At 68.4% G+C, this 54,828-nt stretch carries 58 protein-coding genes, 1 tRNA gene and 2 pseudogenes (1 of these 61 cut by a window edge); 28 read left to right on the forward strand and 33 right to left on the reverse strand.

The window, feature by feature from the left end; genetic code table 11:
* The 3 genes in view from ACQEUU_RS06755 to ACQEUU_RS06765 are tightly spaced (at most 49 nt apart) and all read left to right on the forward strand, a layout consistent with a single transcriptional unit that may run on beyond the window.
* Positions 1-2,853, forward strand: partial view of an ATP-binding protein gene (locus ACQEUU_RS06755; protein ID WP_433061768.1) — the 3' portion only. 108 nt of this gene lie to the left of the window's left edge; 2,853 of the gene's 2,961 nt are visible here — the last part of the coding sequence; its start codon lies off the left edge, out of view; it ends in the stop codon at positions 2,851-2,853.
* Between the two features lie 49 nt (positions 2,854-2,902).
* Positions 2,903-4,132, forward strand: coding sequence for a MurT ligase domain-containing protein (locus ACQEUU_RS06760; protein ID WP_433061771.1), 1,230 nt, complete (start codon positions 2,903-2,905; stop codon positions 4,130-4,132).
* On the forward strand, positions 4,122-4,835 hold the full coding sequence (locus ACQEUU_RS06765; RefSeq protein WP_433061774.1) for a type 1 glutamine amidotransferase: 714 nt from the start codon (positions 4,122-4,124) through the stop codon (positions 4,833-4,835). The genes ACQEUU_RS06760 and ACQEUU_RS06765 overlap by 11 nt, the downstream gene beginning before the upstream one ends.
* A gap of 41 nt (positions 4,836-4,876) precedes the next feature.
* Here ACQEUU_RS06765 and ACQEUU_RS06770 read toward each other — a convergent pair whose 3' ends face one another.
* Positions 4,877-5,239 carry a DsrE family protein gene (locus ACQEUU_RS06770; protein ID WP_270154863.1) on the reverse strand — a complete coding sequence of 121 codons (363 nt, stop codon included), beginning with the start codon at positions 5,237-5,239 and terminating at the stop codon, positions 4,877-4,879.
* Positions 5,240-5,292: 53 nt separating this feature from the next.
* On the opposite strand from ACQEUU_RS06770, the gene ACQEUU_RS06775 reads away from it, so the two are divergent.
* The 3 genes from ACQEUU_RS06775 (at position 5,293) to ACQEUU_RS06785 (ending at position 7,427) form a co-directional block, all read left to right on the forward strand.
* Positions 5,293-5,781: an FABP family protein gene (locus ACQEUU_RS06775; protein WP_433061777.1), complete on the forward strand. Its 489-nt coding sequence runs from the start codon at positions 5,293-5,295 to the stop codon at positions 5,779-5,781.
* A gap of 283 nt (positions 5,782-6,064) precedes the next feature.
* Positions 6,065-6,478 carry a Fur family transcriptional regulator gene (locus tag ACQEUU_RS06780; protein ID WP_433061780.1) on the forward strand — a complete coding sequence of 138 codons (414 nt, stop codon included), beginning with the start codon at positions 6,065-6,067 and terminating at the stop codon, positions 6,476-6,478.
* Positions 6,479-6,488: 10 nt separating this feature from the next.
* On the forward strand, positions 6,489-7,427 hold the full coding sequence (locus ACQEUU_RS06785) for a YgfZ/GcvT domain-containing protein (RefSeq protein WP_433061783.1): 939 nt from the start codon (positions 6,489-6,491) through the stop codon (positions 7,425-7,427).
* 68 nt (positions 7,428-7,495) lie between these two features.
* On the opposite strand, the gene dtd is transcribed toward ACQEUU_RS06785, so the two are convergent.
* Positions 7,496-7,921 carry a D-aminoacyl-tRNA deacylase gene (gene dtd / locus ACQEUU_RS06790; RefSeq protein WP_433061786.1) on the reverse strand — a complete coding sequence of 142 codons (426 nt, stop codon included), beginning with the start codon at positions 7,919-7,921 and terminating at the stop codon, positions 7,496-7,498.
* A gap of 60 nt (positions 7,922-7,981) precedes the next feature.
* On the opposite strand from dtd, the gene ACQEUU_RS06795 reads away from it, so the two are divergent.
* Positions 7,982-8,902: an asparaginase gene (locus ACQEUU_RS06795; protein WP_433061789.1), complete on the forward strand. Its 921-nt coding sequence runs from the start codon at positions 7,982-7,984 to the stop codon at positions 8,900-8,902.
* Between the two features lie 6 nt (positions 8,903-8,908).
* Here the strand turns inward: ACQEUU_RS06795 and ACQEUU_RS06800 are convergent, their stop codons facing one another.
* The gene (locus tag ACQEUU_RS06800; protein WP_433061792.1) at positions 8,909-10,519 is read right to left on the reverse strand and encodes a DUF2207 domain-containing protein; all 1,611 of its coding nucleotides are present in this window, start codon (positions 10,517-10,519) and stop codon (positions 8,909-8,911) included.
* Positions 10,520-10,989: 470 nt separating this feature from the next.
* Here ACQEUU_RS06800 and ACQEUU_RS06805 point away from each other — a divergent pair, with 470 nt between their 5' ends.
* Entirely contained in the window at positions 10,990-11,712 is a 723-nt protein-coding gene (locus tag ACQEUU_RS06805) for a hypothetical protein (protein ID WP_433061794.1), read from the forward strand.
* On the opposite strand, the gene ACQEUU_RS06810 is transcribed toward ACQEUU_RS06805, so the two are convergent.
* The 3 genes from ACQEUU_RS06810 to ACQEUU_RS06820 form a co-directional block, all read right to left on the reverse strand.
* Positions 11,684-12,166, reverse strand: coding sequence for a hypothetical protein (locus ACQEUU_RS06810; protein WP_433061796.1), 483 nt, complete (start codon positions 12,164-12,166; stop codon positions 11,684-11,686). The two genes, ACQEUU_RS06805 and ACQEUU_RS06810, sit on opposite strands and share 29 nt — an antisense overlap.
* The gene (locus ACQEUU_RS06815; RefSeq protein WP_433061798.1) at positions 12,163-12,726 is read right to left on the reverse strand and encodes a hypothetical protein; all 564 of its coding nucleotides are present in this window, start codon (positions 12,724-12,726) and stop codon (positions 12,163-12,165) included. The genes ACQEUU_RS06810 and ACQEUU_RS06815 overlap by 4 nt, the downstream gene beginning before the upstream one ends.
* A gap of 253 nt (positions 12,727-12,979) precedes the next feature.
* Positions 12,980-13,684 carry a hypothetical protein gene (locus ACQEUU_RS06820; protein ID WP_433061799.1) on the reverse strand — a complete coding sequence of 235 codons (705 nt, stop codon included), beginning with the start codon at positions 13,682-13,684 and terminating at the stop codon, positions 12,980-12,982.
* Between the two features lie 812 nt (positions 13,685-14,496).
* Between ACQEUU_RS06820 and ACQEUU_RS06825 the strand changes: the two genes are divergently transcribed.
* Positions 14,497-14,856 carry an endonuclease domain-containing protein gene (locus tag ACQEUU_RS06825; RefSeq protein ID WP_433071756.1) on the forward strand — a complete coding sequence of 120 codons (360 nt, stop codon included), beginning with the start codon at positions 14,497-14,499 and terminating at the stop codon, positions 14,854-14,856.
* Between the two features lie 3 nt (positions 14,857-14,859).
* On the opposite strand, the gene ACQEUU_RS06830 is transcribed toward ACQEUU_RS06825, so the two are convergent.
* The 7 genes from ACQEUU_RS06830 to ACQEUU_RS06860 all read right to left on the reverse strand — a co-directional run bounded on the left by ACQEUU_RS06830 (position 14,860) and on the right by ACQEUU_RS06860 (position 18,976).
* Entirely contained in the window at positions 14,860-15,300 is a 441-nt protein-coding gene (locus ACQEUU_RS06830; RefSeq protein WP_433061801.1) for a hypothetical protein, read from the reverse strand.
* Between the two features lie 69 nt (positions 15,301-15,369).
* Entirely contained in the window at positions 15,370-16,131 is a 762-nt protein-coding gene (locus ACQEUU_RS06835; RefSeq protein ID WP_433061804.1) for an alanyl-tRNA editing protein, read from the reverse strand.
* A 27-nt stretch (positions 16,132-16,158) separates the two neighbouring features.
* Positions 16,159-16,518, reverse strand: a complete 360-nt coding sequence (locus ACQEUU_RS06840) for a DUF2516 family protein (protein WP_433061806.1) — start codon at positions 16,516-16,518, stop codon at positions 16,159-16,161.
* Between the two features lie 149 nt (positions 16,519-16,667).
* Positions 16,668-17,156, reverse strand: coding sequence for a hypothetical protein (locus ACQEUU_RS06845; RefSeq protein WP_433061809.1), 489 nt, complete (start codon positions 17,154-17,156; stop codon positions 16,668-16,670).
* 6 nt (positions 17,157-17,162) lie between these two features.
* Positions 17,163-17,657 carry a helix-turn-helix domain-containing protein gene (locus ACQEUU_RS06850; protein WP_433061812.1) on the reverse strand — a complete coding sequence of 165 codons (495 nt, stop codon included), beginning with the start codon at positions 17,655-17,657 and terminating at the stop codon, positions 17,163-17,165.
* A gap of 60 nt (positions 17,658-17,717) precedes the next feature.
* Positions 17,718-18,623 carry a M56 family metallopeptidase gene (locus ACQEUU_RS06855; protein ID WP_433061815.1) on the reverse strand — a complete coding sequence of 302 codons (906 nt, stop codon included), beginning with the start codon at positions 18,621-18,623 and terminating at the stop codon, positions 17,718-17,720.
* A complete protein-coding gene (locus ACQEUU_RS06860; RefSeq protein ID WP_433061817.1) occupies positions 18,623-18,976 on the reverse strand; it encodes a BlaI/MecI/CopY family transcriptional regulator in 354 nt (117 codons plus the stop codon). The genes ACQEUU_RS06855 and ACQEUU_RS06860 overlap by 1 nt, the downstream gene beginning before the upstream one ends.
* 54 nt (positions 18,977-19,030) lie before the next feature.
* Between ACQEUU_RS06860 and ACQEUU_RS06865 the strand changes: the two genes are divergently transcribed.
* Positions 19,031-19,546 (forward strand): O-acetyl-ADP-ribose deacetylase, encoded by a 516-nt coding sequence (locus ACQEUU_RS06865; protein ID WP_433061820.1) that lies wholly within the window; start codon positions 19,031-19,033, stop codon positions 19,544-19,546.
* Between the two features lie 6 nt (positions 19,547-19,552).
* On the opposite strand, the gene ACQEUU_RS06870 is transcribed toward ACQEUU_RS06865, so the two are convergent.
* Complete coding sequence (locus ACQEUU_RS06870) at positions 19,553-20,368, reverse strand: class I SAM-dependent methyltransferase (protein WP_433061822.1); 816 nt, start codon at positions 20,366-20,368, stop codon at positions 19,553-19,555.
* The gene (locus ACQEUU_RS06875; RefSeq protein WP_433061825.1) at positions 20,361-21,104 is read right to left on the reverse strand and encodes an SDR family NAD(P)-dependent oxidoreductase; all 744 of its coding nucleotides are present in this window, start codon (positions 21,102-21,104) and stop codon (positions 20,361-20,363) included. The genes ACQEUU_RS06870 and ACQEUU_RS06875 overlap by 8 nt, the downstream gene beginning before the upstream one ends.
* Before the next feature lie 106 nt (positions 21,105-21,210).
* Here ACQEUU_RS06875 and mshA point away from each other — a divergent pair, with 106 nt between their 5' ends.
* Genes mshA through ACQEUU_RS06890 form a run of 3 tightly spaced genes read left to right on the forward strand, consistent with a single transcriptional unit; the run spans position 21,211 to position 23,784 of the window.
* The gene (gene mshA / locus ACQEUU_RS06880) at positions 21,211-22,488 is read left to right on the forward strand and encodes a D-inositol-3-phosphate glycosyltransferase (RefSeq protein ID WP_433061828.1); all 1,278 of its coding nucleotides are present in this window, start codon (positions 21,211-21,213) and stop codon (positions 22,486-22,488) included.
* A gap of 45 nt (positions 22,489-22,533) precedes the next feature.
* Positions 22,534-23,016, forward strand: a complete 483-nt coding sequence (locus ACQEUU_RS06885; RefSeq protein ID WP_433061831.1) for a YbjN domain-containing protein — start codon at positions 22,534-22,536, stop codon at positions 23,014-23,016.
* A gap of 24 nt (positions 23,017-23,040) precedes the next feature.
* Positions 23,041-23,784 carry a phosphoglyceromutase gene (locus ACQEUU_RS06890; RefSeq protein WP_433061834.1) on the forward strand — a complete coding sequence of 248 codons (744 nt, stop codon included), beginning with the start codon at positions 23,041-23,043 and terminating at the stop codon, positions 23,782-23,784.
* A gap of 189 nt (positions 23,785-23,973) precedes the next feature.
* Here ACQEUU_RS06890 and ACQEUU_RS06895 read toward each other — a convergent pair whose 3' ends face one another.
* Positions 23,974-24,141 carry a hypothetical protein gene (locus ACQEUU_RS06895; protein WP_433061836.1) on the reverse strand — a complete coding sequence of 56 codons (168 nt, stop codon included), beginning with the start codon at positions 24,139-24,141 and terminating at the stop codon, positions 23,974-23,976.
* Between the two features lie 358 nt (positions 24,142-24,499).
* Positions 24,500-25,144 carry a phosphate signaling complex protein PhoU gene (gene phoU / locus ACQEUU_RS06900; protein ID WP_433061839.1) on the reverse strand — a complete coding sequence of 215 codons (645 nt, stop codon included), beginning with the start codon at positions 25,142-25,144 and terminating at the stop codon, positions 24,500-24,502.
* Between the two features lie 132 nt (positions 25,145-25,276).
* Between phoU and ACQEUU_RS06905 the strand changes: the two genes are divergently transcribed.
* Together ACQEUU_RS06905 and ACQEUU_RS06910 are read left to right on the forward strand one after the other, a co-directional pair.
* Positions 25,277-26,446, forward strand: a complete 1,170-nt coding sequence (locus tag ACQEUU_RS06905) for a sensor histidine kinase (protein ID WP_433071758.1) — start codon at positions 25,277-25,279, stop codon at positions 26,444-26,446.
* Positions 26,443-27,135: a response regulator gene (locus ACQEUU_RS06910; RefSeq protein WP_433061841.1), complete on the forward strand. Its 693-nt coding sequence runs from the start codon at positions 26,443-26,445 to the stop codon at positions 27,133-27,135. Before ACQEUU_RS06905 ends, ACQEUU_RS06910 begins: the two co-directional genes overlap by 4 nt.
* 85 nt (positions 27,136-27,220) lie before the next feature.
* Here ACQEUU_RS06910 and ACQEUU_RS06915 read toward each other — a convergent pair whose 3' ends face one another.
* Positions 27,221-27,802, reverse strand: a complete 582-nt coding sequence (locus ACQEUU_RS06915) for a copper chaperone PCu(A)C (RefSeq protein ID WP_433061844.1) — start codon at positions 27,800-27,802, stop codon at positions 27,221-27,223.
* Between the two features lie 238 nt (positions 27,803-28,040).
* Between ACQEUU_RS06915 and ACQEUU_RS06920 the strand changes: the two genes are divergently transcribed.
* The 4 genes from ACQEUU_RS06920 to ACQEUU_RS06935 all read left to right on the forward strand — a co-directional run bounded on the left by ACQEUU_RS06920 (position 28,041) and on the right by ACQEUU_RS06935 (position 29,819).
* Entirely contained in the window at positions 28,041-28,523 is a 483-nt protein-coding gene (locus tag ACQEUU_RS06920) for a CarD family transcriptional regulator (RefSeq protein ID WP_043624891.1), read from the forward strand.
* Between the two features lie 17 nt (positions 28,524-28,540).
* Positions 28,541-29,020: a 2-C-methyl-D-erythritol 2,4-cyclodiphosphate synthase gene (ispF, locus tag ACQEUU_RS06925; RefSeq protein ID WP_433061847.1), complete on the forward strand. Its 480-nt coding sequence runs from the start codon at positions 28,541-28,543 to the stop codon at positions 29,018-29,020.
* 136 nt (positions 29,021-29,156) lie between these two features.
* A complete protein-coding gene (locus ACQEUU_RS06930) occupies positions 29,157-29,444 on the forward strand; it encodes a GlsB/YeaQ/YmgE family stress response membrane protein (protein WP_433061850.1) in 288 nt (95 codons plus the stop codon).
* Positions 29,445-29,537: 93 nt separating this feature from the next.
* Positions 29,538-29,819: a GlsB/YeaQ/YmgE family stress response membrane protein gene (locus ACQEUU_RS06935; RefSeq protein ID WP_433061853.1), complete on the forward strand. Its 282-nt coding sequence runs from the start codon at positions 29,538-29,540 to the stop codon at positions 29,817-29,819.
* 101 nt (positions 29,820-29,920) lie between these two features.
* Here the strand turns inward: ACQEUU_RS06935 and ACQEUU_RS06940 are convergent, their stop codons facing one another.
* A complete protein-coding gene (locus ACQEUU_RS06940; RefSeq protein WP_433061855.1) occupies positions 29,921-31,078 on the reverse strand; it encodes a DUF2637 domain-containing protein in 1,158 nt (385 codons plus the stop codon).
* Between the two features lie 114 nt (positions 31,079-31,192).
* Here ACQEUU_RS06940 and cysS point away from each other — a divergent pair, with 114 nt between their 5' ends.
* The 3 genes from cysS (at position 31,193) to ACQEUU_RS06955 (ending at position 33,725) form a co-directional block, all read left to right on the forward strand.
* Positions 31,193-32,584: a cysteine--tRNA ligase gene (cysS, locus tag ACQEUU_RS06945; protein ID WP_433061858.1), complete on the forward strand. Its 1,392-nt coding sequence runs from the start codon at positions 31,193-31,195 to the stop codon at positions 32,582-32,584.
* A gap of 90 nt (positions 32,585-32,674) precedes the next feature.
* A complete protein-coding gene (gene rlmB / locus ACQEUU_RS06950; protein ID WP_433061861.1) occupies positions 32,675-33,631 on the forward strand; it encodes a 23S rRNA (guanosine(2251)-2'-O)-methyltransferase RlmB in 957 nt (318 codons plus the stop codon).
* A gap of 21 nt (positions 33,632-33,652) precedes the next feature.
* A tRNA-Thr gene (locus ACQEUU_RS06955) sits at positions 33,653-33,725 on the forward strand.
* Positions 33,726-33,786: 61 nt separating this feature from the next.
* Here ACQEUU_RS06955 and ACQEUU_RS06960 read toward each other — a convergent pair.
* The 4 genes and pseudogenes from ACQEUU_RS06960 to ACQEUU_RS06975 all read right to left on the reverse strand — a co-directional run.
* Positions 33,787-34,134, reverse strand: a complete 348-nt coding sequence (locus tag ACQEUU_RS06960) for a tyrosine-type recombinase/integrase (RefSeq protein ID WP_433071760.1) — start codon at positions 34,132-34,134, stop codon at positions 33,787-33,789.
* Positions 34,135-34,207: 73 nt separating this feature from the next.
* Entirely contained in the window at positions 34,208-34,999 is a 792-nt protein-coding gene (locus tag ACQEUU_RS06965) for a tyrosine-type recombinase/integrase (protein ID WP_433061864.1), read from the reverse strand.
* On the reverse strand, positions 34,996-35,181 hold the full coding sequence (locus tag ACQEUU_RS06970) for a helix-turn-helix domain-containing protein (RefSeq protein ID WP_433061867.1): 186 nt from the start codon (positions 35,179-35,181) through the stop codon (positions 34,996-34,998). Before ACQEUU_RS06970 ends, ACQEUU_RS06965 begins: the two co-directional genes overlap by 4 nt.
* A pseudogene (locus ACQEUU_RS06975) lies at positions 35,178-36,146 on the reverse strand (replication initiator); the annotation flags it as partial. The gene ACQEUU_RS06970 and the pseudogene ACQEUU_RS06975, both read right to left, overlap by 4 nt.
* 12 nt (positions 36,147-36,158) lie before the next feature.
* Between ACQEUU_RS06975 and ACQEUU_RS06980 the strand changes: the two are divergent.
* Positions 36,159-36,611 carry a type ISP restriction/modification enzyme gene (locus ACQEUU_RS06980; protein WP_433061870.1) on the forward strand — a complete coding sequence of 151 codons (453 nt, stop codon included), beginning with the start codon at positions 36,159-36,161 and terminating at the stop codon, positions 36,609-36,611.
* A 603-nt stretch (positions 36,612-37,214) separates the two neighbouring features.
* Here ACQEUU_RS06980 and ACQEUU_RS06985 read toward each other — a convergent pair.
* The 3 genes and pseudogenes from ACQEUU_RS06985 to ACQEUU_RS06995 form a co-directional block, all read right to left on the reverse strand.
* Positions 37,215-38,282 (reverse strand): hypothetical protein, encoded by a 1,068-nt coding sequence (locus ACQEUU_RS06985; protein ID WP_433061873.1) that lies wholly within the window; start codon positions 38,280-38,282, stop codon positions 37,215-37,217.
* Entirely contained in the window at positions 38,279-39,238 is a 960-nt protein-coding gene (locus ACQEUU_RS06990; protein WP_433061875.1) for a hypothetical protein, read from the reverse strand. The genes ACQEUU_RS06985 and ACQEUU_RS06990 overlap by 4 nt, the downstream gene beginning before the upstream one ends.
* 383 nt (positions 39,239-39,621) lie before the next feature.
* Positions 39,622-40,988, reverse strand: a pseudogene (locus ACQEUU_RS06995) (IS256 family transposase).
* 263 nt (positions 40,989-41,251) lie between these two features.
* Here ACQEUU_RS06995 and ACQEUU_RS07000 point away from each other — a divergent pair.
* The 3 genes from ACQEUU_RS07000 (at position 41,252) to ACQEUU_RS07010 (ending at position 43,580) form a co-directional block, all read left to right on the forward strand.
* A complete protein-coding gene (locus ACQEUU_RS07000; RefSeq protein WP_433061878.1) occupies positions 41,252-42,076 on the forward strand; it encodes an IS5 family transposase in 825 nt (274 codons plus the stop codon).
* Between the two features lie 245 nt (positions 42,077-42,321).
* On the forward strand, positions 42,322-43,158 hold the full coding sequence (locus ACQEUU_RS07005; protein ID WP_433061880.1) for an IS5 family transposase: 837 nt from the start codon (positions 42,322-42,324) through the stop codon (positions 43,156-43,158).
* Positions 43,155-43,580, forward strand: coding sequence for a hypothetical protein (locus tag ACQEUU_RS07010; protein WP_148031685.1), 426 nt, complete (start codon positions 43,155-43,157; stop codon positions 43,578-43,580). The genes ACQEUU_RS07005 and ACQEUU_RS07010 overlap by 4 nt, the downstream gene beginning before the upstream one ends.
* A gap of 302 nt (positions 43,581-43,882) precedes the next feature.
* Here the strand turns inward: ACQEUU_RS07010 and ACQEUU_RS07015 are convergent, their stop codons facing one another.
* From ACQEUU_RS07015 to ACQEUU_RS07040, 6 genes are all read right to left on the reverse strand, one after another.
* Positions 43,883-44,743, reverse strand: coding sequence for a hypothetical protein (locus ACQEUU_RS07015; protein ID WP_433061883.1), 861 nt, complete (start codon positions 44,741-44,743; stop codon positions 43,883-43,885).
* Positions 44,743-48,795: an AAA domain-containing protein gene (locus ACQEUU_RS07020; protein ID WP_433061886.1), complete on the reverse strand. Its 4,053-nt coding sequence runs from the start codon at positions 48,793-48,795 to the stop codon at positions 44,743-44,745. The genes ACQEUU_RS07015 and ACQEUU_RS07020 overlap by 1 nt, the downstream gene beginning before the upstream one ends.
* 590 nt (positions 48,796-49,385) lie before the next feature.
* Positions 49,386-49,841, reverse strand: coding sequence for a hypothetical protein (locus tag ACQEUU_RS07025; RefSeq protein ID WP_433061888.1), 456 nt, complete (start codon positions 49,839-49,841; stop codon positions 49,386-49,388).
* On the reverse strand, positions 49,838-50,059 hold the full coding sequence (locus ACQEUU_RS07030; protein WP_433061891.1) for a hypothetical protein: 222 nt from the start codon (positions 50,057-50,059) through the stop codon (positions 49,838-49,840). The genes ACQEUU_RS07025 and ACQEUU_RS07030 overlap by 4 nt, the downstream gene beginning before the upstream one ends.
* Entirely contained in the window at positions 50,040-50,669 is a 630-nt protein-coding gene (locus ACQEUU_RS07035) for an IS5 family transposase (RefSeq protein WP_433061893.1), read from the reverse strand. Before ACQEUU_RS07035 ends, ACQEUU_RS07030 begins: the two co-directional genes overlap by 20 nt.
* A 542-nt stretch (positions 50,670-51,211) precedes the next feature.
* A complete protein-coding gene (locus tag ACQEUU_RS07040) occupies positions 51,212-51,982 on the reverse strand; it encodes an SMP-30/gluconolactonase/LRE family protein (protein WP_433061896.1) in 771 nt (256 codons plus the stop codon).
* Positions 51,983-52,002: 20 nt separating this feature from the next.
* On the opposite strand from ACQEUU_RS07040, the gene ACQEUU_RS07045 reads away from it, so the two are divergent.
* The gene (locus tag ACQEUU_RS07045; protein WP_433061898.1) at positions 52,003-52,329 is read left to right on the forward strand and encodes an Lrp/AsnC family transcriptional regulator; all 327 of its coding nucleotides are present in this window, start codon (positions 52,003-52,005) and stop codon (positions 52,327-52,329) included.
* Positions 52,330-52,786: 457 nt separating this feature from the next.
* Positions 52,787-54,424, forward strand: coding sequence for a YncE family protein (locus ACQEUU_RS07050; protein WP_433061901.1), 1,638 nt, complete (start codon positions 52,787-52,789; stop codon positions 54,422-54,424).
* A gap of 91 nt (positions 54,425-54,515) precedes the next feature.
* Here the strand turns inward: ACQEUU_RS07050 and ACQEUU_RS07055 are convergent, their stop codons facing one another.
* On the reverse strand, positions 54,516-54,698 hold the full coding sequence (locus tag ACQEUU_RS07055; RefSeq protein ID WP_433061903.1) for a hypothetical protein: 183 nt from the start codon (positions 54,696-54,698) through the stop codon (positions 54,516-54,518).
* Positions 54,699-54,828 lie beyond the last annotated feature (130 nt).

Genomic DNA, 54,828 nt, shown 5'->3' on the forward strand with positions numbered 1-54,828 from the left:
GCGCTGTCGGCGGCGGCGCGCGGCAGGCCGTTCGTCATCGGCTGGCTCTCGCGCGGCTCCGGCGCGCCGCTGGAGCTCATCACGAACGCGGGGCCGCTCTCCCCGCCCCGGCAGCCGCGCCGCGCGCCCGAGACGCCCGACCGGCCCGCCGGGCCGCAGCCGCTGCTCTTCCCCGGCGGCGCGCGCGGTGTCGAGCTCGACGACGGCTACCTGGCCGACCTGGCGGACCTCGTCTGGACGCCGTGCCCCGGCCGCCAGGCGCCCCCGCTCGGCGGGCGCAGGGAGCCGGACGCCGACGAGCTGAAGCGGCCGACGCTGTTCGAGGCGACGCTCGTCACGCTCATGTCGCGGCCGTTCGCGTGGCTGGTCGTGGCCGAGCCGACCGACCTGCTCGACGCCGAGGTGGCGCACCTGCGCACCCAGCTCAACGTGCTGCGGCAGTACGGCGACGCGTCCGAGCGGTCCAGGTTCGACGCCGAGCGGGCCGAACGGCGCATGCAGGAGCTCGACGCCTTCCGCGAGGCCGGGCTCTGGAACGTGCGCGTGCTGGCCGGCGCCGCCAACCCCGACGAGCTGCGGCAGATCGCGCCCGTCCTGGTCGGGTCGGTGGAGATGAGCCATCACCCGTACCGGCTGCGCAGCGCGCACGGCGTGGTGCACCCGCTGCCGGAGGCGCTGGAGCTGACCATGCAGGACCCGGGCGACGGCGCGGCGGCCCCGTTCGCGGCCACGGCCGGCACGCTGGCGGCGCTGGCCGGCCTGCCCAGGCGCGAGGTGCCGGGCGTGCGGGTGCTCGACGCCGGGTTCTTCGACGTGACGTCCGAGGCCGGCGAGGGCGAGCTGGAGCTGGGCGAGATCCTCGACGGCCAGGACCGGCCGGTCGGCTCGTTCCGGGTGCCGCTGGCCACGCTCAACCGGCACGCGTTCGTCACCGGCGCCACCGGCTCCGGCAAGTCGCAGACCGTCAGGCACCTGCTGGAGCAGCTCAGCCAGGCCGGCATCCCGTGGCTGGCGATCGAGGCGGCCAAGTCCGAGTACGCCGCCATGGCGGGACGGGTCGAGCCGGAGCAGGTCACGGTGATCAACCCGTCCGCGCCGGAGGGCGTGCCGTTCAGCGTCAACCCGCTGGAGCCCGAGCCCGGCTACCCGGTGCAGGCGCACATCGACATGATCAGGGCGCTGTTCATGGCGGCGTTCGACGCCGAGGAGCCGTTCCCGCAGATCATGTCGCTGGCGTTGCAGCGCGTGTACGAGGCCACCGGCTGGGACGTGGTCACCGGAGGCGCGGTGCCCGGGTCGAAGGTGCCGCCCAGCGTGCCGACCCTGGAGCAGCTCCAGCGGCACGCGATGGACGTGATCCAGGAGATCGGCTACGGCCGTGAGGTGCAGGCCGACGTGGAGGGGTTCATCTCGCTGCGGCTGCGCTCGCTGCGGGTCGGCTCGGCGGGCCGGTTCTTCGAGGGCGGGCACCCGGCCGACATCGGCGGGCTGCTGCGCCGCAACGTGGTGCTGGCGATCGAGGACGTGGCCAACGACGAGGACAAGGCGTTCCTCATGGGCACCCTGATCATCCGGATCGTGGAGCACCTGCGGATGCGCGCCCGCCAGGAGAAGAGCGCCGGCCTGCGGCACGTCATCGTCATCGAGGAGGCGCACCGGCTGCTGCGCGACCGCGGCACCGGCCGTGCCGCCACGCACGCGGTGGAGCTGCTGGCCGGCATGCTCGCCGAGATCAGGGCGTACGGCGAGGGCATCGTGGTGGCCGAGCAGATCCCCACCAAGCTCGTCGCCGACGTGGTCAAGAACACCGCGCTCAAGGTCGTGCACCGGCTGCCCGCCGAGGACGACCGGCAACTCGTCGGCGCGGCCATGAACCTCAGCGAGGAGCAGTCCCGCCAGGTCGTCTCGCTGCCGCCCGGCGACGCGGCCGTGTTCGCCGACGGGATGGACCGGCCGCTGCGGGTGCGCGTGCCGCTCGGAGAGTCGCGCGAGAAGGCGCTGGCCGGCCCGCCGCCGCCGATCAGGGGCCGCCGCTCCGCCGCCTGCGGCGCGCCGTGCCGCACCGGCCAGGCGTGCACGCTGGTGGAGCTGCGCGAGGCCGACGTGCTCGCCGACGCGCCCGACTGGGCGTGGCTGCGCATCTGGTGCGACACGGTCGTGCTCGCCTTCGTGACCGGCCGGTCGCTGCCCGGCGTGCCGCGCGCCCTGGCCGCCGCCTGGGGCGAGCTGCCGGCCCGGCGCGCCGAGTGCCTGCTCGCCACCTTGGTCGAGCGTTCGGTGCGGCGGCGCGCCTGGGCGCTGCGCAGCTGGTTCGACCCGGCGCTGCTCACCGAGAAGGCCGCCGCGGCCGCCACCCGCCTGCTGGGCGGCCAGGGCGGCGGCGAGCGCCCCGACGCGTCGTGGGTGCTCCCGCAGGTGCGCTGGCTGCACGAGGTCGACAGGCTTTTCCCGTACGGGCGGCCCGCGCCGGACCTGCGCACCCCCGCCCCGCCGCTGGAGTACGCGATCTTCCAGCAGAACGGCGACCACCCGGGGCCGCAGGGCGAGCTGCTCGGCCATCGGGCCAAGGCGCTGCGCCGCCACCCGCTGTCGATGGAGATGGACCACAACAGGGAGCTGGCCTGGCGGGTCATCCTCGGTGACGACGAGCTCGAGAGCGTCCGCCGCGACGTCGACGCGGTGGCACTCGGCGTCGAGCCGCAGGCCAGGCTCCGGCACGTCGGCCAGACCATGGGCGCCGGCTGGCTGGAGGGGGTGCTGGCGTGGCCGCACCGGTTCGTGCTGCCGTTCGGCCACGACGGCGCGCCGGCGATCTCGTTCGCCGAGCCTCACCTGGCCGAACAGGCGCGGTGATCTCCGGTAAGCGGTGTGGCACGGCCGATCACGACTAGGATTTGTCAGCATGACCCAGCTTCCACTGCGGGCTCAGCTCGCGAGCGCCCTGGGCCGCAGTGCCGCCACGCTGTCCAGGATGACCGGGCGCGGCGACGGCTCGGTGATCGGCGGGCGGGTCGGCCTGATGCTCGAGCCCGACCTGCTCCGCCAGCTTGCCCGTGACCGCAAGCTGGCCCTGGTCAGCGCGACCAACGGCAAGACCACCACCACGCGGCTGATCACCTCCGCCCTGCTGGACTTGGGGGAGGTGGCCACCAACGCGTTCGGCGCCAACATGCCCGCCGGCCACGTCTCCGCCCTCTCCGAGCACAAGCACGCCCCCTACGGGGTGCTGGAGGTCGACGAGAAGTACCTGCCCGAGGTGCTCGACACCACCGGCGCCGGCGTCGTGTGCCTGATGAACCTCAGCCGCGACCAGATGGACCGCGCCGCCGAGATCTGGCTGCTGGCGCAGAAGTGGCGCAAGGCGCTGTCCGGCAAGCCCACCCACGTCATCGCCAACTGCGACGACCCGCTGGTCACCTGGGGCGCCTCCACGGCCGCCAAGGTCACCTGGGTCGCCGGCGGGCAGCGCTGGAAGGAGGACTCCTGGAGCTGCCCCGAGTGCGGCGGGCCGCTGGAGCGCAAGGGCGTCCACTGGGCGTGCCGCGAGTGCACCTTCCACCGGCCCGAGCCGCAGTGGGTGCTCGACGACGACGCGGTGATCGACCCGCGCGGCCAGCGCTGGCTGATCGACATCCAGCTCCCGGGCCTGGCCAACCGGTCCAACGCGGCGATGGCGCTGGCCGTCGCCGACGCGTTCGGGCTGCCGGTGGAGCGGGCGCTGCCCCGGCTGCGCGAGGTGACGTCGGTCGCCGGCCGCTACACGACGGTCGAGCGTGACGGCCGCCACGCGCGGCTGCTGCTGGCCAAGAACCCCGCGGGCTGGCTGGAGGCGTTCGACGTCTCCGACCCCCACCTGCCGATCATCCTGTCGGTCAACGCGCAGGGTCCCGACGGCCGCGACACCTCCTGGCTGTGGGACGTCGACTACCGCATCCTGCGCGGCCGGCCCGTCTTCGTGACCGGCGAGCGCCGCCTCGACCTGGCGCTCCGGCTGGAGGTGGCCGACGTGCCGTTCGCGCTCTGCGCGTCGTTCTCGGAGGCGCTGGCCATGCAGCCGCCCGGCCGGGTCGACGTGATCGCCAACTACACCGCCTTCCAGCAGATCCGATCGGAGTTCGGCCGTGCCGTCTGACAGCGCCCTGAGCATCGTCTGGATCTACCCCGACCTGCTGAGCACCTACGGCGACCAGGGCAACGCGCTCGTCCTGGAGCACCGGGCCCAGCGTCGCGGCATCCGGACGGAGACCGTCCACGTCCGCTCCTCCGATCCGGTGCCGGAGAACGGCGACGTCTACCTCATCGGCGGCGGCGAGGACCGGCCGCAGATCCTCGCGGCCGAGCGGCTGCGCCGCGACGGCGGCCTGCAGCGGGCCGTCGCCCGGGGCGCCTCGTTGCTCGCCGTATGCGCCGGCTACCAGATCATGGGCAGCACGTTCGGCGGCGAGGAGGGCCAGCCGGTCGACGGCATCGGCCTGCTCGACCTGTCCAGCGCCCGGGGCCCCGCGCGGGCCGTGGGCGAGCTGGTGGCCGAGGTGGACGCCGCGCTGGGCCTGCCGACGCTGACCGGGTTCGAGAACCACATGGGCGTCACCCGCCTCGGCCCCGGCGTCAAGCCGCTGTCGAAGGTCGTCAAGGGCGTCGGCAACGGCGACGGCTTCGAGGGCTGCTACGCCGGTCACGTCGTCGGCACCTACCTGCACGGCCCCGCGCTGGCCCGCAACCCGGCGCTGGCCGACCTGCTGCTGTCGTGGCGGGTGGGCGAGCTGGGCCCGCTCGACGACACCCGCTACGAGCAGCTCCGGCAGGAGCGGTTCAGCGCCGTGATGGCTCAGTAGCCGTGATGGCTCAGTAGCCGTGATGGCTCAGTAGCCGTGACTCAGTAGACGAGCGCCTGCGCGCCCTCGGCCGTCACCTCCTCGACGAACGTGGGCGCCCCGGCGATGCGCACGCCCTCTATCACGTCGTCGACCGTGATCTCACGCCGCGCCGCGCACTGCGTGCAGAGCGTCAGCCGGCCGCCGGCCAGCACCGCTTCGAGCAGGTCCGCGAGCGGCACCGCGTGCGGCAGCGCGAAGTCCTTGGCCCGCCCGGGGAGCGCGAACCACGAGGACTCCCCGGTCAGCCAGAGCGAGACCGGCACCCCGCTCGCGAGCGCCGCGGCCGCGACCGTGAACGCCTGGTTGCACCGTTCGGGGTCGTCGGCCCCCGCCGTCACCTTGATCACCAGTGATCGTGCCATGCCCGCCACCCTAGAACGTCACCGGCCCGTCCCGCGCCACTAGGGTGGCGCCTATGGAGGAACCACAGGTGCATCCCGACCTGGAGCCGATCGCCTTCCTGCTCGGACGGTGGGAGGGCGCGGGCGTCGGCGGCTATCCGACGATCGAGAGCTTCAACTTCGGTCAGGAGATCGAGTTCGGCCACAACGGCAAGCCCTTCCTGACGTACGTGAGCCGCACGTGGCTGCTCGACCAGGACGGCAACCCGGTCAGGCCGCTGGCCACCGAATCGGGCTACTGGCGGGCGCTGCCCGAGCGGCAGCTGGAGGTGGTGCTGGCGCATCCGACCGGCATCGTGGAGATCTACGTGGGCGAGGTCGTCTTCCACAAGATCGACCTGCGGACCGACGTGGTGGCGCGCACGGTCTCCGCCAAGGAGTACACCGCGGGCCGCCGGCTCTACGGGCTGGTCAACGGCAACCTGATGTGGGCCTACGACATGGCCGCGGTCGGGCAGCCGCTCACGTCGCACATGTCGGCGGAGCTCAAGAAGGTCGGCTGAACATGAGAAAGGGCCCCGGGCGACGCTCCGCTCGCCAGGAGCGGGCCGGATGGACCAAAGGCGACGACCTGTGGTCGCGCCCTCCGGCTGCCAGGGGCCCCGGTGGTTGCCTCGTATTCGCGTACGACTGCGAGACAACAGCCCGCGTCTCAGCGGACAACCACCTCGCTGGTCCGACTATGACTACCCATTGTGTGGACCACCTCCTTTCCGCGTACTCATGAAGCTATGCGCTCGGCAGCGAACAGGGCAAGCGATTAAAGCGGGCCTTAGACTCGTTGACATGACGGAGACGCAGTGGCATGAGGAGCTTCGCGCCAAGGGTTACCGGGTCACTCCGCAGCGCCAGCTCGTCCTGGAGGCGGTCAAGGAGCTGGAGCACGCCACGCCCGAGGAGATCTGCGGCAAGGTCCGTGAGACGGCCCGCGGGGTCAACATCTCCACCGTCTACCGGACGCTCGAACTCCTCGAAGAGCTCGGCATGGTGACCCACACCCACCTGGGTCACGGCGCGCCGACCTACCACCTGGCGGCCGAGGCCGACCACGTCCACCTGGTGTGCCGGGGCTGCGGCCAGGTCATCGAGGTCCGGCCCGAGCTGGCTGACGGGCTGGTGCGGGGGCTCGACGACGAGCTGGGGTTCGCCGCCGACGTCCACCACCTGACCGTCTTCGGCCGCTGCCGGGAGTGCAGATAGCCTGTGAGGCATGCGTAGCCCACTGCTGGATCTGCGGGGAGCCGTCGCCGCCGACGCTCCCGACGCCGACGTCGCGGCTCATTACGGCGACCTGTACGCCGAGCAGCGCGCGCTGGTCAAGGGTGAGGCGGTCGTCGACCGCGGCAACCGCGAGGTGGTCCGCGTCACCGGAGCCGATCGGCTGACCTGGCTCAACGACCTGACCTCGCAGAAGCTCGACACCCTCCGGCCGGGCGAGTGGACGCAGACGCTCGTCCTCGACCCGCAGGGCCGCGTGGAGCACTACCTGACGCTCGTCGACGACGGCGAGACCGTGCTGGCCCACGTCGAGCCCGGCACCGCCGACGCCCTGATCGGCTATCTCGACCGGATGCGGTTCATGCTCAGGGTCGAGGTGACGCGGGCCGACGACCTCGCGGTGCTGTCCACGGCCGACGGCGACGTGTTCGTGCCGCGCGCCGAGCTGGGCGACCATCTGGGCAGGCCGCTCGCGGGCCTGTGGGCGTACGAGGCGCTGCGCATCGCGGCGCACCGGCCCCGGCTGGGGCTCGAGACCGACCACAAGACGATCCCGCACGAAGTGGGCTGGATCGGCCCGGCCGTCCACCTCGCCAAGGGCTGCTACCGCGGGCAGGAGACGGTCGCCCGCGTCCACAACCTGGGCCACCCGCCGCGCCGGCTGGTCTTCCTGCACCTCGACGGAAGCGTCGACACGCTTCCCCCGCACGGCGCTCCGGTGATCTTCGAGAGCCAGGAGGTGGGCTTCGTCGGCTCGGCGGCCCGCCACTACGAGCTGGGGCCGATCGCGCTGGCCCTGATCAAGCGGACGGTCCCGGTCGACGCCCAGCTGCTGGCCGGCGGCGTGGCGGCCGCTCAGGAGGTCGTGGTCCCGCCCGACGCGGGGCGCAACGTCAGCATCGACCCCGCGCTGCGGCGGCGCGTCCGATAACCCCGGCGCCTGCCGCCGGCCCTCAACCCGGCCGAGCCCGGCCGGGTGCGGAGCGGCCGGGGCGTGGGCTAGACGTCCAGGATCAGCGTGATCGGGCCGTCGTTGACCAGCGACACCTTCATGTCGGCGCCGAAGCTGCCCGTCTCGACGTGCGCGCCCAGCCCGCGCAGCTCTTCGACCACCGCGTCGACGAGCGGCTCGGCGACGGGCCCCGGCGCGGCGGCCTGCCAGGTGGGGCGCCGGCCCTTGCGGGCGTCGCCGTAGAGGGTGAACTGGCTGATCACCAGGAGCGGCGCCGACACGTCGGAGCAGGACTTCTCGCCGTGCAGGACGCGCAGGCCCCACAGCTTGGCGGCCAGCTTGACCGCCTGGGACCGGGTGTCGGTGTGGGTGACGCCCACCAGGACGAGGAGGCTGGGCTCGTCGATCGCGCCGACCGTCCGGCCGTCGACGGCCACGGAGGCGGAGCTCACCCGCTGGACGACTGCTCGCATGGGATCCCATTCTGGCCCAGCCGCAGGACCTCCGTAGACTCGGGGCGAAAGGGGTGCTTGATGGCGTTGGTCGTGGAGGTCGTCCGGTCCGGGTTCGTGGAGTCCAGGCACGAGGCGCGCATGCTCGCGCTCGACGCCGTGGGCAGCCCGGTCGAGGTGCACGGCGCGGTCCACGTGCCGGCCTCGCCCCGCTCGGCGATGAAGCCGCTGCAGGTGCTGGCGATGCTCCGCAACGGTCTCGACCTGGCCGGTGAGCCGCTGGCCCTGGCCTGCGCCTCCCACGCGGGCGAGCCCTACCACGTCGAGGGGGTCAGGAAGATCCTGGCCGGGGCGGGGCTCGACGAGGCGGTGCTGCGCTGCCCCGAGGACTACCCGGAGGACCGGCAGGTGACCGAGCGCGGCCGCGTCCACATGAACTGCTCCGGCAAGCACGCCGCCATGCTCGCCACCTGCGTCGTGAACGGCTGGCCCACCGCCTCCTACCTGGAGGTGACCCACCCGTTGCAGCGGGCGGTCCGCGCCACCGTGGAGGAGCTGACCGGGGAGCGGATCGCCGCTTCCGGGGTCGACGGGTGCGGGGCGCCGCTGTTCTTCGTCTCGATGCTGGGCGTGGCCAGGGCGTTCCGGTCGCTGGCGCTGGGCGCCGGCGACAGCCGGGAGCGCGCGGTGTTCGACACCATGCGCGCCCACCCCGAGTGGACGTCCGGCACCCACCGGCACGAGGCCGCCCTCATGCGGGCGCTGCCGGGCCTGATGGTGAAGGCGGGCGCGGAGGGTTTCCAGGCGTTCGCGTTCCAGGACGGCCGGGTCGGCGTCATCAAGGTCGAGGACGGCTCCGCCCGCGCCCGCACCCCGCTCACCGTGGCGGCGCTGCGCTCGCTCGGCCTCACCTCGCCGGCGCTCGACGCGCTCGCCGTCCACCACGTGACGGGCGGCGGCGAACCTGTGGGCGAGCTGCGGGTGCGCACCGTCCAGCGCTGACGCAGGTCAGAACGTACGGAACTGCCGGGTGGCGGAGATGGCGCCCGAGGTGGTCGTGGTGAACGTGCGCATCGAGCCGGCGAACTTGGACAGATCCCACTCCGCCGGCCCGTGATACCAGTAGAGGTTGTCCGCCTGCTGGCCGTTGCCGGTCACCGAGGCGACCAGCCGCGACCAGTGCTCCACCCCGTCGAAGATCACCGCGTACGGGAGATAACGGGAGAACAGCTCGACCCGATCCTTCTCCGGCACGTTGCCCAGGTCGGCGGAGAAGAGGAACTCGCGGAAGCCCAGCGTGTGCGCCAGCGCCGCGGCCCCCTTGGCGGTCTTGGCCGGCATGTACTGGCCGCCGACGGCCAGCGCGCCACCCGCGATGATGACGGCGAGCCCGAGCAGGCCGTAGGAGGTGAACCAGGCGAGCGCGGCCGTGGCCAGCACGCCGGCGACCATGAGCACGATCCCGATCGTGGTCCACCGGGTCCGCTCGGCGTCGGGGCGGCGGGCGAACCAGCCCTGACGGACCACGTCGGCGTAGAGGGCGTCGCGGACCTCGCCCAGATGGGCGGTGAACGAGCCGGACAGCTGCGACAGCAGCACCGCGTCCCGGCCCTCGAAGATGGCGTCGTGGAGCGCCTGCTCGTACGGCAGCAGCGTGTTGGCCGGCGCGTGCGGCAGTCGTACCAGCAGCCAGTCGGGCGCGTCGTAGGTCTGCCTCGGCTGCTCGTCGATCCGCAGGTAGCCGCGCACGGCCAGGTCGATGATGGTGGCGGTCACGTCGATCACATCGGCCTGCTCGTCGACGAGCGTGCCGATCTGGCCGGGACGGACGCCGTCGGGCGGAGAGAAGTGACCGTTCTGCACGGGGTTGACCGCCCCCTGCTCGTGGCCGATGACCCGCGCGTCGCGGCCCCGCGTCCAGTAGAGCAGGCCGACGCCGCCGAGCAGCAGCACCAGCAGGGCCGCCAGCGCGCCGCCGGTCACCGGGTTCAGCGCGAACGCGTTGGCCAGCGAGAAGCGCTCGTCGAGGATCGGCCGCCCGCCGCTCGCGCGTTCGGGGAAGCCCACCACGACGGTGAGCGCCTGGCCGGGCGCCAGGCCCTGCTGCTCGAACTCGGCCCGGGTCCCGGTGTGGTCCATCGCGGCCGTGGTGCAGCCGATCGCGGAGGTGAGCTCACCGGCGAAGCACGACAGGTTCTGCACCTGGCCGGGACCGGTGACCACGACGGCGGCCCGGTCGACGGAGACGTTCCAGCCGCCCACCGCGAACCAGCGCAGCTCCTCCACCTGGCCGGTGGGGGTGACGGCGCCCTTCACGTCGTACTCGACGGTCGCGGGCGCGGTGACGGTCAGCACGCCGTCGGCGTAGGCGCCGCCCTTGACGTTCGTGATCTCGTACAGGCGGTCGTGGGTGTCGTCGTGACGGGTACGGGTCACGAACGTCCGCTTCAGCTCACCCGAGCCGCCGGTGATCTTCTCGACCACGTGGAGCGTGCCGTCCTCGCCCAGGGTCATGGTCACCTCGTCGGTGATCCCGGCGTTCGCCGCCAGGGCCGGCGCGGCGGTCAGCGCCAGGGCGGTCGTCACCAGTGCGGCGAGCACGATCCTGATACCGGTCATGGCCGGTCATCGTATCGGGTCCGTCCGACGCATCCGTAAATGTCGGGTTTGCCGGTCGAGCCGTTCCTCGCGCCCCTCAACTCCATCCCGCCCAACGTCGAGAAGGTTCCGCTGTGACCGCCGCCCCCGACCCGGACGAGATGACCCCGGACGAGTACGAGATGTGGGTCACCGACAACGCCAGCCCCGACTACCACGGATAACGCCATGGCATGGATCAAGCACACGGACCCGGCCACCACCCACCAATGCGCGCCCCCAGCACCCGGCGGCTGCATCCCCGACGCCACCGGCCAGCCCGGCGACCTATGGCGCTGCGACCACTGCCAGAAACTGGGGCGTGTCGGCCACGCCTGCGACTGGTGCGACCGGTACGGCTGCCGACTCCACCGAGGCATGCACCGGCTCGGCACCGTGTGGCGTCCGGCCAGCGCATGGCAGAGGTTCCGCCACCGGAAACGAGGACGCACATGACTCGACGCTACGCCCAACCCGCACTCTGCCAAGCCCGCCACCTCCACCGCCACGACCCTGACCGCCCCCGCCACGCCGCCGACGGCATCAACCTGTGCGGCGAGTGCCGGGCCGCCTTCGGCCGCGCCCTCGCCGCCTTGCCCGACCTGTACGCCGACGTGCTTGCCCAACTCCCCGCTACCCGCACCGCCGTTGGGCCTCCCGTGTCCGGCAGTCGCACCCAGCCGCTCCCGTACAACCCGCGCGCCGGCGACCTGCTCTCCCAGTTCCGGCACGACCTCGGCTGGCTCACCGCGTTCGTGGCAGCCGAGCGTGGGCTGCACGCGCCGGTCCCGTCCCCATCCGCGCAGTGCTTGTGGCTCGGCAGGCACGTCGACTGGCTGGCCGCCCACCCGGACGCGGGCGCGTTCAAGGACATGGTGGCGGAGTGGACGGCCCGAGCCTTCAACGTGATCGACCCGGCGCGGCTGCCGGTTGTGGTGGGCCCGTGCATCGGGGCGCTGGATGACGGGCCGTGCGACGGGATGCTGTTCGCGACGGTACGCAGGGATGGTGACCACCGCCGTCGGAGGTCTACTGCGACGTGTGCCCGCTCGTGCTGGACACGACGCAGTGGCACTGGTTCGGGAAGCGGTACCTCGGGGCTCGAGCGAAGATGGTGGGTTGACCAGGGGCGACGACAACAAGGCGTCACTCGCGTGACGGCACAGGCAGGATGACCGGATCCGGATGCCCATGCCAGGTCACCTCGATCTCGTCCGGTAAGCGATCAGCGAGGCTTCCCGCCATCATGAAGCTGACCGATGCTCCAGGACGCACAGCCGCATCCTGCGGAACCTGCGTGCCGACCTGAGCCACCCCAGGGCCCCCGACGCTGACGCCCGTGGCGATGGCTGTGCCCGTGTTGCGCAGCGTGAACCGGTCCCGGCTCCGATCCAACGTCCATTCCACCCGCCCCTCCGGGGCGGCATCCCGCGCACTGCGGCCGGCTTCCAGCGTCTGAAGCGCTGTCGCCGTCTCCGCAGCGTTCGCCGATCGGTCAGCAGCTAAGGCGGCCTTCTTCTGCCACTTCAGGCCACGCCATGCGACCACGAGCGCTCCCAGGGAAACGAGCGCGGCGCCCACGGCGACGGCGATGGCGACCCACGCAGGGTCACTCCAGTCGATTGTCATGCGGGGAACTTACGGGGTGCCGCGCTGGCGAGATGACGTTTCGATCCATTCCGCTCTCGAGATTCAGGCTGGAGCTCCTGCCGAATGCGCTGCTCGAGCGCGGCCAGCGACTCGCGTAGTTGTTTGATGGCGAGCGAACGACGCGCGACCTCGGTGGCATGAGCCTCTCCGATGGCCGTGGATGTGCGGCTTGACGCATCGAGCCAGGCCATGAAGGCGGTTGAGAAGCTGGTGTGGGCTTCAACGATTTCCGGAGAGGCGAAAGCGTGGACCTTAGCGACAAGTTGCCGAGCCTTGTCGTCCCTCATGTCACCTGTGTTGACCTCGGTGGCGGGCGTAGGGGTGAGTGGGTCCACGGCATCGCGGATTGCCCAGAGGGAGGAAAGGAGCTCCACGTAGATCTCGGCGCGCCGCTCGAACTGTCGCTTGTCAGCCTCGAGGCGCCGAGCGAACTTGAACGACCGGCAGGGCACGATGAGGGCGGCCGTGGCCGCTATGCCTGCGGTGAGGACTGATACTCCTGCTGCGATCAGGGGGATGATGGCGGGATCCAGCGTCATCCCGGAATGGTAGGGCTGGCCCTGGTTTGCGGTGATGTAGGCGCGCCGGAAGGATCATGAGCGCCATGAGCCATGCTTGATGCGTGAGCGCAATCCGCAAGCGGATTTCACGACGGACGAAGCCTCCGTCTACCGGATCCCAGCCCACACCATCCGCCGATGGCACGCCGAAGGTCGGCTCACGGCCCCGTTTCGGGAAGCGGTACCTCGGTGCGCGGGTAAGGATGGCGGGGTAAAGCCCGCCATCAGTCGATCACATTATGCCGCCAAGACGGTTGATCTTACGATCCATGTCCTTGAGGAGACCAGGCAGAATGTCGGCAGCGTGGCCGAGCGATTTGGCCGAAGAGCGAAGATCGAGATTCGAGAAGACGTCGGCGGCGAACGCGAGATCCCGGGCCGCGCGAGCGTCAGGGCCATCTGGGGAATCCTTCATGACTGAGATGATTTGTTTGAGTTCGGCAAGCGCATCCGCGTTCAGGGTGCCGGTTCGCTCAAGCTGATCAGCGATCTCCTGCAGGCGAGCCACCGGTGGGGCGAAACTCTCGGTGAGGAGCCGCTCCAGCATCTCCTCGCTGACTGGCCCGATCCTGGCCAGGTGAGGCCCGTGCTTGCCTTCGTGTTTCTTCTTCCATTCCAGAAGAAGCTTCGAAGGATAAAGCCGCTCACCGTCTGTCTTGTCGTCGATGGCAGCGTGGTGTGCCAGACACACAAGCAGCAGGTTTGTGAACGAGTCGCGCTCGACCTCTTCTTCGCGAGTGCGGCAGGGGCGATAGCGTGGGACTCCAGGCTTCACCGCGTAGATGTGCGCGATCTGGGCGTTTTTCTTGTATATGCCTGACCGAACCTCAACTACGACCGGGAAGGGGCAGCCAGGCGAGTAGCAGTGCCCGCTACTCAATGCCCAGAGGGCGGCCTGGATTGCGGGATGGATGTTCCGACGCTGCGCCTTTGTCATTCGCTTAACGTACGGCTCGCAACAGGGGGTCGACTAGGCGCTCCGCGGGAACACTGTTACCTCTCGCAAGAGGAATCGAACGAGCGCGCGAAACCGAACGCGACCTGGGAGGATAAACGCGGTCAATCCCGGCATCTGCCACAACAGGCCCGGGGACGGCTGACCCAAGGAGACGACATGGCTAAGACCAGACCCCGAGCCGAAGTTGTCGCCCGGATCCCAAACCCAGCCGCAGGACTCTCCGGCTCAGCGAAAGGCCTGCTCGCCACAGAACCAGGCGAAGCGACTACGCCCCCGATGAGGGGGATCCCACACCCAACGCCGTTATCACACCTTGCCGCTCATGCGGATGTACGCCCGACAGCCAATGCGAAGGCGGCTGTTAGCGCCGTCCCCCTAGTCCTGTTCGCTGATCTCTGCTCCGCCTGCATGACACGGGAGGACGCTCGCAGGATCTTTCGGGGAACCAAGGAGCACGCCAAACGACGCAACGACCTCACGCGCGCACAGATAGAAGACCTGGGCGGCTTCGTATGCAAGATCTGCGAACGCCCCGGCCTTCGAGGACGTCGCCCTCGAAGGCCGGGGGAAGCCAGCAGTCAGGGAGATGACCCTGTTCGACCACGCTGACGAGCGCGGGTATTTCCTCGGCATGATCTGCAGCGTCAAGCTCGTAAGTGGTGGGCGGCCCATCGGGGGATGCTCTGGGCCACTCGGTCGCGTCGCTCGGGGCGCGCGGTTCGGTTCCGCCCGGCGACTGAGGATCCTGCGTGAGTACCACGACAACCCTCTGGACTATCAGCCATTCCTCCATGTCCAGCCCCACGAAAGTGGATCATCAGCTGGCGGAAACCCTCCGAGCCGACGGAGCGCAGAGCACCGCCGCCGAAGTGTCCGCCCGAAAGGCTGCCGCCGGTTACAGGTGTCAGGTGTGCCGCAAGACGGACACCAAGCTATGGCCCGTCGATCGAGACCCGCTCGCGATCGACCACGATCACCGGACCAAACGGGTTCGCGGCGTGCTTTGCCAGGCATGCAACCTATCTATGCGGTTCTTCGACGACTGCGTCCCAGAGGATCGAGAGCGGTACTACGCGAACGCCATGACGCTGTTCACCACCGCGCGAGGGGTGAGAGGGGAGCCCTGGTATCGGGCGCGAGAGGGGAACTGACGCCTACTCCAGGTGCACCTTGCCGCCGAGCGCCTTCCACACCAAGTCGAGATGCTCCCTGTTCGTAGTGTGCACCGTCCAGTTCCGGCCGGTCACCACATCGGGCCCGCTGTCCAGCTCATCGCCAACCGCCCGATAGATCTCCACCTGCGCCTGCACATCGCCCTCCCGCTCGTAGATGCCCACCACCAGATTGCCGCCCTGGCAGCCGCCGAGCTCCTTCGCGTTGATCGGGTCGGGGACGGGCGTGTAGTCGCTGCAGGCGATCCCTGCGGCGGTGAGCTTCGCCACGATGTCGCGCGGCGAGGCGTAGCTGCCGCCGTCCGCCGGCGGCGCGGTAGTGCTCGGCGCTGCGGGGGAAAGGGAAGTACGGGCGGCCGGTTGCTGCCCGCACCCGACGAGCATTACGACGGCCGCCGCGGCGGCGAGCATGATGGTGCGCATGGCGACCCCTCGGCTTGGCGTTGCCCCGAGTACCGAGTAGGACGCGCCCCGCCGTGGGCGGGTTCACGGTCAGTCGCAGATCTCGACCCGCACGCGCCGGAAGCCGCGGCCCTTGCTCTCCACCTTCGCCACCCGGAGCTGGCCGATCTGCGCGGTGGAGGCGACGTGCGTTCCGCCGTCCGCCTGGGTGTCCAAACCTGTGATATCCACGATTCGCACATCGGTGACCGAATCGGGGATTAGGTTCGTTGCGGTTCTGATGATGTCCGGAATGGCGAACGCCTCGGAGCGGGGGAGAACCCGCACGTCAATGCGCCGGTCGGCCCGAATCTCGGCGTTGCAGGCGTCCTCAATCGACTGCTTGAAGCCGGGCGGCACCTCGGGCAGGTTGAAGTCCATCCTGGCGATTCCAACAGTCTGCTGTTCGCGAGACATGGACGGCTCCATGTTGCCGCCGGTGACCGGGCAGCGGAAGTCGCGGAACACCACCCCGCAGAGCACGTGCAGACCGGAGTGGGTGCGCATCAGCGCGGAGCGGCGCTCGTCCTCGACGGCGGCGCGCACGACCGTGCCCACCGGCGGGATCGGGTCGCCCTCGGCCGGGATCAGGTAGAGGTCGTCGCCCTTGCGCACGCCGACGACGCGGGTCTCGACGCCCTGCCAGATGAGCACGCCGTGGTCGGCGGGCTGGCCGCCGCCGCCGGGGTAGAAGGCCGACCTGTTCACCACGATGCCGTCGGGCGTCGCGTCGAGCACCACGGCCTCGAAGTCGCGCAGGCTCTGGTCGGAGAGTTCGAGGCGCTCGGTGCGCCCGTGCAGATCGGTGGTCATGACCGGGAGCCTAGATCAGGGGGCAGGTCACCAGGGGCCGTAAGGGCCGCTGTTGCCGCCCATGCCCTTCACCGCGGGCTTGACGTCCACGATGTAGATCGTGGCCGCGATCACCGCGGCGACGGAGAACAGCCCCAGGCCGATCCCCATGAACTGGGCGCCGCCGATCAGCATGAAGGTGGTCACGTAGGCCCAGGCACCCGCCGCGGAGAACAGCGTGGCCAAAATCAGGATGATCAGCCAGATGTTCTTCTGCAGCTTGCCCGCCGAGACGAACGCGGCGGCGGGCACCCGCAGCGCGTGCACCAGGGCGTATCCCGCCATGCCCAGAACGACCAGGGACAGCACCGAGAAGAGGAGGTTGAAGACCAAATTGACGAATTGCATGTTGTGGCTCCCGCCCAATGCCGCGATGAGTCGGCTTCAGCCTAATGGCCGCCCGCGCTCCCCGGGCACCGGAAACGTCGCTACGGTCGGGTACCGATGCCGCGAACGCGGAAGCCCGCCTCCATGCGGAGGCGGGCTCGCGCGGAAGGTCAGGCCTTGGCCTTGGTGGCGCCGGGCTTCTTGGCGGTCTTGGCGGTCTTGGCGGGCGCGGTGGTGGCGGCGGCGGCCGGCTCGGCGGCCTCCGACATCTCCTCCAGCTCCAGGGCGGCCTCGCCGCTGGTCTTGCTGACGACCTTGCGGCCGCGGACCGCGAACTCCTCGTAGACCTCGACGGCCCGGTGGCCGAGCTGGTCGGCGTACTCGCGGGCCTTCTCGGGCAGCTCCTTGGCGATGCCTTCGGCCTTGCCCGCGTACTCGCGGGCCCACTCCGGCAGCTCCTTGGCGATGCCCTCGGCCTTGCCGGCGTAGGCGCGCGCCTTCTCCGGCAGCTCCTTGCTCAGCTCGGCGCGGCGCGACTGCAGCTTCTGCAGCTGCTCGGGCAGCTCGCGCAGCTTCTCGACGGCGTAGTCGCCGGCCCCCGCGACCGCGTAGAACGGCTTGGTGTCGGTGAGTTTCCTGACTTCGGTGGCGAGCGTCATGATGGGTTAACCTTCCTTCGTTTCCTGGCTGGCGGGGCCGCCGCCGTTTCTCGCCGCGTAGGGCTCAAGTGCGGCGAGGAGCTCAGGCGGCAGCGGCTGTTCGTCGTCCGGTGCGGAGGCCGTCCGGGGGTGGGCGTTCTGGGAGGTCTGCTCGCCCTCGGCCGGTCCCTCCTTGCGGAACGACTCGTAGATATCGATCAGCACCTGGCGTTGCCGCTCGGTGATGTTCGGGTCTTCCCTGATGGCCGTGATGACGTCGCTGGGAGGCTCGTGATCCTCGATGAGGCCGGCCTGGACGTAGAGCACCTGCGAGGAGATGCGCAGACCCTTGGCGATCTGGTTGAGGATCTCCGCGCTCGGTTTGCGCAGGCCGCGCTCGATCTGACTCAGGTAGGGATTGGACACCCCCGCCGCGGCAGCCAGCTGGCGCAGCGAGATCTTCGCCTGCTGCCGCTGCTCGCGGATGTATTCGCCGATCGAGCCGACTTTCGGAAGTGCCATACCTCGATTATGCGGCCCGCCGCTTGCAATTGCAAACGCGGCGGTTAACACCTGCAAGCATCAGAGCTGGATAATCCACAGGAACGGTGTGGAGGTGACCAAGCTCACGGACAGCGCGACGATGCCCGCCCGAGCCCTGCGCGGCAGCTCCGGCGCGGGCTTGATCAGGCGGTCGACCCTGGCCATGACGTTGCTCGCGTGCAGGCCCAGCATCCCGCTCGGAGCCGGCATCGCGCCCGCGGTGCCGAACCGCAGCAGGGCCGTGGCCAGCCGCCGGGGCGAGCAGTAGCGGCGCGCCCGGTCGTCGGCGGCCATCTCGATGAGCAGCTCCACCTGCTCCTGCGCCTCGCAGACGACCTTGGACCAGGGCAGCGCCCGGCGCAGCGCGGCGAACGGCAGCAGCACCAGATCGTGCCGCTCGCGTACGTGGGCCGCCTCGTGCGCGAGCACCGCGGCCAGCTCGTCGCTCGACCACAGCCGCAGCGCGCCCTCGCTCACCACCACCTGCGAGCGCAGCCCCGGCACGCAGTACGCCGCCGCGCTCGGATGGTCGAGCACCCGCACCCCCGGCACGCCGGGATCGTCACGGGAGATCAGCGCCAGGAGCGTGCGGTGACGCCTGCGGGCGCGCAGCGCCTGCACCCCCGCCGCGATCAGCACCACGATCAGCACGGTCAGCGCGGTGAACCCGGCGATCATGGCGAGGACGTGCAGCGGGTCCCACGCCCGCAGCGGCGCCTCGCCCTGGGCGAAGGCGACCAGACCGGGCAGCACGCCGATCCCGTAGGGCTGCACGCCGAAGGCGAGCATGGCCCCGGTGGTGGCCAGCCCCCACGCCACGCCCAGCGACTGCCACAGGATGATGGCCGGCCGGGGCGCGCGGGAGGTCCAGCGAGCGGTGGTGAGACGCCAGGAGCCGATCGCGCACGCTGTGGCGAGCGCGGCCAGCACCGCTGCCGTGATCACTAATCCTCCAGCTCCGTGAGGGCTCTGCGCAGGATCTCCGCCTCGTCACCGGACACGGCCTTGGCGAAGCGGGTCAGGGCGGCGGAACGGTCGCCCGTCATGTCGAGAGCTCCAAGCATAAGCTCGGCGATGTAGTTGTCGCGGGTTTCCGCGGGTTCGTAGCGCCAGGCGCGCCCGTCACGGGTCCGCCTCAGGAAGCCTTTGCGGGTGAGGCGGTCGAGAACGGTCATGACCGTGGTCGGCGCCAGGTCGCGGTCGGCGATGAGGCGGCCGACCTCGCGGGCGGTCAGCGCGGCCTTCTCCGCCCACAGGATGTCCATGATGCTGCGTTCGAGCTCGCCAAGACCCTTCACACGCTTCAGCGTAGTACTACACATCGTCGAGCAGCTATCCAGGAGGTTGGTGAGATGGATATCACGCTGGTGCGGGGAGATATCACCCGGCAGCGAGTTGACGCGATCGTGAACGCCGCGAACTCCTCGCTCATGGGCGGCGGCGGGGTGGACGGGGCGATCCACCGCCAGGGCGGACCGGAGATCATCGAGGAGTGCCGCAAGCTGCGCGCCTCCCGGTACGGGTCCGGCCTGCCGACCGGCCAGGCCGTCGCCACCACCGCGGGCCGGCTCCCCGCCCGCTGGGTGATCCACACCGTCGGCCCGGTGCACTCGCCGTTCGAGGACCGGTCGGAGCTGCTGGCCTCCTGCTACCGGGAGTCGCTGCGGGTCGCGCAGTCGCTGGGCGCCGGGACGGTGGCGTTCCCGGCGATCGGCACGGGCATCTTCGGCTGGCCGCTCCCCGAGGGCGCCCGCGTCGCCGTCGACGCGGTCCGCGCGTGGGACGCCGGGCCCTCGCCGTCGGTGGAGGAGGTGCGGTTCGTGCTGTTCGACGCGGGCGCGTACGCGGCCTTCGAAGCGGCGCTGTGAGACCGGCTACCTGGGGAGCGGGCCCGTGGGATGCGACGGGGCGACAGCCTGCCACGGGATGGTCAGCTCGCCCAGACGCCAGCGGGCCCGCCCGCCGAGCGGCGGGCGGCGCGCGACCGGCCAGGAGGCCGTGAGAGTCTCCGCGGCGGCGAGCCAGCGCTGACGGGCCCCGTGGGAGCCGTACGGGGCGCTGACCGCCCAGGCGTGGTCCCAGTCGCGCAGGAACGCGTGGATCCGCTCCCCGGGCACGTTGCGGTGGATGAGCGTCTTCGGCAGCCGGTCGGCCAGGTCGGAGGGGCGTTCGAAGGCGTCGAACCGGGCCGAGAACGTCAGCGTCCGCGGCCCCTCCCCGTCCAGCCCCACCCAGACGGCCCGGTGCCCCACCTCCGAGCAGGTCCCCTCGACCAGCACGCCCCCGGGCGCCAGCCCCGCCCGCAGCACCTCCCAGTAGTGCCACGCCTCCGCCTCCCCGTACTGGCGCAGCACGTTGAAGGCGCGGACCAGCACCGGAGGCCGGGCGACGGGCAGCTCGAAGCCGCCGAGCACGAAGCTCAGCCCCGGGCGCTCGTAGGGCCTGGCCGCCGCCACCCTGGCCGGGTCGATCTCGACGCCCACCACCTCGACGTCCGGCGCCACCCGCCGCAGCCGGGTGAACAGCTCCAGCGTGGTCACGTGCGAGGCCCCGTACCCCAGATCCACCACGAGCGGCCGGACGGCGGCCCGCAGCAGGCGGCCGTGGACGGCGGCGATCCACCGGTCGGCGCGGCGCAGGCGGTTGTGCGCGGTCGTGCCCCGGGTGATGGAGCCGACCGGTCTAGCCACCGACGCGGTGCACCTTGTGCTGGGCGGCCTGGGCGCGGGGGCGGATGACCAGGCGGTCGACGTTCACGTGCGCGGGCCGGGTCACGCACCAGGCGATGGCGTCGGCGACGTCGTCGGCGGTGAGCGGGCCGGGCACGCCCTCGTACACCTTGCCGGCCCGTTCGGCGTCGCCGCGGAACCGGGTCAGCGCGAACCCCTCGGTCCGCACCATGCCGGGCGCGATCTCCACGATCCGCACCGGCTGTCCCACCAGCTCCAGCCTGAGCGTCTCGGTCATCGACGTCTGGGCGTGCTTGGCCGCGCAGTAGCCGCCGCCTCCCTCGTACGAGACCAGCCCGGCCGTCGAGGTCAGCATGACCAGCACGCCGTCGCCCGACTCGACCAGCTTGGGCAGCAGCGCCTGGGTGACGCGCAGGGAGCCGAGCACGTTCGTGTCGTACATCCGCTGCCAGTCGTCGACCCGGCCCTCGGCCACCGGCTCCAGGCCGAGCGCGCCGCCGGCGTTGTTGACCAGCACGTCGCAGCGCTCCAGCGAGGCGGCCAGCGCGTCGACGGAATCCTGGGAGGTGACGTCCAGGGTCGCGGGGGTGAGGCCCGGCACCTCGGCGGCCAGCTTCTCCAGCCGGTCGCGCCGCCTGGCCCCGGCCACCACGTGGTAGCCCTCGGCGGCCAGCCGCCGCGCTGTCGCCTCGCCGATCCCGCTGCTCGCGCCGGTCACCACAGCCGTTCTCTTCATGCGCCTCATCCTGCCAGGCGGCCGGTTGGGTACCCCCGCTGTGACCCTGTGTCGGGGAATGTCGGAAAAATCAGGACAGTTGTAATTCTCTTGGAGGTGATGTCGGGTGAGGCGACGACGGGTCAACCGGGTCGCGACGATCAGCATGCACACATCACCGCTCGACCAGCCCGGCACGGGCGACGCCGGCGGCATGAACGTGTACATCGTCGAATCGGCCAAACGACTCGCCCAGCTCGGCGTGGAGGTGGACATCTTCACCCGCGCCACCGCCCGCGACCTGCCACCTGTCGCCGAGCTCGCTCCCGGCGTCCTGGTCCGCCACCTGACCGCCGGACCGTACGAGGAGATGGACCGGGCCGACCTGCCCGGCCAGATGTGCGCGTTCCTGTCGGAGGTGCTGCGCACCGAGGCCATGTACGAGCCCGGCCACTACGACGCCATCCACTCCCACTACTGGCTGTCCGGCCAGGTCGGCTGGCTCGCCAAGGAACGCTGGGGCGTCCCCCTGGTGCACACCATGCACACCATGGCCAAGGTCAAGAACCGGCTCCTGGCCGCCGGAGACCGCCCAGAGCCGCAGGCCCGCGTGGTCGGCGAGGAACAGGTCGTGCAGATCGCCGACCGCCTCGTGGCCAACACCGCCGACGAGGCGCACGAGCTCATCGACCTGTACGGGGCCGCCGAGCAGCGCGTCGCCGTCGTCAACCCCGGCGTGAACCTCACCGTCTTCCAGCCCGCCTCCCAGGGCGCCGCCAGGCACCGGCTCGGCCTGCCGCAGAGCGCCCGCGTCCTGCTCTTCGTCGGCCGCATCCAGCCGCTCAAGGCCCCCGACGTGCTGCTGCGCGCCGCCTCCCGGATGCTCATCGACGACCCGTCGCTGCGCGGCCGCCTCGTCGTCGCCTGCGTCGGCGGACCCTCCGGCAACGGCCTGGCCAGGCCCTCCATCCTCACCGAACTCGCCACCGAACTCGGCATCGAGGACACCGTCCGCCTCGTGCCGCCCGCCCCGCAGCACCGGCTCGCCGACTGGTACCGCGCCGCCGACCTCACGATCGTCCCCTCCCACAGCGAGTCGTTCGGCCTCGTCGCGCTGGAGTCCCAGGCGTGCGGCACCCCCGTCGTCGCCGCCGCCGTGGGCGGGCTGCGCACCGCCGTCCGCGACGGCGCGTCCGGGCTCCTCGTCGACGGGCACGACCCGCACGACTGGGCGCGGGTCATCGCCGGGCTCCTCGCCTCCCCGGCCCGCCTCGCGGTCCTCGCCGAGGGGGCGCGCGAGCACGCCGCCGCCTTCGGCTGGCAGGCCACCGCCGCCCGCCTCATGGAGGTGTACGCGCAAGCCGTCGCCCACCTGCACCGGCAGCCAGTGGTGGTCAACTACTGATCGGCGCGGCCGACCCCGTACCGGGCCCGTCAGTAGGCTGTAGGCATGCGCGACGTCATCGAAGCCGCGCTCAAGGCCGCGGACGTCGAGTACGACGAGCCGCGGCCGGGAGCGTTCCTCGCCAAGCTGCCGGGCCGGCACAAGCTCGCCACGATGACCTGGCTGATCGTCGGCGAGCGGGTCCTGCACATCGAGGCGTTCTTCTGCCGCCAGCCCGACGAGAACCACGCCGAGTTCTACCGGTGGCTGCTCGCCAAGAACGGCGCCATGTACGGCGTCCACTTCTCCGTCGACCCCGTCGGCGACGTCTACCTCGTCGGCCGGCTGCCCCTCACCGCCATCACCGAGGAGGAGATCGACCGCGTACTCGGCTGCGTGCTCACCTACTCCGACGAGTCCTTCGACCGCGCCCTGGAGATCGGCTTCGCCTCGTCCATCAGACGCGAGTGGGAATGGCGCAAGAAGCGCGGCGAGTCCCTCGCCAACCTGCAGGCCTTCGCCCGCTTCGCGGACCCGGACCGGGCCTGAGCCCGGCCGCTCTAGGATGACCGTATGGCGACTTTGGTGCTGCTGCGGCATGGCGAGAGCGACTGGAACGCGAAGGGCCTGTTCACCGGCTGGGTGGACGTGAGCCTGTCGGCCAAGGGCGAGGACGAGGCCCGCAGGGGCGGCAAGCTCCTCATCGAAGCCGGCCTCTACCCCGACGTGGTCCACACCAGCCTGCTGACCCGGGCCATCCAGACCGCCCAGCTCGCGCTCGGCGAGGCCGACCTCCTCTGGCTCCCGGTCAAGCGCTCCTGGCGGCTCAACGAACGCCACTACGGCGCCCTCCAGGGCAAGAACAAGGCCCAGACCCGCGAGGAGTTCGGCGAGGAGCAGTTCATGCTCTGGCGGCGCTCCTACGACACGCCGCCGCCGCCCATCGCCGACGACGACGAGTACTCCCAGAGCGGCGACCGCCGCTACGCCCTCCTCCCGCCCGAGCTGATGCCGCGTACCGAATGCCTCAAGGACGTGGTGGACCGGATGCTGCCCTACTGGTACGACGCGATCGTGCCGGACCTCTCGGCGGGCCGGACCGTCCTCGTGGCCGCGCACGGCAACTCCCTGCGCGCCCTCGTCAAGCACCTCGACGGCATCAGCGACGAGGACATCGCCGGGCTCAACATTCCCACCGGCATCCCGCTCCGCTACGACCTGGACGAGCACTTCCGGCCGCTGAAGCGCGGCGGCGAGTACCTCGACCCCGAGGCCGCCAAGGCCGCCGCCGAAGCCGTCGCCAACCAGGGCCGCTGACCGGACCGGGCAGGTCTTTGTTCGGGCGGGCTGGTCTTGTTCGGGTGCGGGCTCGTGCGCAGAGCATGCTCAATCGTTTCCGGAAAACCTGAAGATCTTTTGGGTTGTGAACCAAGACGACAGACCCCACTCAGCACGCGCCCGCCCGGACATGTCATCACAGAACTCACAGGAAGCCAGAAAGAGCAGCTACTCGCCACGCAGCCAAGGAAGCACGGGTGTCCGGTGGTCGGCGTTGATGGAGTGCAGCGGGCACGGTCGGCGGGGTTCTCGCGGGCAGAGGACGAACGCCTCGGTGACGGTGGCGCGATACAGCCGCCAGGCCGCCGGCGCGGTCACGTCGTCCACGGTGATCACGCTGCCCCCTCGCGTCGCGGGGCCGGGGTAGACGCCGACGCCGTGGTCGAGGTCGCTGGGTACTCGATGAGGAACCGCCTGGTCCAGATCCCCATGAACCACCCGCCGGTGACGGTCACGGGCGGCACCGAAGGGTCCGAGTCCCACAGGCGGACGGGCCCGCCCAGGTCGGTCCCCGGTCGTCACCCCGGCCGCCGGGTTCGCGATCACCCACAGCGTCCCCACCTTCGCGCACGTGGACGTGGGCCAGTCGCCCCCTCGTGGGCCATTACCCCCTTCCGTCATGGGCGGGACTGGCCGTGGCCTGCGGATACGCCGCCCTCGCACTGGCGGCGGCCAGGGGCAGGCGGAGCGCGTCTCAGTCCGGCCGCGTGCCCGTGACCATGTAGACGACATCCCTGGCCACGCTCACCGCGTGGTCCGCGTACCGCTCGTAGTACCGCCCGATCAGCGTGATGTCGATCGCCGGCTCCACCCCGTGCCGCCAGTCCTCGCCGAGGATGGTGCGGAACAGCCGCCGGTGCAGCCGGTCCATCGCGTCGTCGTCCTGCTCCAGCTCCAGGGCGGACTCCACGTCACGGGAGGTGATGCAGCCGCCGGCCTTGGTGACCAGGTTCTCGGCGATCTGGCCCATCTCGACGATCGTGGAGCGGACCTCGGCGGGGATGGCGGAGTCGGGGTGACGCAGCCTGGCCACCTTGGCGACGTGCACCGCGAGGTCGCCCATGCGTTCCAGGTCGCCGCCCATCCGCAGCGCGGTGATGACCAGGCGCAGGTCGACGGCGACGGGCTGCTGCCTGGCCATCAGGTCGAAGATGGATCCCTCGACGCCCGCGAAGAGCGCGTTCACCTCCTCGTCGCGCGAGATGACCTGCTCGGCGAGCTGGAGGTCGGCGTCCAGCAGCGCCGTGGTGGCGCGGGAGATGGCGGAGCGGACGAGCCTGGTCATCTCGACCAGCCTGTCGGTGAGGGCGTCTAGTTCTTCGTGGTACGCGTCGCGCATGCCGTCACCGTATGAGGGCGGTCGTGAACGAACTCCGACGCGAAGATGAACTTTCCGCGAAGGCAAGGCCCGTCCCCAGGTCACGGGCGGGTTCTCACCGGGGCGCCGCCTACCATCGGGAGCATGAGTGAGATGGCCATGAGCTTCGCGGCCCTGGCCGGCTTCGTCGTGGGAGCTCTGGCAGTGATCGTCTACCGTGACCAGATCGAGGCGCCCCGCAGACGGGACGACGTCTCCGACCCGGGGGTGACGGCGCTGCCACAGGGGATCGCCTCGGTCCTGGCGGTGCTGCCCTCCTCGGCGGTGGTGCTGGACGCGCACGACCGCGTGCTCCGCGCCAGCTCGGCCGCCCGCGCGTTCGGGCTCGTCAAGGGCGACCGGCTGATGGTCGCCGAGCTGCTCGCGCTGGCCCGGAAGGTACGGCGCGACGGCGAGATCAGGGAGACCGGGATCGACGTGGCCGGCACCAAGTTCGGCCAGGACACCACCAGCTTCGCGGTCCGGGTGGCCCCCCTCGGCTCGGTCGGCCAGGTGCTGGTGCTGGCGGAGGACCAGACCGAGCGGCGCAGGGTCGAGGCCGTGCGCCGCGACTTCGTGGCGAACGTGAGCCACGAGCTGAAGACCCCCGTCGGGGCGCTGAGCCTGCTGGCCGAAACGATCCAGGACGCGGCCGACGACCCCGAGGCCGTCACCCGCTTCGCGGCCCGCATGCAGCACGAGGCGGCCCGGCTCACCTACCTGGTGAAGGACATCATCACGCTGAGCCGGATCCAGGGCGCCGAGCCGGTCCCCTCGCCCACCCAGGTCTCCATCGACAAGGTCATCGGCGACGCCGTCGACCACTGCAACACCCGGGCCGGCGCCAAGGACATCACGCTCGTCACCGGCGGCGCGGAGGGGCTGCGCGTCTGGGGCGACGAGGAACTGCTGGTGACCGCGCTGCGCAACCTCATCGACAACGCCATCGCCTACAGCCCGGAGCACACCCGCGTGGTGGTCAGCACCCGGCCCGCCGGGGAGAGCGTCGAGATCAGCGTCAGCGACCAGGGCATCGGCATCCCCGAGGACCTGCAGGAGCGCATCTTCGAACGCTTCTTCCGGGTCGACACCGCCCGCTCGCGCGCCACCGGCGGCACCGGCCTCGGCCTGGCCATCGTCAAGCACGTGGCCGCCTCGCACGCGGGCGAGGTGTCGGTCTGGAGCAAGGAAGGCTCCGGCTCCACCTTCACCCTGCGCCTGCCCGCCTTCGGCGGGACGGCCATTCCGGCACACCCCGACATCTCCTTGGAGGCCGCCCAGTGACCCGTGTGCTCGTCGTGGAAGACGAGGAGTCCTTCTCCGACGCCCTGTCCTACATGCTCCGCAAGGAGGGCTTCGAGGTCTCCGTCGCGGCGACCGGGCCCGACGCGCTCGACGTCTTCGACCGTCACGGCGCCGACCTCGTGCTGCTGGACCTGATGCTGCCCGGCCTGCCCGGCACCGAGGTGTGCCGCTCGCTGCGGCAGCGCTCCAAGGTCCCGGTGATCATGTTGACCGCGAAGGACAGCGAGATCGACAAGGTCGTGGGCCTGGAGCTGGGCGCCGACGACTACGTGACCAAGCCGTTCTCCTCGCGCGAGCTGGTGGCGCGCATCCGCGCGGTGCTGCGCCGCCGGGGCGACGTGGGGGAGGAGCCGGAGACCGCGGTGCTCGCCGTCGGCCCGGTGCGCATGGATGTCGACCGCCACGTGGTCGCGGTGCGCGGCGAGCCGGTGCAGTTCCCGCTGAAGGAGTTCGAGCTGCTGGAGGTGCTGCTGCGCAACGCCGGCCGGGTGCTCACCCGCGGTCAGCTCATCGACCGCGTGTGGGGCGCCGACTACGTGGGCGACACCAAGACCCTGGACGTGCACGTCAAGCGGTTGCGCGCGAAGATCGAGGTCGACCCGTCGAGCCCGCGCTGCATCCTCACCGTGCGCGGCCTCGGCTACAAGTTCGACGCCGTGGACGCCTGAGAGTCCTTCGTCCGCACGAGTCCCGCACGTGTCCCGTACGAGATCCTGTCGTGGGATCTCGTACGGGACACGAGGCGTTCGCGGGTCAGTGGGCCTCTTCGTCGGCCGCGCCCGTCGGCGTGGGCGTCGGGGTGGGCGGCGGCACGGCGCCCTCGACCGCGGGGAAGGACGCGTACTCACGGTTGCGTGGCACCACAGGGACGTTCAGGGTGATCGTGCCGGCGCCGGCGAACTGGAGGTCCAGGCGGATGGTCTCGCCGCCCCTGAGGGCCTTTCCGAGACCTTCCAGCGTGATCTGCGGCTTGGTGGGCTCGGCCTGGACGAGCTGACCCGGCGGCAGCTGCACGGGCGCGGCCAGCTTGGCGGACCCGGCGTCGCCGGCGCTGACGCCCTGCAGCGTGTCGGCGGAGGAGCCGTCATTGAGCATCGTCAGGTAGACGGGCACGGAGCCGCGCCAGGGGATCTGGCCGCCCGACTCGGGCCCGAGGATGAACGCCTGGGGGACGTGGATCTTCTGCTTGCCGTAGGCGCCCTGGTCGATCAGGGCCGCCGCCTCCACCGGCGCGTATGGCTGGTTGGTGTTGGCGTCGAAACCCGCAGAACATCCGGCGAGTACGGGGGCTGCCAGGAACGCGGCTGCGGCGGCAATCCAGCGACGGCTGGTCACGGGCGGGTACTCCTTGGTCTGCGCATGGGGATGGGCAGCGCCTACCATATCCACCCGTTTCCATGGTCATATCCGCGCCCCTGCAGGTCATTAGGTATGTCCACATATGCGATTCACAGAGTTGACCTCTTGTCAATCCCCAATATGCGGCTTTGACCTGCAGTTATGATGATTTCACTGTTCCGGGAGCCTGTGGATGCGTGGTACTCTGGAGTACAGCGGAAGGGGTACTTGTCACATGACTTTCCAGGTCGGCGACACTGTCGTCTACCCCCACCATGGGGCTGCTCGGATCGAAGCAATCACGAAGCGATCCATCAAGGGTGAGGAAAAGACCTACCTGGTGCTCAAGGTCGACAAGGGCGACCTTACCGTCCAGGTGCCAGCGGAAAACGCGGAACTCGTCGGTGTGCGCGATGTTGTCGGCCAGGAGGGCCTGGAGCGCGTTTTCGACGTCCTGCGCATGCCGCACACGGAGGAGCCGACCAACTGGTCGCGGCGCTACAAGGCCAATCTGGAGAAGCTCGCGTCCGGCGACGTGAACAAGGTCGCCGAGGTCGTCCGCGACCTGTGGCGGCGGGACCGCGAGCGCGGTCTGTCCGCCGGTGAGAAGCGCATGCTCGCCAAGGCCCGCCAGATCCTCGTCAGCGAGCTGGCACTCGCCGAGAAGACCAATGAGGACAAGGCGGAAGCCCTTCTCGACGAGGTTCTCAACTCCTGAACACGATCGTTCCACGGGTGGGCGTCGGAGTCGACGTCCACCCGTTCGCATCGGGCCGGGAAATGCGTCTCGCCGGCCTCCACTGGCCGGGCGAGACCGGCCTGTCCGGCCACTCCGACGGCGACGTCGCCGCGCACGCGGCCTGCGACGCGCTGCTCTCGGCCGCGGGCCTGGGTGATCTGGGCGGCCTGTTCGGCACCGGCGACCCGCGCTGGGCGGGCGCGTCCGGCGCCACCCTGCTGCGGGAGACGGCGCGCACGGTCCGCGCCGCCGGCTTCGAGATCGGCAACGTGGCCGTCCAGGTGATCGGCAACCGCCCGAAACTGGCCCCCCGGCGGCTGGAGGCCGAGCTGGCGCTCGGCGCCGCTCTGGGGGCGTCTGTGAGTCTCAGCGCCACCACCACCGACGGGCTCGGCCTGACCGGCCGTGGCGAGGGCGTCGCGGCGATCGCGACCGCGCTCGTCGTCAACCTCGCGCCGGGATCAGGCGTCGAGTAAATGGCGGGCAACCTGCCGCCCGCCGTTTCCATGGTCGGCGGCGGTCCGCGCTGGCGCGGTGCGGATCGCCGTCTACCAGGGATAACGAGCCATATTGCCGGGTAGGTCCCTCGAAAGACGCTTCGGGGGGAGCTATATGATCGGCGCGATCGTTTCCGCGATAATCATCGGCGCCATCGTCGGCGCACTGGCCCGGCTCATCCTGCCGGGCAAGCAGAACATGTCCATCGGGCTCACACTGATCGTCGGCATCGTCGCGGCTCTGCTCGGCACGCTGATCGCCCAGATGTTCGGCTGGGCCGACACCAAGGGCATCGACTGGATCGAACACATCCTCCAGCTCGTCCTGGCCGTGATCGGTGTGGCGATCGTGGCGGGAGCGGCCAAAGGGAGTGGTGGTCCGAGAGGCCGGACCACCACCTGATCAGGAAATTTGCAAAAGTCCGGCATAAAGGCCGGAGATCGGGTATCCACTCCCCGTGAGGCTGAACGGCTCAACCTCATGGGGAGGTTTGTCATGACAATCCAGTCCATCCTGGGCGCCATCGTGATCGGCGCCGTCATCGGCGCGATCGGGCGTCTGCTGCTTCCGGGCCGGCAGGCCATCGGGTGGATCCTCACCATCGTCGTCGGCATCGTCGCCGCGCTCATCGGAACGCTGATCGCGCAGGTCGTCGGCGTGGAGACGACTCCCGGCATCGATTGGATAGAGCTGGTGCTCCAGGTCGTCCTGGCCGTCGTGGGTGTCGGCATCGTCGCCGGTCTACGCCGCGGCCCCCGCGGCTCCACCCGGATCTAACCGGGGCCTGTGACGCCCGCACCCGTGCCTGATCCCGAGAGCACGGAACAACGTGCGCAAAGCCCGCCCGGCAGCATCGCCGGGCGGGCTTCGTCATGCCATCAGTCCTCGGGCGGCAGGGGCGTGCTGCGCAGCCGGCCCGACGGGGCCTCACCGGGAAGCGGGCGGCGGCCGTCGTCGCCCTCCCCGACGACGCGGTGCGGAGCGGTGTCCTCCAGTGAATCCGCCCCCTGACCGTCCCGCTCCCGCTGCCCGTCACGATCGTCCCCGGCCTCGACGCCGTGACGAGGGCCGGGCTCGTCGCCCCGCACCACGGGGACGGGCTGCGTGTCGGCGCTCTGCTCTCCGCCCGGGGCCGTGCGAGGGTGGACCAGGACGTCCCTCGGCTTGACCCGGTCACCCCACCGCACGGGCCGCTCCGGCTGCGGTTCAGGTTCCGGTACGGGAGAGGACACGGGCCGTCCGGACCCCGCCTCCTGCACCGGCTCCGGCTCCGGTTCCGGTTCCTGCACCGGCTCCGGCTCCCGCTCCGGTTCGACGGAGGATGCCGGGCGTTCGAGCTCCGGTTCCGGCTCCGGTGTGGGGGACGACGCGGGCGGCTCGGGGCGGGTGACCTGTTCCGACACCGGAGGGGTCTCGGGCGCCGGGGTGGGGCCCGCGATCGGCGTCTCCAGCAGGGCCGGGGTGACCGGCGCGACGGTCTCCAGGGGCGGCGGGCCGTCCCCGGGACGCGGTCCGGCCGGACGGGGCAGCTCGGCCGTCCTGTCGGCCTCGACGCCCCGGCGGAACGGCACGATGTCGCGCTCCTCCGTACCGTCGTCCTCGTGCGCGGATCCCCGTCCGGCCCGCACGTGCTTGATCAGCAGCAGCCAGAGCCAGAGCCCCAGCGCGAGCATCACCCACGGCGCGACGGCCACGCCCACGGCCGTGGGAGAGGCGGGGAACGGGTAGTTCAGGGCCGTGGCGACGTTCGCCGCGGCAGCCGCCAGGATGAGCAGCACCAGCGCCAGGGCGGCCTGGAGGCGCACCAGGACCCGGGCGGAACGCAGCAGCAGCACGCCGAGCAGCGTGATCACGAGCAGCGCGTCGAACCCCGCCGGGTAGAGGTAGGCGAGGTCGGGACGGGCGCCGCCGTGCACGGCCAGCGCCCGCAGGTCGTCGAACGAGAGCACGCACGCGGCGCCCGTCAGGGCGGCGACGGCGAGTCCGGCCAGGGCGATGCCCACATGCCGGAGAGTGAAGGGGGGAGTCACGTCCATGGCGGTTCGAGCCTACAGAACAATGCGTTCCCCGGCCGATCTCGCGAACCGGCGAGAGACGAGGTGGCGCGGTATCAGGTCCGCGACGGGGCCCGAGGCGTTAGCCTTTCTTTCGTGAGCCTGCACCTTTACGACACCGCCACCCGCGGCATTCGCGAATTCGTCCCGCTCGAGGCCGGCCGTGCGTCGATCTACCTGTGTGGCGCGACCGTGCAGGCCCCCCCGCACATCGGCCACATCCGCTCGGGCGTCAACTTCGACGTGCTGCGGCGCTGGCTCATGCGCTCCGGCTACGACGTGACGTTCTGCCGCAACGTGACCGACATCGACGACAAGATCATCAGGGTGTCCGCCGAGGAGCAGGTGCCCTGGTTCGTCGTCGCCGAGCGCAACCAGCGCGCCTTCACCTGGGCCTACGACACGCTCGGCTGCCTGCCGCCGACCGTCGAGCCGCGCGCCACCGGCCACGTGCCGGAGATGATCGTGCTCATGCGACGGCTCATCGACCGCGGCCACGCCTACGCCTCCGGCGGCGACGTCTACTTCGACGTGCGCTCCTGGGAGGACGAGTACGGCAAGCTCTCCAACCAGAAGCTCGCCAACATGCGGGCGGCGGCCGACACCGACGACGAGTCGTGCAAGCGCGACCCGCGCGACTTCGCGCTGTGGAAGGGCGAGAAGCCCGGCGAGCCCACCTGGCCGACGCCGTGGGGCCCCGGCCGCCCCGGCTGGCACCTCGAATGCTCGGCGATGGCGACCAAATACCTGGGTCCGACGTTCGACATCCACGGCGGCGGCCTCGACCTGATCTTCCCGCACCACGAGAACGAGATCGCGCAGTCGCAGGCGGCGGGCGACGGCTTCGCCCGCTACTGGATGCACAACGGCCTGCTCAAGATCGGCACCGAGAAGATGAGCAAGTCGCTGGGCAACTCGCTGCTCATCCCGGAGATGGTGCAGAAGGTCCGCCCGGTCGAGCTGCGCTACTACCTGGCCGCGCCCCACTACCGGTCTTCCATCGACTACTCGGAGGAGGCGCTGCAGGAGGCCGCGGCCGCCTACCAGCGGATCGAGGGGTTCGTGACCCGCGCCGCCGAGGTGATCCACGACGTCGACGCCGACGCGCCGCTCCCGCAGGCGTTCTCCGACGCGCTCGACGACGATCTCGGCACGCCGCAGGCGCTCGCGGTCGTGCACGAGGTGGTCCGCGAGGGCAACGTCGCGCTGTCCAAGGGTGACAAGGAGGCGGTGGCCCGGCTGCTGGCCGAGACCCAGAACATGCTCGACGTGCTGGGCCTCGACCCGCGCTCGCCCCAGTGGCGCTCGGCCGGCTCCGATCTCAAGCCGGTGGTCGACGCGCTGGTGGCGGTGGCGCTGGAGCAGCGCAAGGCGGCCAGGGCCCGTAAGGACTACGCGGCGGCCGACGAGATCAGGAACCAGCTCGCCGCGGCGGGCATCACCGTCGAGGACACCCCCAACGGCGCCCGCTGGGAGCTGAGCCGCTGACCGCGGCCGGCGCGTGTCGTAGTGGTTCAGGTCCGCGCCCGCCGCTCCAGGCGGGCGAAGGGACTTGGCGACGCAAGTACCCTTGATTCCATGGCAGCAGGGGGTAAGGCGGGCAGGCCCGCCAAGAAGAAGGGCCCGAGCAAGGGCGCCGGCGGTCAGCGTCGCCGCGGGCTCGAAGGCAAGGGCGCGACCCCGCCTGCCGAGATGCGCCACTGGTACAAGGACAAGGCCAGGGCCGAGCGCGTCGCCCGCGAGGACCGAGGCGGCGCGCGGCGGGCCCCGGTGCGCGCCAAGCGCTCCGAGGACGCGCCCGAGTACATCGGCGGCCGCAACCCCGTCCTGGAGGCCCTCCAGGCGGGCGTCCCGGCCAACGCCCTCTACGTCGCCCACCGCGTCGACAACGACGACCGCGTACGGGACAGCATCAAGGTCGCCGCCGACCGCGGGATCGCCCTCATGGAGGTCACCCGCGACAAGCTCGACAGGCTGACCGAAGGCGCCGTCCACCAGGGTGTGGCCCTCCAGATCCCGGCCTACGACTACGCCCACCCGGCGGAGCTCGTCGACCTGGCGCGCGACGCGGCGGAGATCCCGCTCATCGTCGCCCTCGACGGCGTCACCGACCCCCGCAACCTGGGCGCCATCGCCCGATCCGCCACCGCCTTCGGCGCCCACGGCCTGCTCGTCCCGTCCCGCCGCTCAGCCGGCGTGACCGGCGGCGCCTGGAAGACCTCCGCCGGCACCCTCGCCAACCTGCGCGTGGCCCGCGCCGCCAACCTCACCGCCGCCCTGCGCGAATACCGCGAGGACGGGCTCTTCGTCATCGGGCTCGACGGCGCCGGCGACGTGGAGATCGGCGACGTCGACCTGCTGACGGAGCCGCTGGTCGTGGTCATCGGGTCCGAGGGCAAGGGCCTGTCGAGGCTGGTCAGCGAGCAGTGCGACGCGGTCGCCCGCATCCCGATGCGCGCGGCGGCGGAGTCACTCAACGCCGGGGTCGCGGCGGGAGTGACCTTGTACGAAGTCGCTCGTCACCGACGGCGGTGACCGTCTACACTGGTAGGCCGTGCCGACGTAGCTCAATCGGCAGAGCATCTGTCTTGTAAACAGAAGGTTTGGGGTTCGATTCCCCACGTCGGCTCTCCAACCAAAAGGCCCCTGAGCAGGCATTACGCCGTCAGGGGCCTTCTGCTTTCCGACTTTCAACCGGTGTCTTCGGTGCCTTTGGGAGCCACCTTGGGAGCCACCGGAGCCAGTTTCCCCAGGAGGGCGCTGGAAATGGCCTCGGTCGCGGCACGGCGGTCGCCCTCCAGCAGGTGTCCGTATATGTCCTTGGTGATCGCGATGCTTGCATGTCCGAGGACTTCAGAGACGACGTGGAGGGGAGTGCCCTGGGCGAGCATGAGTGATGCGCCAGAGTGGCGAAGCTCGTGCGGATGCCAGGGCCGAGTCCAGCTCTCTTGGCCAGCCGGGAGAACAAGTGCGAGAAGGTATCCGGGTCGGACGGGTTGCCGAAAGCCGTCGGGAACATCAGGCCGTGCTCCGTCCAGTCCTCACCGGCCTTAAGGCGTTCCTTGTTGTGGGTGGCTTTGTGCCGCTTGATCGCCTCGACCAGTTCGGGAGTCAGGCCAGGACGCAGCGTGAGCGCTTGGTCTTCAGTTCGCTGATCACGATGCGGGTTCTGGCGGTGGCGTTCGGGTCGCGATTCTTCAGGCGCTTGACGGAGTGCGTGACACGGAGGGTGCGAGCGTCCGGGTCGAAGGCGTTCCACATGAGCCCGAGTGCCTCGCCACGCCGCAGGCCGAAGACCAGGGACAGGAGGACGAGGACGCCCATGCGGTGATCGGCCACGGTGTCGAGGAGCCTCTTGCCCTCCTCCACCGTGAGCGTGCGGCCCTCCTCGACCGGCACGCGCGGAGGCATCGACAGCGCTGCGACATTCCGCATGATCAGGCCCTCTCGCTCAGCCTGACCCAGCGCCTTACGGAGGACGGCCCGCATGTTGCGGACGCTGTTCGCCTTGTAGCCCACCTTGCGCTTGGCCAGCCACAGGGCATCGACCTGAGCCACGGTGAGCTTGGTCAGCTTGTGGCGGCCGAGGCATGGCTTCAGGTGCAGCCGTACCGTGTCCTCGTAGTCGTCCAGGGTCCCATCGGAGATATGGCCGGGCAGGTGGAGCAGCCAACGGTCAAGGAACGTTCCAACCGTCAGCCGGTCGTCGGGGACCAGAGCACCCTTGGCCAGGGTTTCCTTGAGCTTGTGTACCTTCTCGACAACTTCGGCGCGGGTCTTGCCGGAGACCTTCTTGCGGATGCGCTTCCCGTCCGGGCCGTAGCCGAGGGAGACGGCACCGCGCCAGCGATCGCCGTCCTTATAGATCGAGTCCTCGTTTTGGCCACGCTTCTTGGTGCTCATGCTGCTTCCTGTTCGAGCTGGGTGACGAACTCGGTCAGTGCGGATGCCGGGATGCGACGCAGGGTGCCGATGCGAACGGATCGGAGCGCGCCGGAGCGGATCAGCTCGTAGACCTTGGTACGGCCGATGCCGAGGTAGTCGGCAGCCTCTTCCGGGCGGAGGAGGAGAGGCGTGATGGTCATGCCGCCCTCCCCGTGACTGCGGTTGCCGAAGGATCTTGGCCGTCTGCTCTGGCTTGGAGTTCGGCGATGTGGGCTCGCCAGCGTTGCCGCTCGCGGACGGATCGCAGGAGCCGGACGGCTAGCGGTGGGACGTTGGCGTCTGCGGCTGGGACGGGTCGCCAGACATACCGGTGTGGGTCTATGGGCTCGTCGGCCTTGCCGAGGGCTTCCAGGACCCAGGTGCGGCGGTCCTGCTTGTGCTCGGTCAGGGTCTTGTTCGACCATTTTCGGGAGACCAGCACGCGACGGCCTGCGTAGCCGAGGTGTTCGGGCTTGTGGGCCTTGGACTTGCACCGGCCGGGAGCCGTTCCGGCCTTGGCGTTCTTGGGCTGGACGCCGTAGCGGAGCCAGTTCGGGCAGGTGGGCGAGCAGGGTTCGTAGCGCAGGGCATTGACGAAGCGGGCGGCGTGCTCGCGTTGGGCCTGGTTGTCGAGCGTTTCGCCGAGGCTCTTGGCCAGGTACTTCGACAGGTAGCGGATGCACTGGTCGGCGTCCTTGGTGCCCGCGAGCACGCCCTTGACGTCCACCTGTTCGCCGAAGCGGATGACGTGCAGGGGTTCGGCGTCCTCGTCGGCGTCGAGTTCGTCGAGGGCTTCGTCCCAGGTGGGCAGTACCTCTCCGGTGTCGGGGTCGAGGTAGCCGGCCCGTTCCTGCCAGATGGGCAGGTGTTCGCCCTCGAAGGCCACGTGATCGACGGAGGGCCACCACACCTGGTGGTAGGTGGCTGCGGCGATCTGCTTGATCTCCGCTCGTGGGAGCGTTCCACGGATGGCCATGTGCAGGTGTGGGGCGAGCCGCTTCTGTGGCTCCACGGTGGCGAAGTACTGCACGTCGAAGCCCGCCACGCGGCGAAGGTTGTGCACGAACCGATCGACCAGCTTGGAGAAGTGCAGGGCGTCACGAGCCGCCCGCGGGTAGTCGTAGGTCGTATCCCTAAGGTGCGGGACTTTCAACTCTTCGCCGACGCGGGGCGGAAGCTGGCCGACCTGCATCTCAAATATGAGCAGGCGGAGCCATACCAAGGGATAGTAGAGGAGGTTGATGCCCCGCCCGGCACTTCGTTGCGTGACACGTTCAGGGTTGTGAAGATGAAGATCCCCAAGCCGAAAGGCAAGGAAGACCGTTCGACAATCCAATACAACTCGTGGGTAAAGCTCTCCAACGTGCCGGAGGAGGCCTACCGCTACCAGCTGGGCGTGCGCTCCGCCATTGAGTGGATCATCGATCGATACCAGGTTAAGGTCGACAAGACGTCTAAGATCGTCAACGACCCCAACGACTGGTCCAATGACCCGCGCTACATTATCGACCTACTCAAGCGGATCGTGACAGTCAGCTTGGAGACCATAAAGATCGTGGACCGGCTTCCGGCGTTGGACATCGTGGAGTAACAAGCAGAAATCCAAGGTCACGTTTTAGAGCGGGGCTGTCGACGACAGCCCCGCCCAGCAGTGGCGCAGGGGGCACCTAAGCTGTCGAAGAGACCACCGAATACACCAAGAAATCCTTAGATCTTGATTTGGACGGATTCTCAAGACAAGTGATCAAGTTTAAGTCACGATGTTTATCGCCGATCACGGTCCAGGTGATCGCCAGCCAGCTCGACTTCTGTCGGACGCATGCTGAAAGTTCACGGCATAAGGTGAGAGCAGCACCTTCCATACACCAACGAGCGTCCGTTCGCCGGCCATGTGAACTCGACGACGTTTCGATCGGTCGGCGTAGGACATGGTTGGCCATCACCGTCCTGCAGGTTTAGTCAGGAGAACCGCGAACAATGGGGTCGGCCTACTCGGTTAGAAAACCCGAGAAGCAGATTTAGAATCCGTGCAGCAAATAGCCACTGCTGCCAGCATTATACAGCGCAGGCTAGCATTTTCCTTGGCGCGGACACCACCAATATCCCGATTCTGCTCAACGGGGGTACTGCAAGCACTCGACTCCTCTGTAACGAGGTCCGCTCCACCGTTTGGATTCCACCTGGCACTATGCGCTCATAACGAAGAGCTTGCCAGTGGAGAAGCTTGGAGAGCAGCTTGAAGTTCGGGATCGGTGAAGGATAGTGCAGCATCAAAGCGATGTTGAAGGTTACTGACTAGACGAGCGATCGTATTCCCGCAACCGCCGTTCCTAAGGTAGACGCGCATCCATTGCTCCCCGATGTCGAAGGAGAGCTGCTCTCCTACGTGCAGGTCAACGGCTTCTACTTCAGCCTCGTTACCGGTAACCTTGGCGATCCCCCACAGGCGAAACGGGTCGCGAGAAGAGAATAGCTCATCGACAAATACTTCGAGATCCGGTATCGAACGAGAGAACCTGATACTAATTGGGCCGCCCGTGAGCCGTGCACCTGCATCCGGATCGTCCTCGTTGATACGACTCCAGCCGATCGATTTCTGCTCCGCCAGCGTCACTAGATTTCTGTATCGATCGACGATGTTTTGCACGAATTGAAAATGCAATTCGAGCGAGTCTCCAGACACGGCAAAACGCCCTCTTCGATTCACGCCTTCCCGAATTACTCCGAACATTTCGTCTTCTACAACCACTTCAACGGCATCGTAAGCCGCCGACGCTCGCAGGCCTTCTTCATGAAGAAATCTATCCAGGAGCACAGCGCCTCGCCCCGAAGCTTGCAACTTTAGGTCATCGAACTCTGATGAAGTTCCGCCCAGTAGTTTTGTGCCCTCAAACTTAGTTCGAGTCTTGCGCCGCTGTGCGCCTGGCCAGGGATCCCGCAAGTGTTCTGAAGGTAGCCACAACCAGTCGAGGTCTCGGCGATTACTGACCTGCTTATTTAGGTATGAACCAGCCGCATCTGTCGGCATGTCTGTGTGAAAACTCCAGAACCGATCATCGAGCTGATCTACCCAAAAAACGCCTTCGGCTGTACTAAGCTTGAACAAATACGCGTCGTCGGTGCGAGCAAGGCTCTCCACATCAGAAAAGCCAGCGAGAAGGGCAGCCGGCTCGCCCTTTGGATGCGCCTCCAGAACAAAGGTCTTCGTCGGCGAACTCGCATTCATTGCGAGGAACTCAGCCATCTGTGTACGGGCGGTCATGGAGTCTCCTCAGCTTGCTCTCCGCGACTGTTGCGCGTCCCTTCGTCCGCCTTGTCCAGCTCTTCCAGAAGGTTCATCTGGCCCTCTATGATAACCGACCGTCTACGACTACGTCTCGACTGACCTGGGCGAACAAGTGCCTGGTAGCCCTGCGTACGCCCTCGCGGGTCGTTAGCCTCTGGGGTCCTCAGCAACGTCACCCATCCATCACGGTTAGGTGGAGGGCCGTGGTACTCGAACGTCGAAGCATCCCGCTCGGCGATGCGCCTCGCTGCTTCGCCCACCTTTCGCTTGAGGGCCGTCTGGGCTTGCCGACCGAACAGCGCGAAGTGCCGGATGGACTGCTCGGTTAGGGTCGCAAGGCTGATCTCTGTCAGACTCTGAGCCAAGGCTGCAACCAGAGCGGTCTGCACATACGGCTCGATGATCTCTACGCTGGATTCTTCATCGAAAGGAACGTGACGCGAGGGAGAACCCGCCAGCTTTACTGGCGTTCTGAAGATAGAGCGCAACGGTTCCCGGATTGCGCTTCCCTCCAGCGAGATCTTATCATCGTGGACCGCCAGGATAGGGAACGCCACCCCAGCGGTCTCCAGCCCTAGGCGGATGCGATCGGCATGTGACCCGAGGCAGGCATAGATCACATCCAGCGTAGGTGGAACGCGCCGATGTAGATCGATGTAGGCGTTACGAACGACAGCTATTGGGTCAAGCGCGGCATACCTAACACACTGCTCGTCTTCTACGTTTCCCCCACACTTGGACTCAATCGCCAAGACATGTCCCGTATCTCCATTTGCCAAGACCACGTCTACGACCACTGAGCTTCCTGACTTCCCCACGGGTACCTCAAGACCCGCCACACGATAACCCTGATCAGCAAGAACAGCCGGATTGATGCCGTCTGGGGTCGCAAGACTGATCACTGCGTTGATCGGTATGAGCCGGCTCTCCACCAAGTCCTCTCCCATACGACGCGCGGGGTGCGAGAGAGACAATACGCGCAACTGCAAACTATGTCCCTACCTAGATCGTCTCATACCCTCGTCAACGTTTCGTGCCACTGGTCATGGCAGCCCCATCCCCTCTTCATCTGCGGTTTGGGCAAGCGGGCGACAGCTACGCAGCGATACGCTTCAGCACCCGGGCAGCTCATGCTCATGGGGTGGTAGCGGCACCCATCCCTCCGTGAGGCTTTCCGGTAGATTTCGGACAGTGAGCGATCTAAGGGACAAAAGACCGATAGGGTCAGGCACCTTACGAGACGTCCTCGCGCCAATGGGGTCGCGTCCTCGGAGCGGTGTAAAAGGCTCAACGAGGTAGGTGCCGTGGAGCGATCTTAGGCGGCCACCGTGTCGGGTGTCGACTCGGTCGTCGTGGTGGTGCTCGGACGAAGCTGGGCGGGCGGGTGGAGCAGGGCACGACGCAGGTCTTGAAGGACGCGCAGGCCCTTGCTGATCATGGTGAAGCCGCGCCAGCCTCGCGCGGCCCGGTCCAGCACCGCCCACACGAGGGAGACGCAGGAGGTCTCGCCGGGGAAGCGGCCGATAACCTTGACCCGGCGGCGGGTCTCGCCGAAGGTGCGCTCGATGAAGTTGGAGTGGCGGATGCGCTTGTGGTGCTCGGGCGGGAAGCGCAGGTAAGTGGTCAGGCTCTGCCGGTCGGTCAGCAGGCTCTTGACCGCGGCCGGATAACGTCCGCCCCAGGTCTCGGCGAAGGCGTCGATGCGAGCCTGCACCCACGCCACCAGGCCCGGGCCGGGCTCGATCTGTTTGCCGTCGTTGCTCAGGCTGCTGGTGTCGAAGATGTTCCAGAAGGCGGCCTTGACCTCGGCCTGGTCGCCGGCGCTGACCTTCGACAGGACGTTGCGGCATTTATGGATCACACAGCGCTGACGCAGCGAGCGGGGAAATGCCTGCTCGGCAGCGGCGATGAGGCCGGGCGCGCCGTCGGAGATGACCAGGAGCGGCGGACGCAGCCCGCGGCCGGCCAGATCGGTCAGGAAGTCGTGCCAGGCGTCGGCCGACTCGGCCGCGGCGGCCGACAGGCCGATGAAGACGGGTTTGCCCTCGGTGGTGATGCCCCAGGCGGCCAGCACCGGCTCGGCGCGCTGGCCATCGTGCATCTTGAAGTGGCTGGCGTCCAGGAACAGGTAGTCCACCTCGACGCCGGTCAGGTCACGCCGGCTCCAGGCGTCGTACTCAGCGACGATGGCCTGGCAGATGGTCGAGACCGTCGACTTCGACAGCGCTGCCTCAGGGCCGAGAGCATCGGCCAGGGCGCCTTCGACGTCGCGCACGGACAGGCCACGCACGAAGGAGGCGATGACCAGGGTCTCCAGGGCGTTGGTCCGGGTCACGCCGGTGCCGAACAGGCGGGAGGCGGACGCCTCGGTGGTGCCGCGCAGTTTCGGCCGGGCGATGGTGACGGCTCCGGTGGTGGTCTTGATGGTGGTGGGGCAGTGCCCGTTGCGATGGCCAGGCCGTACCATGACCTCCTCTTCACCGCTGCCGGTGACGGCGGCGGCGCGCTGGTAGCGGGCGCGGCCGAGGAAAGCGTCCACCTCGGCCTCGACGGCGGTCTGGATGATCAGACGGGCCCCCAGGCGGGCGCGTCCTCGATGACCTCGACCAGGTCACGGCCTTCGGCGAACAGGGCGTCGATCTCGGTGCGGATGGCCTGAACGGGCGGTAGTGTGCGTGCCACGAGCGTAGGTCCTTGCGTAGTGCGAACTTTGGACGGTTCAGCACGGCAACCTACGCTCGTTCCCTTTTACACCGCATCTCGGACGCGACCGCGCCGATTCTCACCGGACTGTTGGGGCATGCGGGGGATGATCATGGGCTTTGAATCCATGTCTCACAGCATTTCAGCAGCTCATCCAATATATCTAAGTGCGTGTTTGAGAAGATCATTCATGTTCGGCGTGGCGGCGTGACGACGAGCACTGACACTGCCAAGGTGGCCCGATGCCCCCGGATCGCTACCCCTCGGACCTGACCGATGCGCAGTGGGAGCTGATCGAGCCGTTATTGCCTGAGCCGAACACCGGCGGACGTCCGGAGAAGCACCCACGCAGAGAGATCGTCAACGCCATCCTGTACGTGGTCCGCTCGGGCTGCCCGTGGCGCTACCTGCCCACCGATCTGCCGCCCTGGCAGACCGTGTACTGGTACTTCCAGCAGTGGGAACAGGCCGGCGTCACCGAGGCGTTGCTGACCGAGCTGCGCGTCAAGGTCCGCCGCCAGGCCGACCGCGCCGATGAGCCGACCGCGGGCATCATCGATTCCCAGAGCGTCAAGGGCGCCGACACCGTCGGCCGCGACAGCCGCGGCTACGACGCGGGCAAGAAGATCAACGGCCGCAAGCGGTTCATCGTCACCGACACCACCGGCCTGCTCGTGACGGTCGCGGTGCTGGCCGCGAGCTGGCAGGACCGCGATGGCGCCAAGACCGCCCTGTTGTCGGCGTACCTGGCCACCCCGATCCGGCACGTCTTCGCCGACCAGGGCTTCGCCGGCCGGCTGGTGGACTGGGCCCGTGACACTCTGCGCACCACCCTGGAGATCGTGCGCAAGCCCGCTGACCAGCGCGGCTTCAGCGTCATCTCCCGTCGTTGGGTGGTACAGAGAACGCTGGCCTGGCTGACCGCCTGCCGACGGCTTGCCCGTGACTATGAACGCGACCCCGCCGTCTCTGAGGCGATCATCCGCTGGGCTGCCATCGCCGGCATGGCCCGCCGCCTCACCCGGAGCGGCCCCGCTCGGCGACAGGCCAAAATCGTCTGCGCCTAAGCAAGATCGTCGATCTCAAACACTCACTAAGCTAAGAAGCGAAAGATCGGCTAGGAGTGTCAAGCATCATCCGATGCCAAAGCGTCAAGCATCAAGTGAGAACGCTTCGGCCCTGCTCCGCTGCCCTCTCCTTGCACGCTTTGAGAGGACGATCCGTGAGCCTATGCCCGTGATGTCGTAGTGTGATCGAGTGAATCTGTAGCGTTACGCCCGGCTGGTGAGCGTGGACGTGTTGAGATAGCCGGGTGAGTGAACGCAAGCCGTACGCGACGGACTTATCCGATGAGCGATGGGCCCTGATCGAGCCGGTGATCACGGCGTGGAAGGCCGCGCACCCCTCGGTCAGCGGCCACCAGGGCAAATACCAGATGCGGGAGATCGTCAACGCGATCCTGTACCAGAGCCGGACCGGCTGCCAGTGGAACTTGCTGCCCCATGACCTGCCACCGCGCAGCGCGGTCATGTACTACTACACCGCCTGGCGGAAAGACGGCACCGACAAGACCATCCACGACCTGCTGCGCTTCCAGGTACGGGAGAAGAACCGGCGATTAGCCGACCCCAGCCTGGTCGTGCTCGACACCCAAAGCGTGCGCGCCGCGGCCGGCGTCCCGAAAGCCACCACCGGCCGGGACGCGGCCAAGAAGATACCGGGTCGCAAGCGCGGGCTGGCCGTGGACGTGCTCGGCCTGGTCATCGCGGTGGTGGTCGCGGCAGCTTCGATCCACGACAACGCCATCGGCACCGCGCTGCTGGACCGGGTCGCCGCCGCCACCCCGCCCGGCAGCGTCCGCACCGCCCTGGTCGACCAGGGATTCAAGAACGCGGTAGTCGCCCACGGCGCCACCCACGGCATCAACATGAAGATCGTCGAGCGGAATCCCGCCGATGCCAGGTTCGTCCCCCAGCCCAAGCGGTGGGTGGTGGAGCAGACCTACGGCACGATGTCCCTGCACCGGCGCCCGGTACGCGACTACGAACACGATCAGGCCAGCTCCGAGTCACGGGTGTACTGGGCGATGACCGACGTGATGAGCCGCCGGCTGACCGGCCCTTCCACTCCCGCCTGGCGAACCACGTGAGCGCCCCGGACCCCGGCGCGTGGCTGCTCAGCAGGATCGACGCGCGCGAGGCGGCCCTGACCGGCGAGGCCGAGCAGACCCGCAGCTTGATCAACGACCTCACCGCGCGCCTCCGCGAACTCGATGAAGCTCTCGATCATCTGCGGATCACCCGCAAGACCCTTCTGTCCCTCGCAGACGAGCCGGACGCCACGACGGCCGCACCGCCTGCCGAACTGCCTGGCCATCCCGTCTACCAGCAGATTCTCGCCATCTTCGCCGATGTCGCCCAGCCCATGCGGGCCCGTGATCTCTGCCTGGCGCTGGACCTGCCCATCGTGGCCAAGAACATCGAGAACGTCCGGTCCAAGCTCAAGCGTCTGGTCAGCAAGGGCGTCCTCGTCGAATCCGAGCCGGGGTTGTTCGCTCAGCCGCGTCCGTAGCTCCGCTACGAGTCACTTGACCAGCCCGCCTCACCCAATCGCAACGGCGAAAGGGGCATCAACTATCGAACCGCCCTCTGAGATGAGAGAGGCGTTCTTGGCGCGCGCAGGTGCTTTCGGACCTCCCCTGCATACGATGAGGCAGTCGCCACACCGTCTCCGGCAGCTTCCCTGCTCAGGGCACAGCATCAGCTGCACCGAACTCGGGGCGCATCATGTTCTCCCGAAAACTCGGGGACGGTTCAGGGCCGGGAACCGGTGCGACTTGGCCAAGTCAGCCGCTCATGTCGTCGCGTTTGGCATCATCGACGGTCTCGGCTCCTCGCTTGTGAAGGGATGTTGGCCGCTGCTTCAAGGTCGGTGAGGACTGCTCGGATGGGTCCCCAGCACATCATGATGGTGTGGCGGTCAGGTCGTAGGTCCTTTTCGGTTTGGTGCCGGAGATGAACGAAATTTCGGTAGTCCCTGACTTTATCCATGAAGTCCCTACGGTCGAGCTGGATATACCCCTTGGCGTGGGCTGTTCTGATTAGGTGGTCGAGCGATACGCGCGTGGTGCGTTTACCGGAGGCATCGGTGAAGCCTTTCTCCTTGATCTCGGGATCCCACTCGCGAAGGAAGGTCAGCAGGAGGTATTCGACGAAGCTGCCCATGCCGATGAGAGCGAAGACGTAGGCACCGTTGGCTTCGCAGAGGCGGGTTTCCTCGGCGCGTTCCAGCAGCCACTCGACCGCGGCGGAGTCGTGGATGATGGCGCGGAGTCGGGGTTCGAGCTCTTCGGGAGCGGTGTAGACGACGCCGGCGCTGTCGAGCTGGGCCATTACAGGCTGGCCCGCGACATAGGAGACGGTCAGACCTTGGAGCGCGAGGACCTGGTTGATTTCCTGGCGGACGAGTTCCGCTGACTCAATGCTGTCATCGTCGTACTCCAGCGGGTGGCAAACGCGGCATACGAGGCGCTCCACCGAAGCGTGGTCGGCGTTTTTGATGGCCTCGGTCAGCCAGGTGATGCGGGACGTTGCGTCGTAGATGGGTGGATCGTTCCAGCCGGCGTTGTGCAGCAGGGCTTCCAGTTGCCACCCTCTGCGTTCGAAGGGACCATCGATGTCGCAAATGATCCGCGCTATGCGTTCGATGGTCTTGGGGTCGAGTGCTGGCGCCACTATTCGCCTCCTTGGCGGTCGTTGATCCACTGCGCTTGGTCGAAGGCGGCTTCGAGCCGTTCCGCGATGACCTTTCCGAGCCGTTTGAAACCTAGGTCGGTGGCGGCCTCTTCCATCCGGTCGTCGCGGGGGATCTGCAGACCATCGCTGAGTATCCACACGCACAGGGACACCAACTCAGCGTCGGTGTAGTCGGTGATCCTTCGACCGCGTTCGATCGGTGGGCGGGGGCCGCGCGCCTGGCGCTGCTTATGTCGGGCCTCGGCCGGATGCGCTTCGTGCGTGTAAGGGGGCTCGTATGCGGGGGTTGGTGCGTCGGAGGCGAGGCTGCCTGCTGCCGCTACGGCCTGTTCCCAGGCGCGTACAATCTCACGTGTCTGCCCAGCGGGATCGCGGAGCCAGGCGGCGGACCAGACGCGGTGGAAGCGCCAGCCGAGCCGTTCGAGATGCGTCTGCCGCAAGCGGTCGCGATCCCTGGCACTCGCGGCCATGTGGTAGCGCTCACCGTCGGTCTCCACGGCGAGCACCATCTGTCCGGGGCGGTCGGGGTGGGCGAGGGCGAAGTCGAGCCAGTAACCCGCAGTGCCCCACTGCGGGTGAACGGGCAGGCCCTCCGCTTCCATGGCCTCCAGGACACTCCGCTCGAACCCGTTGAGCTCCGGTCGCGGCCCTGCGGTGAAGTCCAGTCTGCCCTGCTGATCGGCGTACTGCAGAAAGCGCTGAAGCAGCTGCACTCCCTGATGCTTCGTCTGTTGCGGTTTGAGATCGTACGGGTGGAAGGATGCGACGACGATCATCCGGCATCGTGCACGGGTGACGGCGACATTGAGCCGGCGGTGCCCGCCGGCCTTATTGAGGTCACCGAACTGCATGGAGAGTTTGCCCGTTGGGAGCTTGGCGTAGCCGATGGTCAGGATGATGACGTCGCGCTCGTCGCCTTGCACGTTCTCAAGGTTCTTGACGAAGAAGCGTGAGCTGGCGTTCTTCTCGTCGGTGAAGAACTCAGCTAGCTCCGGCCGGTTTTTCAGCGCCTCGTGGAGCGCCTTTTCGATGCGCTCGGCGTGTTTACGACCCATCGCGATGACGCCGAGGGTCTCCTTGTCGTGGTGTTGGGCGTGCTCGAGCACCAGTTGAACGACTTTGTCGACCTCCTCGGCAGACGAGCCGTGCTGCCCGGGGACGGCCGTCCCATCAACAGTGACGAGCCGGATCGGTGGCTCCTGAGCTGTTCCGGGGAACGTGGTCAGGGCGTTGTCGTAGAAGTGCTGGTTGGAAAAGGCGATCAGCCGTTCGTCCCGGCTGCGGTAGTGCCAGGTGAGCATCGACCGATGTGTGATTAGGCTGTCCATCCGCTGCAGGATGGACTCATAGTCACCGAGGTCGTCGTCTTCATCGATGTCGGTGAAGCCCGCGAGCGCCGTCTTGAACTGGGTGGACGGTGGTAGTTGCTGGTCGTCTCCTGCGACGATCAGCTGCTCTCCGCGCATGATCGAGGTGATCGCGTCCTGGGGGAGGACCTGACTGGCCTCGTCGAAGATCACCACGTCGAAGAGTCGTTGGGCGGGCAGCATGCGGCTGACGACCACGGGGGACATCGCCCAGCAGGGGAATGCGGCAAGGAGTACGTCCGGGGCCTTGTCGATCAGCCGCCGAAGCGGCATGTGCCTTCGCTGGCGTGCTGCCTGCTCCCTGACAATTTTGATCTGGTCGCGATTGGCATCGCCCGTTTCCCGGATGCGAGTGGCCACGATGCGCCGGACACGACGGGCGGTGCTCGTCTGGTGGTCATGGTCAGCTCGCCGGAACTGCTCGACCGTGCGGGCGTGATCCGTACCGCTGAAGGTGCGCCAGTGGGCGGACCTCCGCCACAGTTCATCGATGACCGCATGTAGCCAGGCGCGCCGAAGGGCGCGAATCACCTTTTCGAGGGAGGTGCCCGTCGCGGCGACATGATCAAACAGCGGTGTCATGTTGAGCTGCTCGAAGCGATCTGCCAGGTGGTTGAGCTCGGGCATGCGATACAAGGTGTCGCGATCAGCGTCCAGCTGCTGTATGACACGGAAGTGTGCGAAGGGGGTACGCGAGTCGAGATCTCCCAGCGGCGCATGTGTGGAGAGCACGGTGAGGTCGTTGAGCACGTGCTCGTGGCGGCGGGCGGCGTCCTCCAGCCCCTCAACCTCGCGGGGAACCGAGTCTCCGATCCCTCGGTGGTACCACTCATCGAGCTGCTCGAGCGCATGTGCGAGAGCATCGTGCAGGGCCTGACGGTGTCGCGGGCCGACGGTCACGAGCCTGCGCGCACGCCAGCGCAAGATTAACCGTCGCCACCAGAACATTCGCTGTGGGTTGGCGGCGCGCCACGTCCGGTCGCCCGTTGCGTAGTGCATGTCGACGAGATCTTCGTCGAAGGCGCTTGGGCCGAAGGTGGCCAGCGTGCGCTCGACGCCGACGAGCAGTTCGAGGAGGCCCCGCCATTCTCCCAGCGTGGTCGGGCGTATCAATTTTGCCTGATCGGCTAGCGCTCCAAGCAGCTCGTGCACCTCTTGCAGCACTTGCGAACTGGTTAGTCGATCCAGCCGTGCTTCGAGGTCGTCCAGCTCATGCTGCTCCCGGACGGGGCTATGGGACCAGTACGACGTCTCGCTCCGGATGAGGGGCCCGCCCAGTGCGACATATCGCCGTAGGCCAATCTCTAGTTCCTTCACGGTGTCTTCGTCGAGGCCGCGGAGAGCGCTCTGCGGTAGACGTATGTCGGGTGCCGGATCGCGGGCAAGGGCCACCCATTGGGTCATGGCCTCATAAAGGCTGATGTCCCAAGGACGCCGTGGCGTGTGGAGCGCTTCGTCGTGTTTCGAGACGGTGGCACGAAGGTTTTCGAGGTCGCGATGGAGGGCGCTGAAGTCGGCAGGGAGCTCCGAGCTTGCCCGGTCTAGGTTGGCTGTGATCTGCGCAGCCACTCTGCGCTGATTGATCCGGCTGTCGTGCAGGTCAAAAACAAGGTGCTGGAGTGACGCGTCGGCAAGACGCTGGGTGACGGCTTCGATGGCGGCACGTTTCTCCGCGACGAAGAGGACGCTGCGGCCGTGGGCCGCCATGGAGGCGATGATGTTGGCGATCGTCTGGCTCTTTCCTGTCCCAGGCGGGCCATAGATAAGGACGTGACGGCCGGCCAGGGCACGGGAGATCGCTCTCTGCTGGGATGAGTCCGCCTCGCACACCAGGAACTCATCCCGGGGGCTGATTGCATCGCTTGATCCTGCGTGCTCGTCCAAGGACTCCTCCAGGACCGCGTGCGCGGCCGAAGCGTCACCCGCGATGGCAGCGATCACCGGATGTTCAGCCATGAGCCGCTCACAGGTGCGGAGTTCCTTGACCATGGGGAGCTTGTCATGGCTGAACACGCCTGCCAGCAACACTTGTTCCAGCCTGCCTGTATGACCACACCGACGGGCTGACTCTTCCAGGACCTCATAGGCCCCATTCACCTGTTCCGCCGGATCGGTGATCTCCCCCAGCAGCGTTTCGATTTTCTCGGCGAGGGCGTCGACATCAACGCCGAAATGCCGATCGAGCGCGTATATCAGGACAGGATTGACAATTGCCTCTTCGGAGAGCTGGAGGGTGAAGTCCGACGCCGTGGCGTTACGGGTGTGGATGGCAAGAGTTTGGAGGAGCAACGGTGCGCGCAACGGTGCGACCGCCGTTCTTCGGGATGAGGGAGTGACATGTATCAGGCCGCGAGCCAGGTTGCCTACCTCGATGCCTTGTTCCTCCTGGAAGACCAGAATCTTCTTACGGAGATTGCGCGCTCGTAGGCAAGCTGCGTCATGTTCCTCTTGGTCGCGGAACAGTGCGGCCAGCCGAACCTTCTTGCCAGCGAGCAGACCGGTCAGTGCCTCGGGTGCGGCTTGTGTCAGATCGAGCGTGGTGGGGCTGGAGGTGTTCGCGTACAGCAGGGTGTTGTTCCTGCCGAGATCGATGAGGTCGTCAGCCCATTTGGCGGCTGCGGTACGGACGGTTTCTCGGCGGCCGGCATCGGTTCCGTACGACACAATGCTCTCCTCGCGCTGAATCAGGACAAGCAGAGCATCGTCTCAACGGATCGGAATGCAGTCCAGGGGAGTTTTGTACGTCTCACCTGATGGCAATAGATATAGCGTCGAGATTCGAGAAACTTATCGAACACTGAAATGAATTGATCTCTGTTCGGCTTCCAACGGCGTGTGATCTAACTGTGGAAGTTGCTATGGTCGCATGTTGGAATGCCTCACCATGAGGGGTCGCGAGCATGCTTAGCTGGCTGGAATTATGTACCTGCCGATAATGCTATGTGCACGGGGCGTCGTCCGCATGGCTCGGCTCCTGGCGTGTGCCCTTTCGGCTCTCGAAGAGACGATTACTGAAGGTGATTCATCTTGAGGGGCGCACAGTTTCGGAATCCCTCAGCCAGGCGATTGTGGGCTGACCGGAAACCGAGTCGACCCGGGCGACGGTCGACGATACGGGCATGTGGGAGAGCCGGAACTGTCTGTCGGGAAGCGACTGATGATCGCACAGTCGCTGAGAGTGCGTTCCGCGAGTTGATGTCCCTTTCGCCGGTGCGGTTGGGATAGATCGGCCGGTCGAAGGGTCGTGGCTCGGGCTATGAGCGAGGCTGGGTGAACAATCCTGGCTCGGTCTCGACGAGGATGCGGCGGCTGGCCAGGCGTTTGAGCTTGGCGCGGACGTTTTGGATGTGGTTCTGGCTCAGGGGCAGGTCCATGGCCAGGGCCAGGTCACGGGCGCGCAGGGAGCCGTCGGCTTCGCTGAAGACGGCGAGAATCTGTTGGTAGGCGGGGTGATCGGGGACAGTCGGCGGCGGCGCGAGCGGTGCGGCCGGGGCAGGGTCTTCTTCGGCGAGGGAGAGGAGGGTCTTGCGGCTGATCCGCAGGTGCTCGACCTGTTCGCTGAGTTCGCCCAGACGCGCGGTGAGAGTGTCGATCTCCGCCTGGGTCTGCTCGATCTGGCAGGTCAGGGAGTGCTCGCGGGCGTCGATCCGGTCCAGAAGCCAGGTGCCGGGGTCGGGCTGGCGCACGTCGGGCGGCTTGGGCGCGGTCATGTCCACCGCTCAGGCGGGGTTGCGCCACGGGTCAGACGGCGGGACATCACATCGGTCATCGCCCAATACACCCGTGATTCGGAACTGGCCGGCAGGTGCTCGTAGTCGCGGACCAGACGCCGGTGGAACATCAAGATGCCGTACGTTTGCTCGACGACCCATCTCTTGGGCTGGGGGACGAACCCCTTGCCGGCGGGGTTACGCTCGACGATCTCCACGTCGATCCCCAGAGCGGCGCCGCGCGACGACCGTGTTCTTGAACCCCTGGTCGGCCAGCGCTTTGGTGACCGTGTCCCCGGTGGTGGCGGCGACCCGGTCCAGCAGGGCGATCCCGGCGGTGTTCTCGTGGGCCGAGGCGGCCAGCATGACCACGGCGATGACCAGCCCCAGCACGTCGACCGCCAGGCCCCGCTTCCTGCCCGGCACGCGCTTGGCCGCATCCTTTCCGGTGGTGGAGGAGGGGACCCCGGCCGCAACGCGGACGCTCTGGGTGTCCAGTACCACCAGGCTCGGGTCGGCTAATCGCTTCTTCATCTCGCGCAGATGCCAGCGCAGCAGGTCGTGGATCGTCTTGTCGGTGCCGTCGTCGCGCCACTTGGCAAAGTAGTAGTAGGTCGCGCTTTTGGGCGGCAGGTCGTGCGGCAGGTAGTCCCATTGGACGCCGGTCCGCCCCTGGTAGCGGATGGCGTTGACGATCTGGCGTAACTCGTAGTTGCCCTCGTGGCCGCTGACGGACGGGTGCGCGGCCTTCCACGCGGTGAGTACCGGCTCGATCAATGCCCACTGCGCGTCGGTTAAGTCGCTGGGGTAGGGCTTGCGCTCAGTCACTCGACCATCACAGCACGACCGGACCCGCCAACCGGCAGTAACGCTACAAATCCATACGATTACACTACGACATCACGGGCACTAACCCGCGAACCGCACTCTGACCGTCATTGAGCTTGCCACAGGAGCGAGGCTGAGTGAGGAGTGGGTCAACGAAGCGCCGTCCTTCTTGATGGGCTGCTAGAACGAGCAGGAGACCCTCATGGATGTAGACGTTCATGGTCACGCTGATCTCGTTGTCGTCGGGGCCGGCGGATTGGATCGGGCGATGTCGATGGTGCCCCAGGTGAGCGGGTGGCCTGTTTCCGGGGCAGTCAGGCCACTCTGATCAGCACACTTGCGCAGTAAGACGGCCCCTGCATGGCCGAGGAGCCCCTTGGCGTCCCCGGCGACAGACAGCCGGTGGTCCCATCGCTTACGACTCACCGGAAAGATGCACCCGATTCTGTGACGGATGTGATCTAGGTAATCGCATCCTTGCAGATCAGGTGCACCCTCTTCATTTCAACGATCGGTTGGCTCGGGGTCGGGGAGCACGTGGTTCACCTGGCCCCGGCGAAGGTCACCCGGATCGAGTACAGGTCGCCGCCCGAGCCCGTGATGAACAGGTTGTTGCGCTTGGGGCCGCCGAAGGTGAGGTTCGAGGCCGACTCGGGGAGGCGGATCCCGTCGAACCAGGCCTCAGCGAAGACCTTGCCGCCCGCCAGAGTCCCTTCCGCGGTCACCTCGAACACCTTCAGATGCCGCATGCGGGTGTCCACGACGTACAACAGCGACTCGTCCGGCGAGAAGGCCAGGCCGTTCGGCCGGACGAAGTCGTCGGCCACGCTCGACAGCTCGCCGGAGGCGGGGTCGAGGCGGTAGACGTGGTCGCCGCCGATCTCGCTCTCGGCCGGGCTGCCCTCGTAGTAGCCGGTGATGCCGTAGCGCGGGTCGGTGAACCAGATCGTGCCGTCTGAGCGGACCACCACGTCGTTGGGGCTGTTGAGGCGCTTGCCCTGGTAGCGGTCGGCGAGGACGGTGACGGTACCGTTGTGCTCGGTCCTGGTGACCCGCCGGGCGCCCTGCTCGCAGGTGATCAGCCGGCCCTCGAGGTCGGCGGTGTTGCCGTTGGCGTTGCCCGACGGGGTGCGGAGGACGCCGACGGCGCCGGTGGTCTCGTCCCAGCGCAGCAGCCGGTCGTTGGGGATGTCGCTCCAGACCAGGTAGCGCCCCGCGGGGAAGTAGACAGGCCCTTCGGTCTTGCGGCTGCCGCTGTGGAGCACCTCCACGTACTCGTCGCCGCCGTCGTAACCGAAACGCTTGTCGAGCAATTATGCCAATCAGAGTTCAGTTGGACGAGGTTGATCGCGCGCTCGTGGCCGAACTGCAGTGCGACGCCGCGCAGTCCTACGCGGCGCTGGATCGGCCGGTGCTGGCGTACGTGATGGTCGGCGCCGACGCCTGGATGGGGGAGTCTGGGGGCGCCTTCGCGGGGATCCCGGAGATCACGGAGGCGCACGTGATCGCGGGGGAGGCGTCGGTGCTCGTCAAGGTGCGTACGGCGACCACCGAGCAACTCCAGGGCGTGCTGCGGCGGATCTACGACATCCAGGGGAGTGGCGGGCACCCGGGCGATCGTCGTCCTGGAGACCTTGCGGCCGGATCCGTACGTTGGTGATCTGCCGGCTGCCAAGACACCATCGCCGCGCCAGTGCCCCGACGCGTTGCCGTACGGCTCACCAAGCAGGTACGCGGGCAGGCTCGCCGACAGATCATCACGACGGGGGCACTGGCAAGGCCGACTCTGGAGCCGTCTTGGGAGCTGCCCAGAACGGTCGGACGACTGACGTCCAGCGCAGCGAGCATAAGCCGACCAAGTCGATCGACAGAGGCGAACCCCGTCGGGCGGTCGCCGGCCGCGTAGCGGCTTCGCGCTGGAGTTCGGTGAAACGTCCAGCCCTAAGGCGCGAACCCGTCCTGATCATGCGGACGAGACGAGGGTGCCTGTTCGGGCTTCGCGGGGGTGGAGCGGCCTCTGATCACGGTTTGATCTCGTGAGGCTGATTGGGTCTTGACGTGGGAGCGGCCATCAGAGGTTATTAGAACACCTGTTCCCATCTAGCGGGAGGTCCTTAGTGCGCCGTCCACTGGTTCGCCGATTAGCCGCTCACTGCGCCGCAGCCGGACTGGTCACCGGTCTGCTCGCTGTCGCGGCCCCCGCCGCCTCGGCGGCCGGCACCACGACCGATCTCGGGGTGACTCTCGACTCTTACAGCGGTGACCTGGCCGTCGGCGGCGGCCGGGTGTTCGTCGCCGCCGACGACCGGATCATCGTGGCCGACACCGGTGGGACCCTCACCGGCGGCGTCGTCACCGGACTGTCCGGCGTTCGCGAGCTGGCTATGAACGCGGACGCCACCCGCCTGTACGCGGCGCTCAGCGGCTCGAACGAGGTGGCCGAGATCGACACCGCGAGCCTCGCCGTCACCCGGCGGATCGACCTGTCGGCTCACCCGTGCCCGTCCACCCTGGCACTGCTGGGTGAGCGGCTGTGGGTGGGACACGGGTGCGACAGCGGGCCCGGCGGCGTCGTCGGCCTGGATCTCGCCGCGGCCGCACCGGAGCCGGCGGCGGTCGGGGGCGCGCAGCTGCGCCCTCCGGTGATCGCGGCCGCCGGCGACACGCTCGTGGTCGGCCAGACCGGCCTGCACCACGCCGACATGCTGGTCTACGACGTCGGCGGCGGCACCCCGGAGCTGCGCGGCACGATCGACGGGGAGGAGTGGCGCCTGGACTATCTGCGCGACCTCGCCCTGACCTCCGACGGTGCCACCCTGTTCGCCGCGGCCGATGGTCCGGGTCACTTCACCAGGTACGACACCGGAACCCTGGCGGCGACCGGCACGTACGGGGACGGCTGGGACGGCTATCCGTCGGCCGTGGCGCTCGGCTCGGACGGCGCCTATGTCGCCGCCGAACGCCAGTGGGGCAGCGTCGACCTCACGCTCTACGACGCCGCGACGGGCGCGGAGCTGTTCGCGGCCGACCAGCTCGACGCCGAACCGCTCCTGGACGGCGTCGCGTTCTCCGGCACGGACGTCTTCATGCTGCTGCGGAGCTCCGCGGACCGGCTGCTGCTCTGGCGGGTGACGGGCGTCGCGCTGCCCGCGTCCCACCTGACGGTGACGGCCCCGGCCCGCGCGTACGTCGACTCGCCGGTCACCGTCGAGGGGCGGCTCACCCGCGCCGACGGCAAGCCGCTCGGGCTCAGGCCGCTCACGGTGACCCGGCGCCTGGTCAACGGGGCCAAAGAGCCGATCACCGGCGTGACGACGCAGAAGGACGGCACGTTCACCTTCGACGACACCCCGCCGGAGGTCGGTGAGGTGACGTACGGGGTGTTCTGGGAAGGCGACGACCGCTATCGCGCCAGCAGCGCCTCCGTCACCGTGACGTTCAGGCACAGATCCACCCTCACCCTGGACGGGCCGCAGTCAGGCGTCGTCGGTACGGCGATGGAGCTGACCGGCGTACTCCAAGTGGGAGGCGAGCCACCCTCGCCGGGGGTCACGCTGACCGTGCAGCGCAGTGTGTCCGTCGACGGCGTCGGCGGCGGAAGCGTCAAGCTCCCGCCGGTGAGCGTGAACGCCGACGGCACGTACGCCTTCACCGACACCCCCACCGGCGCCGGCAGGCACATTTACCTCGCGACGTGGTCGGGGGAGGTCACGGCCGGGCCGGCCAAGGCCCTTCACCAGATCATGGTCGAGTGACCTGACGCGACCGTGCCCCACGTTCGTCCGGTGGGCTCTCCGCGCGGCGGGGAAGTCTGGGCCGCTGGCGCGACGGGCGTGGGGCGGGGCGTCAGGGCTTCTCGTCCGTCTCCGGTTCCTGAGAGCCCAGCGCGTACGAGAGAGCGAGTCCGAGGGACGTCGCGAGCGAGAGGCCCAGCGCGAGGTTGTCCGTGGTGAGCCAGAAGGCGATGCCGACGGCGACTCCGCAGGCCAGTCCGGGCGTCCAGTTGGGGGTGGTCTGCTTGTTCGTCATGGTTCGATCTTCCAGCAGGACGGCGGGGCGGAGTAGAGGCGGCAATCATCGGTGCCGTATGACAGGTGTCAACATCCGGGCGGTGCGGGATGTCGCGTACCGCCGCTCGAGCCCGGCACGCGAACCCGGG

This window comes from Nonomuraea sp. CA-218870 (assembly GCF_050936535.1).
GTDB lineage: Bacteria > Actinomycetota > Actinomycetes > Streptosporangiales > Streptosporangiaceae > Nonomuraea > Nonomuraea corallina.

Coding starts and splice junctions, on each gene's coding strand:
- ACQEUU_RS06830 (WP_433061801.1), bottom strand. CDS start 15,300: ATGCGCACCATCATGCTCGCCGCCGCGGCGGCCGTCGTAATGCTCGTC.
- ACQEUU_RS06845 (WP_433061809.1), bottom strand. CDS start 17,156: ATGACGCTCGCCACCGAAGTCAGGAAACTCACCGACACCAAGCCGTTC.
- ACQEUU_RS06820 (WP_433061799.1), bottom strand. CDS start 13,684: ATGACAAAGGCGCAGCGTCGGAACATCCATCCCGCAATCCAGGCCGCC.
- ACQEUU_RS06920 (WP_043624891.1), top strand. CDS start 28,041: ATGACTTTCCAGGTCGGCGACACTGTCGTCTACCCCCACCATGGGGCT.
- ACQEUU_RS07025 (WP_433061888.1), bottom strand. CDS start 49,841: ATGACCGCGCCCAAGCCGCCCGACGTGCGCCAGCCCGACCCCGGCACC.
- ACQEUU_RS06935 (WP_433061853.1), top strand. CDS start 29,538: ATGACAATCCAGTCCATCCTGGGCGCCATCGTGATCGGCGCCGTCATC.
- dtd (WP_433061786.1), bottom strand. CDS start 7,921: ATGCGAGCAGTCGTCCAGCGGGTGAGCTCCGCCTCCGTGGCCGTCGAC.
- ACQEUU_RS06815 (WP_433061798.1), bottom strand. CDS start 12,726: ATGACGCTGGATCCCGCCATCATCCCCCTGATCGCAGCAGGAGTATCA.
- ACQEUU_RS06770 (WP_270154863.1), bottom strand. CDS start 5,239: ATGGCACGATCACTGGTGATCAAGGTGACGGCGGGGGCCGACGACCCC.
- ACQEUU_RS06930 (WP_433061850.1), top strand. CDS start 29,157: ATGATCGGCGCGATCGTTTCCGCGATAATCATCGGCGCCATCGTCGGC.
- ACQEUU_RS06795 (WP_433061789.1), top strand. CDS start 7,982: ATGGCGTTGGTCGTGGAGGTCGTCCGGTCCGGGTTCGTGGAGTCCAGG.
- ACQEUU_RS06760 (WP_433061771.1), top strand. CDS start 2,903: ATGACCCAGCTTCCACTGCGGGCTCAGCTCGCGAGCGCCCTGGGCCGC.
- ACQEUU_RS06800 (WP_433061792.1), bottom strand. CDS start 10,519: ATGACCGGTATCAGGATCGTGCTCGCCGCACTGGTGACGACCGCCCTG.
- ACQEUU_RS06780 (WP_433061780.1), top strand. CDS start 6,065: ATGACGGAGACGCAGTGGCATGAGGAGCTTCGCGCCAAGGGTTACCGG.
- ACQEUU_RS06850 (WP_433061812.1), bottom strand. CDS start 17,657: ATGGCACTTCCGAAAGTCGGCTCGATCGGCGAATACATCCGCGAGCAG.
- ACQEUU_RS06805 (WP_433061794.1), top strand. CDS start 10,990: ATGACTCGACGCTACGCCCAACCCGCACTCTGCCAAGCCCGCCACCTC.
- ACQEUU_RS06905 (WP_433071758.1), top strand. CDS start 25,277: ATGGCCATGAGCTTCGCGGCCCTGGCCGGCTTCGTCGTGGGAGCTCTG.
- ACQEUU_RS06885 (WP_433061831.1), top strand. CDS start 22,534: ATGCGCGACGTCATCGAAGCCGCGCTCAAGGCCGCGGACGTCGAGTAC.
- rlmB (WP_433061861.1), top strand. CDS start 32,675: ATGGCAGCAGGGGGTAAGGCGGGCAGGCCCGCCAAGAAGAAGGGCCCG.
- ACQEUU_RS06890 (WP_433061834.1), top strand. CDS start 23,041: ATGGCGACTTTGGTGCTGCTGCGGCATGGCGAGAGCGACTGGAACGCG.
- ACQEUU_RS06825 (WP_433071756.1), top strand. CDS start 14,497: ATGTCCAGCCCCACGAAAGTGGATCATCAGCTGGCGGAAACCCTCCGA.
- ACQEUU_RS07055 (WP_433061903.1), bottom strand. CDS start 54,698: ATGACGAACAAGCAGACCACCCCCAACTGGACGCCCGGACTGGCCTGC.
- ACQEUU_RS06835 (WP_433061804.1), bottom strand. CDS start 16,131: ATGACCACCGATCTGCACGGGCGCACCGAGCGCCTCGAACTCTCCGAC.
- ACQEUU_RS06970 (WP_433061867.1), bottom strand. CDS start 35,181: ATGACCATCACGCCTCTCCTCCTCCGCCCGGAAGAGGCTGCCGACTAC.
- ACQEUU_RS06965 (WP_433061864.1), bottom strand. CDS start 34,999: ATGAGCACCAAGAAGCGTGGCCAAAACGAGGACTCGATCTATAAGGAC.
- ACQEUU_RS06840 (WP_433061806.1), bottom strand. CDS start 16,518: ATGCAATTCGTCAATTTGGTCTTCAACCTCCTCTTCTCGGTGCTGTCC.
- ACQEUU_RS06775 (WP_433061777.1), top strand. CDS start 5,293: ATGGAGGAACCACAGGTGCATCCCGACCTGGAGCCGATCGCCTTCCTG.
- ACQEUU_RS06875 (WP_433061825.1), bottom strand. CDS start 21,104: ATGAAGAGAACGGCTGTGGTGACCGGCGCGAGCAGCGGGATCGGCGAG.
- ACQEUU_RS07000 (WP_433061878.1), top strand. CDS start 41,252: ATGCCCCCGGATCGCTACCCCTCGGACCTGACCGATGCGCAGTGGGAG.
- ACQEUU_RS06785 (WP_433061783.1), top strand. CDS start 6,489: ATGCGTAGCCCACTGCTGGATCTGCGGGGAGCCGTCGCCGCCGACGCT.
- ACQEUU_RS06865 (WP_433061820.1), top strand. CDS start 19,031: ATGGATATCACGCTGGTGCGGGGAGATATCACCCGGCAGCGAGTTGAC.
- ACQEUU_RS06940 (WP_433061855.1), bottom strand. CDS start 31,078: ATGGACGTGACTCCCCCCTTCACTCTCCGGCATGTGGGCATCGCCCTG.
- ACQEUU_RS06985 (WP_433061873.1), bottom strand. CDS start 38,282: ATGACCGCCCGTACACAGATGGCTGAGTTCCTCGCAATGAATGCGAGT.
- phoU (WP_433061839.1), bottom strand. CDS start 25,144: ATGCGCGACGCGTACCACGAAGAACTAGACGCCCTCACCGACAGGCTG.
- ACQEUU_RS06810 (WP_433061796.1), bottom strand. CDS start 12,166: ATGACAATCGACTGGAGTGACCCTGCGTGGGTCGCCATCGCCGTCGCC.